We start from the raw sequence: 56,995 nt of genomic DNA, 5'->3' as shown, positions 1-56,995 counted from the left end.
GTCCTCTGCGCCGAGGGCGAGCACCTGCTGGGGGTCGACGCCCGGCAGGAGGTCGGTGGAGAAGTACCGCTCGACGAGCGGTGTGTCGAACCGGTCGATCCCGGCCGGTACGGGTGTGTGCGTGGTGAACACGGTGCCTGCGCGGACCACCTGCAAGGCCTCGTCGAAGGTCAGACCCTCTCCGATGAGGTCGGAGATGCGCTCCAGGCCCAGGAAACCGGCGTGTCCCTCGTTGGTGTGGAACACCTCGGCCGCGGGCGCGCCGGCGAGCTCCGTCCAGGCTTTGACCGCGCGCACGCCGCCGATGCCGAGCAGGAGCTCCTGCAGCAGGCGGTGCTCTCCCCCGCCGCCGTAGAGGCGGTCGGTCACCGAGCGCAGGCGCTCCTCGTTCTCCGGGATGTCCGTGTCGAGCAGCAGCAGCGTCACCCGCCCGACGGCCACCTGCCAGACGCGGGCGTGCAGCACCCCGTCCGGCAGTGCGAGGCTGATCTGCACAGGCGTGCCGTCCGGGTTGCGCAGCACGGACAGCGGGAGGCCGTCCGGGTCGAGCACGGGGTAGCTCTCGAGCTGCCAGCCGTCCGGAGTGATCGCCTGCGCGAAGTAGCCGGAGCGGTAGAACAGGCCGACGCCGACGAGCGGGACGCCGAGGTCGCTCGCCGCCTTGAGGTGGTCGCCTGCCAGGATGCCGAGACCGCCGGAGTACTGCGGCAGGGCGGCAGCGATTCCGAACTCCGGAGAGAAGTACGCGATGGACTTCGGCGCGGAGTCGTCGAGCGACTGGTACCAGCGCGGGTCGCTCAGGTACGCGCGCAGGTCGTCCCTGATGTGGGCGGCCCAGTCGACGTATCCCTGGTCGGCCGCCAGCTCGGCGAGCCTCGACGGCTCGACTGCGCCGAGCAGCGCGATCGGATCGTGGCCGACCTGCTGCCACAGCTCCGGCGCGATCCTCGCGAACAACTGGCGGGTCGGCTCATGCCACGACCAGCGCAAATTACGTGCAATCTCTTCGAGTGCGGAGAGATTCTCCGGCAGGACGGCACGGACGGTGAACCTACGGATTGCCTTCACGGTGCCACTCTAGGGGAGCCTGATGTCCTGCACGTTAATGCGTGTACGGTCGGGGTGTGGCTAAGAGTGCAGCGACCAAGACAGCATCGGCCGGACAGCCTGCATCCCGTGCGGACGGCGGCGCACCGGCGCAAACCGACTACGTTCCCCTGCTGGGGCGCATCCCGATCCTGGGGCTCTCCCCCCAGGTGGACGACGGCCTCTGGCCCGCGGCGGCATTCAGCGGCGAGGTGATCCCGTTCAGGGCGACCGCGTTCAGGGAGGGTCACGACCAGATCGGCGTCGACCTCCTGCTGCTCGACCCGAACGGTGTGCAGACCGAGCACAGGATGCACCCGGTCGACCCTGGCACCGACCGCTGGGAAGTGCTCGTGCAACTGGAGACCGAGGGCCTCTGGAAGTACCGCGTGCAGGCGTACGCCGACGAGTACGCGACCTGGCGGCACAACGCAGAGGTGAAGATCCCCGCTGGCATCGACACCGACCTGATGCTGACCATCGGCCACGAACTGCTCACCCGCGCCGCGACGGACAAGCGCCGCAGCACCGCGGAGCGCCGCCACCTCACCGAGACGGCGAAGGTGGTCGCCGACACGACACGAACAGTGGATGAACGTTTCGCGGCGGCCATCGAACCGCGCGTCGCCGGAATCCTCACCGTGCGGCCGGTCGTCGATCTGCCCACCCTGTCTGCCACGCTCGGCATCCAGGTGGAGCGCACCCGAGCGGGCGTCGGAAGTTGGTATGAGTTCTTCCCACGCTCGGAGGGCGCGAAGAAGCAGCAGGACGGCTCCTGGAAGTCCGGCACCTTCCGCTCGGCGGCCAAGCGACTGCCGGAGGTCGCGGCGATGGGCTTCGACGTCGTCTACCTTCCCCCCATCCACCCGATCGGTCACGCCTTCCGCAAGGGACCGAACAACACCCTCGTCGCCGGGCCGAACGACCCCGGCTCCCCCTGGGCGATCGGCTCCGCGGAGGGCGGTCACGACGCGATCCACCCCGATCTCGGCACAGAGAAGGACTTCGTCTACTTCGTCGGCAAGGCCAAGCAGTCCGGTCTCGACGTCGCCCTCGACCTCGCGCTCCAGGCCGCGCCCGACCACCCGTGGGTCACCGAGCATCCCGAGTGGTTCACCACCCTGCCGGATGGCACCATCGCATACGCGGAGAACCCGCCGAAGAAGTATCAGGACATCTACCCGATCAACTTCGACAACGACCCGGAGGGCCTGCGCCAGGAGATCCTGCGGATCGTGCGGTACTGGATGTCGCTCGGCGTCCGCATCTTCCGCGTCGACAACCCGCACACCAAGCCGCTCGCGTTCTGGGAGTGGCTGATCCGCACGATCAACGCGACGGACCCGGATGTGGTGTTCCTCGCCGAGGCGTTCACACGCCCCGCGATCCTGCAGACGCTCGCCAAAGCGGGCTTCCAGCAGTCGTACACCTACTTCACCTGGCGGAACACGAAGGAGGAGCTCGAGGAGTTCCTCACCGGGCTCGCCACGGAGACGGCCGACTTCCTCCGGCCCAACCTGTTCGTGAACACGCCGGACATCCTCACCGAGTACCTCCAGTTCGGCGGGCCGGCCGCGTTCAAGGTGCGCGCTGCGATCGCGGCGACCGCCGCGCCGACCTGGGGCGTCTACTCCGGCTTCGAGCTGTACGAGAACGTCGCACGCCCGGGAGCCGAGGAGTACATCGACAACGAGAAGTACGAGTACCGTCCGCGCGACTACTCCAGGGCGCAGACCCTCGGCCAGTCGCTCGCGCCGTACCTGACCATGCTCAACCGGGCGCGCAGCGAGCATCCTGCGCTCCGCCAGCTCCGCAACCTGCGCGTGCACGGCAGCGACGACGACTCGATCCTCGTCTACTCCAAATACCTCGCGGGCGAGTTCACCCGCAGCGGCAAACCGGATGCGGTCATCGTCGTCGCCAACGTCGACCCGCACTCCGTGCGCGAGACGATGGTGCACCTCGACGTGACGGCCTTCGGCGTCGAGCCGGGCGCGCTGTTCGAGGTCAAAGACATCGTCACGGGTGCGAAGTGGACCTGGGGCGCCGACGACTACGTCCGGCTCGACGCGTTCACCGAACCCGTGCACATCCTCTCTGTGAGAGCAGAGCCACCCGTGAAGGCAGGTTCCTGATGAGCCCCATCCCCGAAGGCGCGGCCGCCGTCGTGCTCCCCGATCTCGACGACGGGCTGCTGCTCGCTGTCGCGACCGGCAGCTACCACGACCCGCACGCGATCCTCGGCCAGCACGCGGTCAGCGCTGAGGGCATCGCAGACCCCATCACGGTCATCCGGACGCTCCGGCCCCTGGCCGGCGAGGTCGCCGCCGTGCTCACGACGGGAGCGCACATCGAGCTGGCCCACGTCGGCCACGGCATCTGGCAGGGCATCGACATCGTCGGCGCCGACGCATACACGATCGAGGCGCGCTACCCGGACGGCAGCGTCTGGGACGCGGAAGACCCGTACCGGTTCGCTCCGACCATCGGGGAGCTGGACATCCACCTGATCGGCGAAGGGCGGCACGAGCAGCTCTGGACCGCCCTCGGTGCGCACGTCCGCGAGATCGACGGCGTGAGCGGCACCGCGTTCTCCGTGTGGGCGCCGCACGCCCGCGCCGTGCGCGTCGTCGGCGACTTCAACGACTGGGACGGCGAACGGCACTCCCTGCGCAGCATGGGCTCCTCCGGCGTCTGGGAGATCTTCCTGCCCGGCATCGGGGTCGGCGCGATCTACAAGTTCGACCTGCTCGGCCAGAACGGCGCCTGGGTGCGCAAGGCCGACCCGATGGCGCGGGCGGCGGAGACTCCCCCGGCCACCGCATCCGTCGTCACCGCGTCCGAGCACGCCTGGGGCGACGACCAGTGGATGCGCGACCGCGCCTCCCGCGACGCGCACTCCGGTCCCATGAGCATCTACGAACTGCACTTCGGAAGCTGGCGCCCCGGCCTCGGCTACCGGGAGGCGGCCGACCAGCTCATCGACTACGTCGGCGCCCTCGGATACACGCACGTCGAATTCCTGCCGCTGTCCGAGCATCCCTTCGGCGGGTCATGGGGCTACCAGGTCACCGGCTACTACGCGCCGACCAGCCGCTTCGGCTCCCCCGACGACCTGCGCTACCTGATCGACCGGCTGCACCAGGCGGGCTTCGGCGTGATCATGGACTGGGTGCCCGGCCACTTCCCGAAGGACGACTGGGCGCTCGCCCGCTTCGACGGGCAGGCGCTGTACGAGCACGCGGACCCGCGCCGCGGAGAGCAGAAGGACTGGGGCACATACGTCTTCGACTTCGGCAACTCGCAGGTGCGCAACTTCCTGGTGGCCAACGCGCTGTACTGGCTGGAGGAGTTCCACGTCGACGGCCTGCGGGTCGACGCCGTCGCCTCGATGCTGTACCTGGACTACTCCCGCGCGGACGGCGAGTGGCTTCCGAACATCCACGGCGGCCGGGAGAACCTGGAGGCGATCGGCTTCCTGCAGGAGGTCACCGCCACCTCGTACAAGCGCAATCCCGGCACGGTCATGATCGCCGAGGAGTCGACGAGCTGGGCCGGTGTGACCCAGCCGACCTCGTCTGGCGGACTCGGCTTCGGCTTCAAGTGGAACATGGGCTGGATGCACGATGCCCTGCAGTACATCCACGAGGACCCGATGTACCGCAGCTACCACCACAGCGAGATCACGTTCTCGTTCGTCTACGCGTTCAGCGAGAACTTCCTGCTGCCGATCAGCCACGACGAGGTCGTGCACGGCAAGGGCTCTCTGCTCGGCAAGATGCCCGGCGACCACTGGCAGCAGCTCGCGAACGTTCGCGCCTTCCTCGCGTTCATGTGGGCGCACCCCGGCAAGCAGCTCCTGTTCATGGGGCAGGAGTTCGGCCAGCCTTCCGAGTGGAGCGAGGAGCGCGGCCTCGACTGGTGGATCCTCGACCAGCCGTCGCACCGCGGCCTCTGGGACCTCGTGGCGCAGCTCAACGCCGTCTACAAGGCAAACCCCGCCCTCTGGGCGCTCGACAGCGACCCGGCGGGCTTCGAGTGGATCGACGGCTCGGACGCCGCAGGCAACGTCGTGGCGTTCCTCCGGAAGGACGTGGACGGCTCGCCGATCGCGATCGTGATGAACTTCTCGGGCGCGCCGCACACCGACTACCGGGTCGGTCTGCCGTTCGCCGGCGAGTGGGAGGAACTGCTCAACACGGACGCGGAGGCGTTCGGCGGCTCCGGTGTCGGCAACCTCGGAGCCGTGGTGGCCGTGGACGAGCCGTGGGCTGGCCGCCCTGCGTCCGCCCTGGTGACGCTGCCGCCGCTCGGCGGACTGTGGCTCAAGCCACGTTCGAGCTGAGCCAGGTGCCGTAGTCGATCCCCGGCAGGGCGTTGCCGGGGATCAGGTTCTCTCCCGCGCGCAGGAAGCTGCCGAGCGCGCCGCCGAGGCGGACGGGCACGATCGCGCCGCGGGCGCCGGTCGCCGCCTTCCACTGTTCGGCGAGTGCCCTGGCCGTCTCCACCCTGGGCCCGCCGACGGTGAGCGTCGAGTCCGCCTCGCCCTGGCCCTCTGCCGCATCCACCAGCAGCCTGGCCACGTCGGAGACGGCGATCGGCTGGAAGCTGGTCTTGGTCGGCGCCGGCACGATGGCGGCCGTCCCGCGGGCGAAGATCGCCGACACGAAGTCGTGGAACTGGGTGGTGCGCAGGATGCGGGTGTTCAGCGGCGACTCGCGGTAGACCCGCTCCTGAGCCGCTTTGGCGCGGTAGTAGGGATACGTCGACCGATCGACGTTCACGATGGAGAGCAGCACGGCTTGGTGCACACCGAACCTGGCGGCCGTGTGCAGCAGATTCTGCGAGCCGTGCGCGAAGACGTGCGCGGCCGTGCGGCCGCTGCCGTTGGTGGTGTCCACGAGCACGTCGACACCGTCGAGCACCGCCTCCAGACCGTCGCCGGAGACCACGTCCGCCGTCTCGTAGACCGCGCCGTCGACATACTGCTCGCTGTCGTCGTCGGGAACCCTGCGGGATGCGACCACCACGTCGTGTCCGCGGGCGATGGCTTCCGAGGTGACGGCGCGTCCGGCCAGGCCGGTGCCTCCGACGACGAGAACGCGGGTCATGCAGGGGCCTCCCGGCTGATCGATGCGATGCGGAAAGGAGCGTCGCCGCCGCGGCCGGTGAGTCGGCTCAGTACAGCAGCGAAGCCAGCCTAGCCCGCGCCTTCACGACGCGCGGGTCATCCACACCGACGATCTCGAAATAGTCCAGGATGCGCGTGCGGACCGCATCCTTGCCCGCTGCGTCGAGCTTCGGGAACAGGGTGAGCAGGCGGTCGAACGCGTCGTCCACGTGTCCGCCGGAGATGTCGAGATCGGCCACGAGGAGCTGAGCGTCGACGTCGTCGGGAGCGGAGGCGCCGGCCGATCGGATCTCGTCGAGCGACTTCCCTGCGAGTCGCGCGAGCAGGCTCACCTGCGCGAGACCGGCCACGGCCATGAAATCGCGCGGGTCCTGAGCGATAGCGGTCTTGTACTCGGCGATGGCGGTCGCGAAGTCCCCGCGCTCGATCGCCTCGTACGCCTCGGCGTGGTGCGGCGGCAACGGCTCGGGGGCCGGCTCTGCCTGCTCGGCGTCGTCGGCCGAGGGAGCCTCCGCGCCGTCGACGGCCGCGCGTCCCGTAACGCCGTTCTGCGCTGCGAGCTGGAGGAGCTGCTCGAACACATCGCGCACCTGCTGCTCGGGGATCGCTCCCTGGAAGAGCTGCACGGGGCGCCCGCCGATGACGGCGGCGACGGCGGGGATCGACTGGGCCTGGAACGCCTGCGTGAGCTGGGGGTTCGCATCCACGTCGACCTTGACGAGCACGAGGCGGCCGGCGTATTCGGCGATGAGCTTGTCGAGGATGGGGCTGAGCTGCTTGCACGGCTCGCACCACTCCGCCCACAGGTCGACGACGATCGGAACGCTCATCGACAGGTCGAGGAAGTCGTTGAAGTTGGCGTCCGTGCCCTCGAAATAGAGGCTCGGCAGGGCGACGTCGCCGCCCTGCTCCCCCGTCGGCGCAGCGTCAGCGCCGGCCGCCGGCGGCTGACCGGCCGTCATGGCCCTGTTGACGAGCGAGGTGAGGTCGACGGCTCCACGGAAGTTGGTGGGGCTCGGCGGGATCTGGCTCATTGGACTTCCTTGGCTGAGACGAGTCCCTGGGCGAAGCCCAGGAGGGTGATCTTGGCGGACGAGCCGGCAGGCGGAACGTAGAACGCCAACTGGTATCCGTAGGTGGATGCGATGCCCGTCTTGGACGACGCTACTCCGGATAGCGCGGCGGAGGTCGGTCCTGCGTCCACCTCGGCGCCGGCCTCGACGACCTTCAGCGTCTGCGTCTCCTCGAGGTTGACCCAGACGATCGCACCGGAGTCGTTCGTCGCCATCGCGATGTCCGGCCCCGCCCCGACGGCGCTCGTGAAGTCGAGCGACGACGTTGCGCCGTACTTCTGCTGGAGCTCGGCCTTCTGCTGCGCCTTCCAGTCGGAGCCGACCTGAGTGCGCAGGGTGTCGCCCTCCGCGCTGAACAGGGCGGCCGACTTGCTCGCGTCGCCGTTCATCAGCACGTCGCCGTACGCGGCCGCCAACTCCTTCGGCGGAAGCTTCAGCAGCTTGGAGTCCGGAGGGACGACGGCGGAGCCGATGCTCGCGGGCGCCAGGTTGGGGACCTTCGCCTTGGGTTCGAGCGACACCGCGTACGTGACGAGGTAGTTGTCGCGCGGCGTCTCCTGCACCAGCGTCAGCGAGAGCGGCGCCTGCGCCGCGCCGTTGGCGTCTTTCGGCGTCTCGACGACCGCTGTGACGGTGCGCGGCCAGGTGTCCGTCGCCTGCGGAAGGGAGAGGATGATCGGGCTCGCCGGGATGGCGGGGAGCGCAGGCTCGTCCGCCTTCTTCGCGCGGATGGCATAGTTGGCCTCGCGCAGTTGCAGCGCGGGTCCGGTGAAGCGCTGCTTGGCGATCGCTGGGTCGGCCTTCGCATCCGCCGTCGTCGCGATCGCGGAGATGCGCTTCACGATGCGCTCGAGCTGTGGCACGGTCACGGCCGGAGGAAGCTGATCCTTGGCCTTGGGGAGCTCGGTGGTGATCGGGCTGGCCGTGCGGACGGGAACGGACGCCGACGGGGCTGCTCCGATCGAGCATCCGCTGAGGGCGAGGGCGCCGACGAGGGTGATCGGCACGGCGACCATCGAACGCCTCACCGACCTGCGGCCTTTCGGCGTCGCCTCGACGGCCTTCGACGGCTTGTATTTGGGCGCCTTCGGCAGCTTCGGCATCTTCGGGCCGCCCTTCCTGCGCGGTCCACGCGACTTGCGGATCGCGTACAGACCCCAGAGGTACAGGCCGATGCCGACCACCAGCAGCACCAGGCCGCCGATGATGAGCGGGAACGCGAACGGGGTGGACGAATCGACAGGCCAGGTGACGCGGATCTGGTTCGGAGCGGCCTTCGTGCCGTCGCCGGCGACGATCACGCTGATGCTGTCCGGCACGTTCATCCTGGTGACCTGCGCGTCCTCGCCGTCGAACTCCTCGAGCCAGAGGTCGGAACCGGCGGGGTTCGGGTTCGGGGTGGCGACAGCGTCTCCTGTCGTCGCTCCCTCGGCCGGCGTCGTGGTCGCCGGGTCGGCGGGCGCTGCGGGTGTGCTGGTGGGAGACGGCGTCGAGGTGGAGCCGCCGTCCGTCGCCTTCGTGGTGACCGACTTCATCGTGATGTCGCCCGTGGTCTTGTCGAGCCCGAGACTCACGTACTTCTCCGTGCCGAGCCACGCCTTGACGTCGGCCGTCCTGCCGTATGCGACCACCTGGGACTTGGTGTCTCCACCGCCGACGGACAGGGTCTGCTGGCCGGGATGGGCGTTCAGCACGGCGCCGTCGATCACGATGTATCGAGGGTCGCCTTTCACCGTCGTGGTGGCGGCGATCTGCGACGGGGGCGCGAAAACGGTGCGCTGGGCGATCCCCGCGACGATCATGACGGCCGCCACGACGAACGCGACGATGGCGAATACGAAACGCAAGCAAGCTCCTTCTGTGCCGGAGACGACGGGAGGCACAGTTACCCAAAGATACCGGGTGACCCTGGGAGCCGTCTAACTGTTGCCTCAACGGATGCGCTGTCCACCGGTGCGCGCCCATCCTGCGAAATGTAGGATCGTCGAGGTGCACGCCAGGCGCCGCACCCCCCGAGCTTTCAGGAGTAAGAAGTGGCCACCGACGAATCGAACTTCACCCAGGTCTTCCGCGGATACGACAAGGACGAAGTCGACAAGGCCCTGCAGGAGCTACGGCGTGACCTGATCAAGTCCAACACGCAGGCCGCTGACGCGACGAAGGAGATCAAGCGCCTGCAGGTGCGCGTCGAGGAGCTCAACTCCGAGATCGAAGAGGTCGGCAGCCCCACCTTCTCCGGGCTCGGCACCAAACTGGAGAACACCCTCAGGGTCGCAGAGGAGCAGTCCACCCGTCTGATCGCCCAGGCCGATATCGACGCGGAGAAGCTGCGCGCGGGTGTCGCGGCCGAGGTCGACAAGATCAAGACGGCCGCATCCCAGCAGGCGGAGCGCATCCTGGCGGACGCCCGCGCTCGCGCGACCACAGCGATCGAGGACGCCCAGATCGAGTCGGCCGAGCTGCTCGAGAAGACCAGGGCAGACAAAGAGACCCTCCTCACCGACGCGATGCGCGAGGCGGCCGCGATCCGGGGCGCCGTCGCCACCGAGGCGGCGGAGGTCAGGTCGACGAGCAAGCGCGAAGCGTCAGCCGTCCGTGCGGAGGCCGACCGGGAGGCCGCGGAGCTGAAGGCCGTCGCCACCAGGGAGGCAGAGGCGGCCAGAGCAGAGGCCGCCCAGCTCGACCGCGAGATCGAGACCAGACGTGCAGAGCTCGCCGGCGCCTTCGCCGAGGACAGGGCGGCGTTCGAGCGCGAGTCGGAGCAGACCAGGCTCGACCTCGCCCGCCAGGTCGCGGAGACGACGGACCGGCTGGAGGCCGAGCAGACCGCCACGCGCAACGCGCTCGCAGCGGAGGCGGCGCAGGCACGCGCCGACCTCGCTGCAGAGGTCGAGCAGCAGCGCGCTGCGCTCGCAGCGGATACCGAGCAGACCAGGGCCGATCTGGACAACGAGTCGAAGACGACGCGCCTCGCTCTGCAGACGGAGGTCGAGCAGACCAAGAAGGCCCTCGCCGTCGAGGTCGAGCAGACGAAGGCCGCACTGGATGCGGAGGTCGAGCAGACCAGGAGCGCGCTGGCCGACGAGGTCACCGCGACGAAGAGTGAACTGGCGGACGAGGTCACCCGCACCAAGCAGGAACTCGCAGACGAGGTCACCCGCACCACGAGCGCGCTGACCGACGAGGTCACGACGACGAAGAGCGCACTCGACACAGAGGTCAGCACGACCAAGAGCGCGCTGGAGACCGAGGTCAGCACCACCAGGAGCGCACTCGCGACCGAGGCGTCCACCGCGCGGCGTGCGCTGGCAGAGGAGGTCGAGCGCACCAGGAAGCAGCTCGCCGACGAGGTGCTGCAGACGAGGACGGCCCTCGGGACGGAGGCGACCCAGACGCGCGCCCAGCTCGAGTCCGACCGCGCGACCACGGCAGCGTCGCTCGCGGCCGACAGGGAGCAGACGGCGTCCTCGCTCGCCACGGAGGTCGAGCAGACCAGGGCGGCCCTCGCGGCAGACGCAGAGCGGCAGCGTCGTGAGCTGGAGGCGGAGGCCGCCGAGCTTCGCGCATCCCTCGCTGCGGAGGTCGACACCGCACGGAGCACCCTCGCCGACGAACTCGCCCGCGAGCGTAGCGCTCTCGCCGCCGAGGTCGCGAACACGCGCTCTCAGCTCGACGCGGAAGTCACGTCCACGAAGTCCGCCATCGCCACGGAGGTCGAGCAGACGAAATCGGCCCTCGACACCGAGGTCAGCACCACCAAGGCGGCTCTGGCGGTCGAGGTCGAGCAGACCACGGCCGAGCTGGCCGCAGAGGTCGAGCAGACCAAGGCCGAGCTGGCCGCAGAAGTCGAGCAGACCAAGGCCGAGCTGGCCGCAGAGGTCGAGCAGACCACGTCCGCCCTCGCCGCCGAGGTCGAGCAGACCAAGTCCGCCTTGGAGACCGAGGTCACCACGACGAAATCCGCCCTCGCCGCCGAGGTCGAGCAGACCAAATCCGCCCTCGCCGCAGAGGTCGAGCAGACCAAGTCGAGCCTCGACGAAGAGGTCCAGCGCATCCAGAGCACCCTTGCGGAGGACACCCGCCGCACCGGCGTCGACCTGGCCGACCAGCGAGAGGCCACGGCGAACGAGCTGGAGAACGACAGGGAGCAGCAGCGCCTCGCCCTGCAGCGCGAGTCGGAGCAGACCAGGGTCGAGCTCGCCGCGGAGACCGAACAGGCCAGGGTCGCCCTCGAACGTGAGACGGCAGAGGCGCGCGCGACGCTCGCCGCCGAGGTCGCGGAGGCTCGCACCGCCCTCGAGGCGGAACTCGCCTCGCTCCGGAGCGCGTTCGAGCAGGAGTCCGTGCAGGCCAGAGCGGCGCTCGACACCGAACTCACCACCATGCGCACCGAGGTCCTGGAGACCGTGGATGCGCGCACCCGCGAGATCGAGCAGGCCCGCATCGACCTCGACGTCGAACTCAAGGCCAGGCGCGACGAAGCGGAGAAGGACTACCTCCTGCGCCACCAGGAGGCCGTCGCTCAGACCCAGAAATACCTCGACGAGGCCAACACCCAGCTCGCCGACGCCGTCAAGCGCACAGCGCAGGCGCGCGCCGAAGCCGAGAAGGCGGAGAACGAGGCCCGCGCCACGATTAAGTCCGCCAAGTCCGAAGCGGACGAAACAGGGCGTACCATCGTCGCCGACGCCGAGGAACGTGCTGCTGCGCTGATCGAGGACGCCGAAGATCGGACACGCCGCCTGGTGGCGGACGCCGAGGAGCGGCTGGCCCAGATTAGGATTGAGCGCGAAGCCGTTGCCGGCTACTTCGAGAACCTGCGCGGCGTGCTGCAGCAGGCGGAGAAGGTGACAACCGACAGAGACTGACCATGAGCACCCAGGGGGCCGCCGCGTGAAGATCCAGAACCCGTTCCGCGTCGGCTTGATCGGAACCCTCGGTGTCGGGCTCGGTTTCCTGCTGCTGACGTCGATCGTCAACCTCGCGACGATCATCACCTACATCGGTGCCGCGCTGTTCATCGCGCTCGGCATCGAGCCGCTGATCTCGTTCCTGGAGCGGCGCAAGTTCCCGCGCTGGGCAGCACTCACGGTCACGCTCGTGGTCATCATCGGCCTGGTCACCCTGCTCATCTGGGCGATCGTGCCGGTCGCGGTCGATCAGCTCTCGCAGCTCATCAACGGCATCATCGGCTGGGTCAACCACGGGGATGCGGAGAAGTGGTTCGAGGGGCTGCAGAACCAGTTCCCGACCATCGTCAACCAGGACAACATCGACGCGGTCACGAAGTGGCTGCAGCAGAACCTGCCGAACATCACCTCGCAGGTGCTGCAGACCGGCATCGGGATCGTCAGCGGCGTCTTCGGCGGGATCATCATCATCATCCTGACCATCTACTTCACCGCGTCGCTGCCGAGCATCAAGCGCGCCACCTACCAGCTCGTCCCCGCCTCCAAGCGGTCGCGGTTCGCCGACCTCGGCGACCAGATCACCGACTCGGTGGGCAAGTACGTGATGGGGCAGGTCGCACTCGCGCTGGTCAACGGCATCCTGAGCGCCATCTTCCTGTCGATCATCGGCGCGAAGTTCCCGATCCTGCTCGCGTCCGTCGCGTTCTTCTTCTCGCTGATCCCGCTGGTCGGCACGATCACCGGCTCGATCATCATCACGCTGGTGTGCCTGCTGGCCGGTCCGCCGACCGCCATCGCCGCGGCGATCTACTACATCATCTACATGCAGGTCGAGGCGTACGTGCTGAGCCCGCGCATCATGAACCGCGCGGTCGCCGTGCCAGGCGCGCTCGTCGTGGTCGCAGCGCTCGCGGGCGGCACCCTGCTCGGCATCCTCGGCGCCCTGGTCGCCATCCCGTTCGCCGCCGCCATCCTGCTCATCATCAAGCAGGTCGTCATCCCCCGCCAGAACGAGCTCTGAAGCCATCGAGCCCAGGCTTTTTCACCGTAAGAGCGCGTCGTACGGTGAAAAAACCTGGGCTCGATTGCTAGGAGGCCGACCAGGTGGTCGGCAGCGGCAGCGCGGACGGATTGACGCGGGCGACGATCTCGTCGAGCACGCGGCGCGTCTGGGTCTCGCCGACCCAGAGGTGCTTTCCGCCCGCGACATCGACCAGCTCGATCTGCGGCAGCGGCGCGAAACGCTCGGCGGCCGCATCCGGTTTCAGGTAGTCGTCGTGCTCCGGGATGAGTGCGACGATCGGGCGGGTGTCCCCCGCCCACGCCGCCAGGTCCTCCGGCTTCGCCCTGTGCAGCGGGGGCGAGAGCAGGATCACGCCCGCGACGGGGTACTGGCGGCCGTACATCAGCGCCAGCTCCGTGCCGAACGACCAGCCGACCAGCCACGGGTTCGGCAGTCCTCGCTCGGCCACGAAGTCCATCGCCGCCTCAACGTCGTATCGCTCGTCCACGCCGTGTCCGAAGGCTCCCTGGCTGGTGCCCCGCGGCGAGGTCGTGCCTCGCAGGTTGAAGCGCAGCACGGCGATGTCGGCGAGGGCGGGGAGGCGGCCGGCGGCCTTCCGCAGAATGTGCGAGTCCATGAACCCGCCGCCCGTCGGCAGTGGATGCAGGGTCACCAGTGTCGCGACGGGCGGCCGGTCGAGCGGGCTGGCCAGCTCACCGACCAGTGTCAGACCGTCGCGCGTGTGCAGCTCGATGTCCTCTCGCCTGGCCGGCAGCTCGATGGCGCCACGGATCTCTGTGGGGGCAGTCGTCACGTCGGGTGACCTCTCTCGTCAGCTGATCTTCCAGCAGTGGGCGTGCCAGTGCCGCCTGGCGGCGATGTCGGCCGCGTCGCCCATCACGCCGTCTGCGCGCCAGGTGACCACGTGCGCGACGCCGGGGGCCACGTCTTTGCCGCAGCCGGGGCAGACGTAGCTCTTCTGCGCCTGGACGGCGGAGACGGGCTGCACGTTCCACACGATGCCGCGGCGCGTCTCGGTGTGCCGCCAGCCCGCGAGCAGGCGGCCGAGACCGTTCTCCTCGTCGTCGTCCGGCACCCGGCCCTGACGACCTCGGGGACGGTTGCTGCGCGGCATTCGTCCAGTCTAAACGCCCGACCGACCGCTGCGGCCCTGCCGTCGACCGGCTACGGCCGGTCCTCGCGCTGCGCCATCCGCGACTCGTCGAAGTCGAGCATCGTCTGCGCCCTGCTCAGGATGCGCGACGAATAGTTGCCCCTGCTGCGCGCCTCGAGGAGGGCGGCGCGCTCCGCATCCAGCACGGCGGCCCGGAGCGCCCGGTACTGCTGGTGCGGCCCAACCGTCTCCGCCTCCTGCTCGTCGCGCTCGACCCGCTCCCACTCCGCCTCGACCCGCAGCAGCGTGTCCTGTCGCACCCGCTCCACCACGTCGTCGTCCAGCTTCTGGCCCTCTGCGAGAGGGATCTCCGGCCGTTCCAGCGCCGCGATGCCCGCCTCGCTGAGCTCTTCGAGCAGTCCGGCCAGCTCGCGCCGGTCGGCGGCCGCATCCGTGCCGGAGACCCGCAGCAGGCGGATCACCAGCGGGAGCGTTCCGCCCTGCACGAGCAGTGTGACGAGCGCGACCGTGAACGCGATCAGGATCAGCTCAGCCCGGTACGGGATGCTCCCGTCCGCCGGCAGCGACTGTGCGGCCGCGAGTGTGACCACCCCGCGCATCCCGGCCCAGGTGAGCACCGCGCCGCCGCGCCAGCCGACCGGCGAGTCCTGCAGCTCGGTGATGTCGGCCGAGCGTCGTTCGAGGTAGCGGGTGAGGCGGCGCCAGCGCCGGTGGCCGCGCTCCGTGGTCGGCTCGTCGCGGTTTCGCACCCGGTCGAGCCCGTCGCTGACCCTGTCGCCGATCTGCTCCGCACGACGCTGAGCGGCGCGCAGCGAGAGCACGACCGGCGCCATGAACGCCGCGCGCACGAAGAGCAGCAGGACGCAGATCAGCAGCCCGATCGCCACAGCGGTCACCACCGTGATGGACTCCCGATCGGACTGGACACTTCGCACGATGGTGTTGAGCTGCACCCCCATCAGCAGGAAGACGCCGTTCTCCAGCACGAACTGCACCGTGCGCCAGTTGAGCCGTTCGGCGATGCGCGCCTGCGCGCTGAACTTCCTGGCGGCGTTGTGACCGGTGTACAGGCCGGCGACGACGACGGCGAGGATTCCGGATGCGCCGAGCTCCTCGGTCGGGATGTACGCGATGAACGGCACAGCGAACGACATCGCCGTCTCCAGCACCGAGTCGTTGAGCCGCGACCGGAAGAACACGGTGACGATGCCGACGACCAGCCCGATCACGATGGCGACCACCACGGAGAAGGCGAAGTTCCAGGCCACGGAGCCGATGCTGACTGCGGCGGCGGTCGCCGCCAGTGCCGACTTCAGCAGCACGAGCGACGACGCGTCGTTGACGAGGCTCTCCCCCTCGAGCACCGTGACGAGCCTGGCAGGAAGCCCCAGACGTTTGGCGACCGCGGTGGCCGCGACCGCATCCGTCGGGCTGACGACCGCCCCGAGCGCGATGCCCTCGGCGAGAGACAAGTCGGGAAGCAGCGCGGACAGCACGATGCCGACGATGACCGCCGTCACGATCACCAGCCCGACGGAGAGGACGGAGATGGTGCCGAGGTTGCGCCGGAAGTCCATCAGCGGAACCTGGATCGCCGCCGCGTAGAGCAGCGGAGGGAGCACGGCCGAGAGGATCACCCACGGCGGGACCTCGATCGGCGACGGCAGCCCGGGGATGAACGAACTCGCGACGCCCACGAGCACGAGGATCAGCGGCGCTGCGACGCCGAGCTGCTTCGAGAACTTCGAGACGACGACGAGGACGATCACCCCGATGACCCCGATCAGCGCGAACTCCATGGCTCAACGCTATCCCCCGCGGACGCCTCCGCACGTCGTGCGGCGCTCAGCGCGCCGGAGAACGCTCAGGATGCGCGAAACGGGATCAGTACCAGCCGGAGCTCTCCGAGTGGCTCCACGCGCCGCACGGCGTCGAATAGCGCCCGGAGATGTAGCCGAGGCCCCAGGTGATCTGGGTGGCGGCGCTGTTCTGCCAGTCGGGACCCGCCGATGCCATCTTGCTGCCCGGCAGGGCCTGCGGGATGCCGTATGCGCCGCTTCCCGCGTTGTACGCGTAGACGTTCCAGCCGGACTCGCGGTTCCAGAGCGAGACGAGGCAGTTGTACTGGTCGTCGCCCCAGCCGCGAGCCTGCAGCATCTGGTAGGCGATGGCCTGGGCGGAGCCGGGGTCAGGCGTTCCGGCAGCTGGTGCACCGCCACCGCCGCCCGAGCCGGAGTCGCTCGACGTCGCCGCCGGCTTGGGAGCCGCGGTCACGACGGGCTTGGGCTTCGGCTTGACGGTCATCGCCTCGCGCGTGATGGTCGCCGTGTATGAGCCGGGAGCGGTGAGCGACTGCACGGGGGCGTCGCCGAACCTGCTGGTGGCCTGCTGGCCGGTGTCCGCGTACGCGGGCGTCGCGGCAGAGCCGGAGTACGGGTCGACCACGTTCACGAGCGCGAAGCCGACGGCCGCCGTGAAGGCGAAACCGTACAGTGCTGCACGCGACCGGATGTGCGGACGCCGGGGTCGCTTGAACGCTACGCCGACCGGGTTGGCCGGAGACAGCGGAATGATCTCTGCTTCTCGTCTACCCACGATCACAGAACCATAACGAACAATTGACGAACTGCCAACACAGCCCACCCATACTCAGCGAACAGCCAGCATCACATCCGTCACGCCGTCGAGCAGCAGATCGACCTGGACTTCGCGGTATCCGCCGCGCTGCGGGCGGAACGTCACGGTGCGTACTTCTTCCACGCTCATCGGCCGTCCGTCCTGGAAATACCGCGACAACCGGGTGGCGAAACGGTCGACATCGCCCTTGTTGTAACCGTAGGTGAGGAAGCTCACGCGCTCGAACCGCTCGCCCACCGGCCGCTCCAGCCGGTTGAGGATGACCTGCGCCGTGGTGCGCGCCTGCTCGAACCACGCGGCGTCACCCATGTCGGCCCTCGTGGCTTCCCTCTCACGGGAGGCGAAGGCGTCCTCGAGGCGTTCGAGAGCCGCGTCGACGTGCGAGGTCGAGTATCCGCCCTTCTTCATCGAGAAGGCCGTGTGCCGGATGTCGGCCGCCGTCAGCGTCGGGGTGCTGTCCGAGGCGGCGTCGGCGCCGCCGTCGTATGCGCGGCGCGCTGTCTGCAGGAACTCGTCGACCTGCTCGGTGTCATAGCCGAGCTCGGCTTTGCGAGTGCGGGGGAAGGTGCTCACTCCCCCATTCTGTCATCCGAAGATGAGGAAGAGCGCGTAGGTGACCGCCGCGGACGGCAGGATCGAGTCGAGTCTGTCGAGGAAACCGCCGTGGCCGGGCAGCCAGGAGCTCATGTCCTTGATGCCGAGATCGCGCTTGATCAGCGATTCCGCCAGGTCGCCGAGTGTGGCGGTGAGGAGCAGTGCGATACCGAAGACGACGCCGAACCACCACGTCATGTGCAGCATGAAGAGCGACAGCAGGACCCCGGCGATGATGCTCGTGACCGCGGCGCCCGCGAAACCCTCCCAGGTCTTCTTCGGGCTGATCGTCGGCGCCATGGGGTGCTTACCGAACGAGAGGCCGCTCACGTACGCGCCGGTGTCGACGGCGACCACCAGGATGATGAACGCCAGCACCCACCACTCTCCGCCGTCCTCCGCGAGCAGCAGGATCGCGAAACTGCCGAGCAGCACCACGTAGAGCTGCACGAGGACGCTCCAGGTGAGGTCGCGTGCGAGCGCAGCTCCCCCGCGCCGCGCATCCGGTTTGGCGGCCTCTTCGATCAGCCGCCAGACCACGACGAACACGATCCCGGCCGCGAGCGACACGAGCTGGCCGCCCGAGTGGAAGAAGAACGACGCCGGCACGATCGCGAGGGCCGCGATCAGCGTCGGCGTGCGCGGCACCCGGTGACCTGCGCCACGGAACGCCTGCGTGAGTTCGAAGGACGCGAAGCCGACCATCGCCATGCCGAACACCAGGAAGATCTCTTTGATGAAGATCAGGCTGAAGAGCAGGAGGGCTCCGACACCGACGCCGATCAGGATCGCGAGGACCAGATTGCGGCCGGTGCGCTCGGCGATGCGCTCGTTCGTCGCATCCAACTGGGCTTTCCTGGCGAGCACCTGTCGCTCGAAATCGGCCCTGGTGGCCTGCACCTGAGCCCGGAACTCGGCTTTCGAAGCCGACCGGTTCCGCTTCGGGAGGATCGGCTTCTCAGGATCGCCCGGTGTGCCGTCAGTCATCAGCGCCTAGACCTCGAGGAGTTCGGCTTCCTTGCGCTTCAACGCCTCGTCGACGGCGTCGACGTGCGCGCGGGTGACGTTCTCGAGCTCCTTCTCGCCGCGGGCGACATCGTCGTCCCCGACCTCGCTCTTGAGTGCGTCGAGCTCATCCTTCGCCTTGCGACGGATGTTGCGGATCGCGACCTTGGCGTCCTCGCCCTTGGTGCGGACGATCTTCACGAACTCCTTACGACGATCCTCCGTGAGCTCCGGGAGGGTGACGCGCACGATGTCGCCGTCGTTGCCGACGTTCGCCGAGAGGTTCGGCATCGCCACGATGGCCTTCTCGATCTCCTTGAGCGCCGACTTGTCGTACGGCGTGACCAGGAGAACGCGGGCCTCGGGGTTCTGGAGCCCGGCGAGCTGCGCGAGCGGCGTCGGAGAGCCGTAGTAGTCGACGAGCACCTTCTGGAAGAGCGCGGGGTTCGCACGCCCGGCGCTCACCGTGCTGAAGTCGTCCTTCGCCGACTCCACGGTCTTGCTCATGCGCTGGGTGGCGTCGGAAATCACATCCGCGATCACGGTCTCTCCTTCAGTCGGTGAATCGGTTTCTAGTCTAGAGCCCCGGATGGGGACGGCCGGGCGGCAGGGCGCCGGTGTCAGCCGAGCAGGGTGCCGATCTCGGCGCCGAGCAGCGCTGCCGTCACGTTGCCTGCCGGCTCGATGCCGAAGATGCGCATCGGCATCCCGTTGTCCATGCAGAGGCTGAGCGCGGTCGAGTCGACGGCCTTGAGATTCTGCTGGAGGGCCTGCTGGTGGCTGATCTGGTCGATCTTGCGCGCGTCGGGGTTGGTGCGGGGGTCGTCGTCGTACATGCCGTCGACGCCGTTCTTGGCGACGAGGACCACGTCGGCCTCGATCTCGAGGGCGCGCTGGGCGGCGACGGTGTCGGTGGAGAAGTACGGCAGACCTGCGCCGGCGCCGAAGATGACGACGCGACCCTTCTCCAGGTGCCGCTCTGCGCGACGCGGGATGTAGGGCTCAGCCACCTGGGTCATGGCGATGGCGGACTGCACGCGGGTCTCGGCGCCTGCCTGTTCGAGGAAGTCCTGCAGGGCGAGCGAGTTCATCACGGTGCCGAGCATCCCCATGTAGTCGGCGCGTCCGCGGTCCATGCCTCGCTGCGAGAGCTCCGCGCCGCGGAAGAAGTTGCCTCCGCCGACCACGATCGCGATCTCGACATCCTGAGCCGCCTGCGCGATCTCGCGGGCGATGGCGCTGACGATGTCCGGGTTGACGCCGAGCTGGCCTCCGCCGAACGCCTCACCGGAGAGTTTGAGAAGGACCCTGCGCCTCTTGTTGGATTCCGACATGCGTACTGAGTCCTTCCGTGAGCGATCTCGTTAAAGCTACTGGGTGCGCGCAGTGGGTGCGCACAGAAAAGGAGTCCGGATCGTACGAGACGATCCGGACTCCTTCATGGTGGTGCTAGGCGCCGACCTTGAACCGGGCGAAGCCGGACACGGTGATTCCCGCATCCTTGACCACCTGGCTGATGCTCAGCTTGTTGTCCTTGGCGTAGTCCTGCTCGAGGAGCGCGACCTGCTTGAAGTATGCGCCGAGGCGACCCTCGATGATCTTCGGGAGCGCGGCCTCCGGCTTGCCCTCGTTGCGCGAGATCTCCTCGACGATGCGACGCTCGTTCTCGACCGCCTCGGCCGGGACGTCCTCACGGGTGAGGTACTCCGGGTTGGCGAAGGAGATGTGCTGCGCGATGCTGCGAGCGGTCTCCGCGTCGTCTCCGGCGTAGCCGAGGACGACACCGACCTGCGGGGGCAGGTCCTTGGAGGTCTTGTGCAGGTAGATCGCGAAGTGCTCGCCGGTGACGACGGCCACGCGACGCAGTTCCACCTTCTCGCCGAGGATGGCCGCCTCGTCGCCGATGACCTCGGCGACGGTCTGGCTGCCGGCGGGGGCCGCGAGGGCCTCCTCGACCGTGGTGGCGCCCGCTGCGGTGACCGCGTCGAGAACCTTCTCGGAGAGTGCGACGAACTTCTCGCCCTTGGCGACGAAGTCGGTCTCGCACGCGAGCTCGATCATCGTGGCGGACGTGCCGTTCTCCTTGGCCGCGACGAGACCTTCGCTCGTGGAGCGGTCTGCGCGCTTCGCGTTGCCCTTCGCACCCTTCAGGCGCAGGATCTCGGTGGCCTTGTCGATGTCGCCATCGGCCTCCTCGAGCGCCTTCTTGGTGTCGACCATGCCCGTGCCGAGCTGCTCGCGCAGGGCCTTGATGTCAGCGATGCTGATGTTTGCCATGTTCGTTGAGAACCCTTGTCTTTTGAAACTGTTTGGAGAGGAAGCGGACTACTTGGCTTCGGTCTCGGCCTCGACGACCGCCTCGGTGGCGTCGTCGGTCGCGACAGCGGCGGCCTCGTCGGCAGCCTCGGTCTCGGCGACTGCCTCTGCGACTGCTTCGCCCTCGGCGACGACCTCGGCGGAGTCAGCCTTGGCCTCTGCGAGGTCGGCGTCAGCGGCCTTCTCGGTCTCTGCACTGGCCTGGACCTCTTCGCCGGAGGCCTTCAGGAGCTCCTGCTCCCACTCGGCGAGCGGCTCGGCGGGCTCGGTGCCCTCTTCCGGCTTCTGGTGACGCTGGATGAGGCCCTCGGCCGCGGCGTCGGCGACGATGCGGGTGAGGAGGCCGACGGAGCGGATGGCGTCGTCGTTGCCCGGAATCGGGTACTGGACCTCGTCCGGGTCGCAGTTGGTGTCGAGGATGCCGATGACCGGGATGCCCAGCTTCTTGGCCTCGTCGATCGCCAGGTGCTCCTTCTTGGTGTCGACCACCCAGAGCGCGCTCGGCGTCTTCGTCAGGTTGCGGATGCCGCCGAGCGACTTGTGCAGCTTGTCGAGCTCACGCTTCTTGATGAGCAGTTCCTTCTTGGTGAAGCCGCTCGTGGTGCCCTCGAAGTCGAGCTCCTCGAGCTCCTTCATGCGAGCAAGACGCTTCGACACCGTCTGGAAGTTGGTCAGCAGACCACCGAGCCAGCGCTGGTTGACGTATGGCTGGCCGACGCGGGTCGCCTGCTCGGCGATCGCGTTCTGAGCCTGCTTCTTGGTGCCGACGAAGAGGATGGTGCCGCCGTGGGCGACCGTCTCGCGGACGAACTCGTACGTCTTGTCGATGTACGCGAGCGACTGCTGCAGGTCGATGATGTAGCTGCCGGAGCGCTCGGTGAGGATGAAGCGCTTCATCTTCGGGTTCCAGCGACGGGTCTGGTGTCCGAAGTGGACGCCGCTGTCGAGCAGCTGGCGCATGGTTACAACGGCCATTGTGCCGTTCTCCTTTTCTGGGCATCCGGAGCAGGAGTGTTCGTCCTGGCAGGCGGATGCGCGTTGCGGTTTGTCAGTGACGACCGAGTGGCCGCCGCTCCTGGCGCCCTGCGCGCACATCCGCTTCGCTCACCGTGCGGATGACCGCTGGATAAGGAAGACCGGTGGATGCGGCGCCGGCCCGTGAGGGCCAGATGGGCACGCGTAGTCACTCCGACGGGCGGAGTGCTCAGGAAAGCTTACCAGGAACTGCGGGCCCGGCGCGCATCCACCCTCGCCTGTGGATGCGCGGTCCCGCCTCAGACGGTGTCGCCGGTCGACCGCACCTGCGGCCCGCGATTCTTGCCCGCGTTGGTGAACAGCGTCTCGGCGTGCTCCAGCGCCATTCCGTTGGTCTCCGGGATCTTGAAGAACACGAAGAAGAACGACAGCAGAGCGAAGATGGCGTACATCCCGTATGTGAACGGCAGGGAGAAGTCGGACATCGGCGGGAAGCTGATGGTGACCAGGAAGTTGGCGATCCACTGTGCCGCCGCCGCGACGCCGAGCGCCTTCCCGCGGATCTTGGTCGGGAAGATCTCGCCGAGCAGCACCCAGACCAGCGGACCCCAGGATGCGCCGAAGCAGACGACGAACAGATTGGCGGCCACCAGCGCCACCGGCCCCCACGCGCCAGGCAGGCTCACGACGCCGTCCGTCTTCTCCGAGAACGCGAAGGCCAGCGCCATGACGCCGAGCGAGACGGTCATGCCGATCGAGCCGGTGAGGAGGATCGGACGTCGACCGACCCTGTCGACGAGCAGAATGGCCACGATGGTCACCGCCACGTTCGTCACGGAGGTGATGACGGTGATCAGCAGCGAATTGCTCTCCGTGAAGCCGACGGCGCGCCACAGGGTGGTGGAGTAGTAGAAGATCACGTTGATGCCGACGAACTGCTGGAAGACCGACAGGATGATGCCGATCCAGACGATCGGCTTCAGCCCGAACCTGTTGCCGCGGAGCGTGGCCTTCTTGCCTTCCTTGTCCTCGGCGATGGCGCGCTCGATGTCGGAGATCTGACGGTCGACGTCGCTCTCCGGCACGAGCGTGGCGAATATCTTGCGCGCCTCGTCGTGCTTGCCGGTCGCCAGCAGATAGCGCGGAGACTCCGGCAGCGTCAAGGCGAGCACGCCGTAGACGACCGACGGGATCACTCCGACCAGGAACATCCACCTCCACGCCTCGAGCCCCAGCCAGAGCTGATTGGATGCGGACCCTGCCACCCCGGCGAGCAGGGCGTCGGAGAGCAGCGCCACGAAGATACCGATGGTGATCGCGAGCTGCTGCAGCGATGCGAGGCTGCCGCGCGACTGCTTCGGCGCGATCTCGGCGATGTACGCCGGAGCGACGACGGACGCGATCCCGATGCCGAGGCCGCCGATGATGCGCCAGATGCCCAGATCCCATGCGGAGAACGCGAGGGCCGACCCGATCGAGCTGACCAGGAACATGACGGCGCCGAGCAGCATGACCTTGAGCCGCCCCCACCGGTCGGCGAGCCGTCCGGCGATGTACGCGCCCGCCGCACAGCCGAGGAGGGCGATGGCGACGATGAATCCCGTCACGAACGCGTTGAGCGCGAAATGCTTCTGGATCGAGTCGACCGCGCCGTTGACCACGGACGAGTCGAATCCGAACAGGAAGCCGCCGACGGCCGCGGCGACCGCCAGCCCGATGACCTTCCTGCGCATGGCCCCTGTCGGCGTCGGGATGTGTGCGTCGGACTCCGACGAGGCTGCGGCGGACGACGAGGACGACGACGCGCTCTGCTGATCAGACATGTAAGACCTTTTCGGTTGTTGGTGAAGGCTGCACCGCTGGCTGCGGCGGACCGGCGACCCACACGATACTCCGAAGCCGACAACGGGCAAGAGCACGGCTGGTTCGTCGTGAGGTGGGTGCGGGCGCGCGGGGCGATCGGGGTGCCGGTGGTTCTGCACAGGCGCGGCAGTGGGCGGGTTGTCCACTGGTTCGGGATGCGCGGAGCCGGTGACGGGGCAGGCGTCGGAGAGTGGGTGGTGAGCGGACGCGATGCGTCGTTCGCGGTTGTGGGCGTGCGTCGTGGGCGCGCGTTGTGTGGGCGTGCGTCGCGTGCGCGCGTCGCAGACGTGCGTCGGAAGGGACGGTGGTGCGGATGTGCGGGGTGGGGGCTCGACGGGTTCGGGTGCGCTGGAGGGTTGCCCTCGCGGCAGCGATGGGATTCGCCTGCCTGGCTGTCTGTGCCGGGGCAGCCGGAGCGGCCGGAGCAGCCGGAGCAGCCGGAGCGGCCGGAGCAGCAGGGGCAGCCGGAGCCTCATTCCCTGCACGCGCGTCGGGTGCCGACGCGGTTGGGCGCGAGCCGCGGTGGCGGTGGCCCGTCGCTCCCGTCGTCGTCTCGAACGCGTACGCCGCTCCCCCGGCGCCCTACGCGGCCGGCCATCGAGGCATCGACCTCGCCGCGTCTCCCGGCGCGGCTGTCTCGTCCCCGTCGAGGGCGACGGTGAGGTTCGTCGGCGTCGTGGTGGATCGCCCGGTCCTGACCCTGGACCACGGGGACGGTGTCCTTTCCAGCTACGAACCGCTCGCGTCCAGCCTCGAGGTCGGCGCCGAGCTCTCGGCCGGTGCCCCGCTTGGCCGCGTCTCTGAGGGAGGACACTGCGCCGCGGGCTGTCTCCACGTCGGCGTTCGCATCGACGGGCAGTACGTCTCTCCCCTGCTCTTCTTCGACAGGGTGCCGCGCGCGGTGCTGCTCCCCCTGGAACCCGTTGGGGCGCACCTTCCGCCGCGGGAGCGGGCGCGGCAGCAGGCGCGGCAGCAGGCGCGGCAGCGGGCGCGGCAGCGGGCGCGAGCTCAGGCGCGAGGGTGAGCGATGCGGTAACTCTCCTTGAGGCGTTCCGTGGAGACGTGCGTGTATATCTGCGTGGTGCCCAGGCTGGCGTGGCCGAGGAGTTCTTGCACGGCGCGGAGGTCCGCACCGCCGTCGAGCAGATGGGTGGCTGCCGTGTGGCGGAGCGCGTGCGGTCCCGCCGGTCCCCCGCCTGGGACGTCCGCAAGCAGACCTGCCACCAGCCCGTACACGGCACGCGGTCCGAGCCGCGCTCCGCGAGGCCCGAGCAGCAGGGCGGGGCCCGACCGCTCCGACGCGAGCAGGGGGCGTGCTCGTCGGAGGTAGTCGACGATCGCCGTCTTCGCCGGGACCCCGAACGGGACGACGCGCTCTTTGGCCCCCTTGCCGAGCACGCGAACCGTCAGCCGTTCGAGGTCGACGTCGTCCACGTCGAGCCCGGTGAGCTCTGACACCCGAATCCCGGTGGCATAGAGCAGCTCGATCACGGCGAGGTCGCGCACGCGGTTGGCGTCACCCTCTTCGGCGAGCGCACCGAGCCGTCCGAGGAGCGCATCGATCTGGGTGCGATTGACCACCCTCGGAAGCATCTTGTCCGGCTTGGGCGCTTTGAGTCTCACCGCAGGGTCGTTGAGATCCCCCGCCTGGCGCGCCACCCACGCGCTGAACCCTTTCGCCGAAGCAGACCGCCTGGCGAGGGTGGCCTTGGACAGTCCGCGCTGCGACGATTCCCACAGCCAGTCGCGCAGCACGTCGAGCGTCAACCCGGCCGTGTCAGCGACCTCCCTCGTCCCCGCGAAGGCGGCGAGCGCACTCAGGTCTGACCGGTACGCGCGAACCGTCTGAGGGGAATACCCGCGCTCCACCGCGAGGTGCACCGCAAACCCCTCGATAGCGCGCTCGATCTCCACCTCTCCAGCCTCCACCACGACCGCCCGAACACCGGTCGCGACGCCCCGCCTCAATGAATCCACCTCGATGAATCCACCTCCGATCGACGCGACGCACCCCGGCACGCGACCTTCCGCTCAGTGGACTTTGTACCACTGGCCCTCTTCTTCCTTGACCCAGCCGGCGAGTTCGAGGCGGCCCAGGGCGGCCATGACGTCGGCGGTGGCGAGGCCGGATCGGGCGGCGATGTCGGCGATGGTGCGGGGCCGTCGCGTGGTGAGGGCATCCCTGAGGCGCGTCTCCTCGGCGTCCACGGTCACCGTCGCGTGGGTTCGCTGATCGTCTGCGGGCGTCGACGGGGGCGCGTGACCAATGGCTTGGGCTGTCGCGTCCGTGTCAGCCAACTCGGCCATCTCGTCAGCGGAGGTGACGCAGACCGCGTCGTATTCGCGGATGAGGCGGTGGCAGCCGGACGACGCCGGCGACGTGATCGGGCCGGGGACGGCGCCGAGAGGGCGTCCCATCGTCGCAGCGTGGCCTGCGGTGTTGAGCGAACCGGAGCGGCGTCCGGCCTCGACGACCACGGTGGCCGTCGCGACAGCCGCGATCAACCTGTTGCGCTGCAGGAAACGCCACCGCGTCGGCGGCGAACCGCACGGGAGTTCGCCGATGAGCAGACCCCGGTCCGCGATGCGCTGGAGAAGGCGGCTGTTACCCGCCGGATACAGGCGGTCGACGCCTCCGGCGAGGAACGCCACCGTCGTCTGCTCGCTCGCCAGCGTTGCGCGGTGCGCGGCACCGTCGATTCCGTACGCCCCTCCGGACACGATCGCGAAGCCGCGGTCGCTCAGCCCCGCTGCGCTCTCCATCGCCACGTGTTCGCCGTAGCCGGTCGCAGCGCGGGCGCCGACCAGGGCGATGGACCGTCTGAGTTCGGAAAGGCGCGCGGGATCGCCGCGCATCCAGAGGGCGAGTGGAGCGCCGTCGCCCAGTGCATCCAGCGTTTCGGGCCACGCCGGGTCGTCCGGCGTGAGGAGGACAGCGCGCAGGTGGGCGGCCGACGTCAGGGCTCGCGTGGCCGTCGCGAGAGCGACACGGGGCTTCCAGCGGGCCAACGCGGATGCCAGCCGGGGGCTCAGGTTGTGGGCGGCGGCCTGGTCGATTTCGTGCAACCGGTCGACTATCACGTCCGGTTCGTTGCCGTCGACGACCGCGCGCAGCGCCGCGGTGGGGCCGAGTGCTTCGATGAGCGCGCGGGCGTCCGTGTCGCCCGGCTCGACCAGGGTGGAGAAGGTAGCCCACGCGAACCTCGTCTCCACGCGGTCGCCAGTGAGTTCGAAGCTCTGTTCGCGCGAGAGAGGAGCCAGCAGCTCCGCCATCTGGCGGTGCGAGATGCCCGCGAGTTCGCGCGTCATCCCTCGTACCTCTCGTCGAACCTCTCGCCGTACCTCTCTTCGTACCTCTCTTGGATGGCGAGATCGCGCGCCCCGGAGCCGTGCGCCGGCGATGGACGACCGCGAGCGAAGAGCTGGACGGGGCACGCCGTGCAGGCGGATTCGTGGCTCGCGCCCGAGTCCGACGTGGCGGTCGCTGACCGCCCGTCGTGGCGGGACTCGTGCGCGGTCAGCTCCCGCGCCCGGCGCTCTCGGCGTTCCTGTTCGAGCGTACGGAACGGAAGGCTGGTCCTGGGAGAGTTCTCGCCGGCTGTTCGCTCACCCTGCTGCGTGCGTCTCCGCGTGTCTTCGGTGTGCTGCCTGCGCCTTTCCACTCCGGCGCGCAGACGCTCGAGGGTCTGCTTCTGCTCCTGGATGCGGCGCTGCTTGGCGGCCTGTTGCTGAGCCCGCTTGCGTTCCCGCACCTGCTCCTGGAGGCTTCTCAGTTCGCGCATCCGCTCGTCGATGCGCTCACGCTTCGGATGAGGCGGCTCGCCGTCGATCGCATGGGCGGAGGGGTTGGTGGCGGAGGGGTTGGTGGCGGAGGCTGCCTGGTCCCGTGTCATTGTCGTCCTGTCGTCTCGATCGTTGTCGGTCATGCGCCACCCCGTCTGAGGTAGAGGGCGGCACCGATATGGTGGCCGGTCGGGGACGTTGCACCGTCGAGGTCGGCGATGGTCCAGGCCAGGCGCAGAGTCCTGTCGTAGCCGCGCATGGTGATCGCGCCCCTGTCGATGGCGCGGTCGAGCGCACCCACCGCCGCGCGGGGAAGGCGGAGGGGCCCGGTGCGCAACCACGTGCCTGAGACGGCCGCGTTCGTCGTCCAGCCGGTGCCTTCCAGGCGTTCGGCGGCGACGGTTCGCGCGGTGATCACCCGCTGCCTCAGGATGGCGGTCGGAGTTCCCGGTGACGACCGCCCGCCGGACGGGATTGGGCGCGGGCTTTCGACACCCGTGGCACCCGCTGCGCGCACGACACGCGCGGCGCCCGCGGCACCCGCTCCAGCGCCGTCCGTCCGCCCGTCCGCCTCGTCGTCCGCACGCACGCGCAGCGCCGCGAGGCCGACGCTGCGCACCGTGAGGCGGATGTCCACGCGATCGAGCAGCGGGCCCGACATGCGTGCCAGGTAGCGACGGCGGGCGATCGGGGTGCAGGTGCACTCGTCGTCGACGGAGCCGTAGCGGCCGCACGGGCAGGGGTTGGAGGCGAGGACGAGCTGGAAGCGGGCCGGAAATGTCGCGGTGCCGCAGGCACGATGGATGGTGATGGTGCCGGACTCCAGAGGCTGACGGAGGGCGTCCAGCACGGTGGGCGGGAACTCTGCCGCCTCGTCGAGGAAGAGGACTCCGTGGGAGGCGCGCACGATTGCGCCGGGCACGATCCTGGCGGTGCCTCCGCCGACGATCGCGACTGCGGAAGCGGTGTGGTGGGGCGACTCGAACGGAGGGCGCCGGATTAGACCTCCCCCTGCGATCCCCCGGACTCCCCCGCCGTCGCCGAGCGAGCGGATGCAGGTGACCTCGAGCGCCTGCTCCGGCGTCAGGTCCGGCAGGAGGCCGGGCAGCCGGGACGCGAGCATCGTCTTGCCCGCGCCGGGCGGACCGACCATCGACAGGTGGTGACCGCCCGCCGCCGCGACCACCAGTGCTTCGACGGCCTCCTCGTTGCCGGCGACATCGGCGAGGTCCGGATCGGGTGGCGCGGAGAACGTCGCGCCGCCAGACACCGCGCCGCCAGCCACCGCGCCGACAGCCACCGCGCCGCCAGACACCGCGCCGCCAGCCACCGCGCCGAGGGCGACCGGGTCCACGTCGACGGGGTCGAGGGAGCTGCCGTGGTGGATGGCGGCGTGGCGCAGGCTGGCGACGGGGACCACATCCATCCCGTCGACCAGCTCGGCCTCCTCGGCGTTCGCGGTGGGGACGACGACGCGCGAGAATCCGGCTCCGCGCGCCGCGATGACCGCTGGCAGGATGCCGGGAACCGGTCGCAGCCGCCCGTCGAGGCCGAGCTCACCCAGGTGGACGGTGGTCGCCGCCGACTCCGCGCTGAGGTCGCCCGCCGCCGCGAGAGCCGCGACGGCGATGGCGAGGTCGAAGGCGGAGCCCTGCTTGCGAAGCGACGCCGGTGACAGATTCACGGTGAGCTTGCGGGTGGTGAGCGGGCACCCGGCGTTCATCGCCGCTGAGGCGACGCGTTTGCGCGACTCGCCCAGCGACGTATCGGGCAGGCCGATCAGCGAGAACGCCGGGAGTCCGGCCGCGATGTCGGCCTCGACTTCCACGATGTCGCCGTCGACGCCGTTCAGTGCGACGGCGTATGTGCGCGCGATGGACATCAGGCCACGCCCGCGAGGTGCTCGACAGATGGCGCTGCGCTCCATGCGTCGATGACGGCCACCGCGTCGATCCGGATCGGGCCGTGCACCGGCCCTCGCACCCGGCACCACTCGGCTGTCAGGCGTCTCAAACGGGCGGCCTTCGTCGCCGTGATCGCCTCGAACGGATGGCCGTACGCCACCGAGGTCCTGGTCTTCACCTCCGCGACGATCGTGACCCCGTCGCCGCGGACGATCAGGTCGAGCTCACCCGCCGAGCATCGCCAGTTGCGATCCAGCACGACGAACCCTCGCCGTACGAACCACTCCGCTGCCACGTCTTCTCCGCGGCGCCCCAACTCGTCTTTCGCTGCCATTGCTGCCTCCTGCAGACAGCCTCACGTGGCAGGCGTCGCCGGAGAACAGCGGAAAAGAATCTGTGGAGAACAGCCGGAAAGCCACCGGCTGGGGATAACTACTCGTCGAGCGCGAGTTCCTTCGGCAGCTCGAACTCCTTGCTCGACAGCTCCTCGATGTTCACGTCCTTGAACGTGAGCACGCGCACCGACTTCACGAAGCGGTCGGAACGGTACACATCCCACACCCACACATCGTTCATCGTCAGCTCGAAGTAGAAGTCGTGCTCGGTGTCCCTGCGCACGAATTCCACCTCGTTCGCGAGGTAGAACCGGCGCTCGGTCTCGATCACGTACTTGAACTGCGAGACGACGTCCCGGTATTCGCGGTACAAAGCCAACTCGACCTCGCGGTCGTAGTCGTCGAACTCGTCTTCATCCATTGTTCGACAAGTCTATGCCGCGAACGCCGGTCATGTCGGAATGGGCAGGGTGGCCGCGTCCCGCAGCCAGGTCAGCCGGTGCAGGGCGCTCGGCCCGAGTTCGGAGATCGCATCGAAATGCTCGCGGCTCGAATAGCCCTTGTTGGACGCCCAGCCGTAGCCGGGGAACTCGGTGTCGTGCTGGATCATCAGCCTGTCCCTCGCCACCTTCGCGATCACGCTCGCCGCAGCGACGGATGCGCAGTCCCTGTCCGCCTTGATCCTGGTGATCACGTTCGCTTGGCGCGTCAGCGCGGGATTGAGGTAGTCGTAGTTGCCGTCCAGGATGAGGGTGCTCTCGCGGATCTCCGCGCCACCCTCCTCCAGCAGCGCCAGCGCGCGAGCGCCCGCGAGCCCGAGGCAGCGCATGATGCCGAGCGAGTCCACCTCGGCGGCGGACGCCATGCCCACCGCGTGGTGGAGCACCCACTTGCGGCAGAACGGCTCGATCGCCTCGCGCGCCGGCTCTGCCAGCAGCTTCGAGTCGCGGAGCCCGACCGGGATGCGCTTCACCGCGGTGTCGATCACGACCATCCCGACCGCCACCGGACCGGCGAGCGCGCCGCGACCGACCTCGTCGACGGCGACGATCGAGGTCACCCCGGAGCGATAGAGGGACTTCTCGAAGCGGAGGGTGGGGGTCACCGGCGCCATCATCGCTTGTCCTCCTCCACGCCCCGGAACACATCCGGATAGTTGTCGAGCCAGGTCCACCTGCTCGACGGCCAGCTGATCACGAACGCGCGACCGACGACATGGTCGATCGGGACGAACCCGTGACCGGGCAGGCTCTGATTGCGGGAGGAGTCCTGGGAGTTGTAACGATTATCTCCCATCACCCACAGTTCGCCCTTCGGAACCGTGACGTCGAACGCGAGTGTCGCGGCGTTGACGTTGCCGGGCTGGAGCAGGATGTACGGCTCATCCAGCGGCGTTCCGTTCACCGTGATCCTGCCGTCGGCGTTGCAGCAGGCGACGTGGTCGCCCGGCAGCCCGATCACGCGCTTCACCAGGTGGTCGTCGCTGTCGGAGGCAGACAGGCCGACGAAGGTCAGTGCGGAGTCGACGGCCTGCGCGATCGGGCTCTGCCTGGTCGGCGGCTGCGGGGGAAGCCAGCCCCCGGGATCGCGGAACACGACGACGTCGCCGTGGCTGATCGGGAAGAGTCCGGGCTCCAGCTCGTTGACGATGATCCTGTCGTTGATCTGGAGCGTGTTCTCCATCGACGCCGACGGGATGTAGAACGAACGGACGACGAACGTCTTGACCAGGAATGACACCAGCACGGCGACGACCACGATGACCAGCAGGTCGCGGAAGAACAGCTTCGTGCTGCGCCGTCTGCGCCGGTTCTTCCCGCGCCGTTCCTTCGCCACGCGGTCTGACCGGGTGGGCACTGCTTCGTCCGTCATTTAACCGCCTGAGCTCCCTGGCCAAGTGTATGGGACAGGGAGCTCAGGACAGACGCACGCGATGCCGCGCGCGTCGAGAAGCCGACGACTCGGACGGAGCCTAGTTGTCGCGCTTCTCCTTGATCTTCGCCTTCTTGCCGCGCAGTTCGCGCAGGTAGTAGAGCTTGGCGCGACGGACGTCACCGCGGGTGACGACCTCGATCTTGTCGATGACCGGGGAGTGCACCGGGAAGGTACGCTCGACGCCGACCTGGAAGCTGACCTTGCGGACCGTGAAGGTCTCGCGCACGCCCTCGTTGGAGCGGCCGATGACGACGCCCTGGAAGACCTGGATACGGGAGCGGCTGCCCTCGATGATGTTGACGTGAACCTTGACGGTGTCGCCCGCGCGGAAGTCGGGGATGTCCTGCTTCAGGGAAGCGGCATCGACGTGGTCGAGGATATGCATTGCGTGTTCGCTCTCTGTACCCGCCACAGGTCGAGGACGGACTTGGGGCCCTCCCCTGCTGAGCGCAGGCGACGACCGGGAATCAACGGTATGGGGTGTGCGCGAGAAGTGCTGGCTCCCCTGTGGCAGAGCCTGGCCGCGACACAAAGATCAATTCTGCCATGAACGGGATGCGTTTGCCAAAGCGGTCAGCGCTCGTCCCGCCGTTCCTCGATCACGATGACCTCCGAGCCTTCCTCGAACAGCGGCTCCGGACGGCGTACCTGCTGCGGTTGCGCCGCGCGTTCGTATGCCTCGAAGGTCTGCTGCACGCGCATCCTGGCCTCGGTGACCAGTTGCCAGAGCGACACCCAGAACGCGGCGAGGCCGAGCAGGATGCCCAGGACGGCGAGCCAGCTCATCACGCCGGGGATGAAGCAGCCGAAGACGACGATGGACGCGTGCCACGCGCCGATCAGCCCGACATCCCACCAGGAGACCGCCTTCGTGTCGCGCACGGTCTTGCGCGCCATGATGATGCCGCCGATGGCGAGCATCGCGATGAACAGCACAGGGCAGAGGATCAGGAGCCCGATGAAGCTCCACCCGCCGGAGCCGAAGATCGCCCAGCCGATGAGCAGCCAGACAGGCAGGATCACGGCGGACGGGAACAACCACCAGTAGAACGCCTTGCGGAGAATCACGGGATCAGCGTAGCGGCGCGCGCCTGTGCAGCGGCTGCGGGTTCGCCGAGGGCCGAATACCGGCGGATGCACGCCAGCCGCACACCGAATGCGCCGCGCGTGCAACTACTGTGGAACACTGGTGGCAATATGAAGGAGACAGCGTGATCGAGTTGAGGACCCCCGCCGAGATCGACCAGATGCGGCCGGCCGGCCGATTCGTGGCCGATGTGCTGAAGCAGACGGCGGCGGCCGCGAAGGTGGGCGTGAACCTGCTGGAGCTCGACCGCATCGCACACGACCTCATCCGGAAGGCCGGAGCGGAGTCCTGCTACATCGACTACCACCCGTCGTTCGGGGCGAGCCCGTTCGGAAAGGTGATCTGCACGTCGGTGAACGACGCCGTGCTGCACGGCCTTCCGCACGACTACCGCCTGGAGGACGGGGACCTGCTCACCCTCGACTTCGCCGCATCCGTCGACGGCTGGGTGGCCGACTCCGCGATCAGCCTGGTGGTCGGGCAGCCACGGGATGCGGACCTCCACCTCATCGACACCACTCGCCGCGCACTCGCGGCCGGGATCCAGGCCGCGCAGCCCGGCGGCCGCGTCGGCGACATCTCCGCCGCGATCGGCGCCGTCGCCCACGCGGAGGGATACACCGTGAACCTGCAGTTCGGCGGGCACGGCGTCGGGCGCACGATGCACGGCGATCCGCACATCGCCAACGACGGCCGCGCCGGCCGGGGCTATCCCCTGCGCCCCGGTCTCGTCATCGCGATCGAGCCGTGGTTCCTCGAGTCGACCGACGAGATCTACACCGACCGAGACGGCTGGACCCTGCGCAGCGCGGACGGTTCCCGCGGCGCGCACTCCGAGCACACCGTCGCCATCACCGAGTCCGGCCCGCTCGTCCTCACCGCCCCGTAGCCGTCGAGCCCAGGCTTTTTCAGCTCAAACCGCGGTTTTGAGGTGAAAAAGCCTGGGCTCGATTGCTACGGGAGGAGGTCGGGGCGGACGGCGCTGGTGCGCGCGAGCTGCTGCTCGCGGCGCCAGGCGGCGATCGCTCCGTGGTTGCCGGAGAGCAGGATCGGCGGCACCTCGTGGCCGCGCCAGGTGGCCGGCTTGGTGTAGCTGGGATATTCGAGCAGGCCGTCCTCGTGCGATTCCTGCACGAGGCTCTCCGGGTTGCCGACCACCCCGGGGATGAGGCGGCCGACCGCCTCGATCATCGCCATCGTCGCCACTTCTCCCCCGTTGAGCACGTAGTCGCCGATGCTCATCAGGCGCACGCGGGCTCGGGATGCGGTGTCGTCGAAGACGCGCTGGTCGATGCCTTCGTACCTGCCGCATCCGAAGACCAGGTGCTTCTCCTCCGCGAGCTCGCGCGCGATCCGCTGGGTGAACACCTCCCCGGCCGGCGACGGGAAGATCACCAGGGGGTCGCCCGGCGTCGCCTCCAGGATGCCGTCGAGCGCTTCGCCCCACGGCTCCGGCTTCATCACCATGCCCGCTCCCCCGCCGTACGGGGTGTCGTCGACCGTGCGGTGCCTGTCGTGGGCGTGGTCGCGCAGGTTGTGGACCCCGAGGTCGATCAGGCCGGTCTGGCGGGCTTTGCCGAGGAGGGAGATGTCGAGCACATCGAAGAACTCGGGGAAGATCGTGACGATGTCGATGCGCATCCCCCCAGCCTATTCGAGCGCTGCTACTGCGGCACGACGGCGAGCTCCCTGTCGCGCGGCACGAGCGGCGCCGCGATCACCGGGCACAGCGCGACGGCCGCGAACGCGAGCGGATAGCCGAGCAGCGTGATCAGCCCGCCAACTGCCGGCCCCACCACGGAGGCCGCGAGGAACTGTCCGGTGTTCTGCGTGCCGAGCGCCCTGCCGGACCAGAACGGTCCGGCGATCTCCGCCACCGAGGTGTACGCCAGCCCGTTGTCCGCCACGGTCACGATCGCCGCCACGATCAGGATCACCGCCGCCCACACCGCGCCGAGAGCCGACGCCGCGGCCATCAGCAGCATCACGACGGCGGCGGCGACGGACACCCAGCGCAGCGGAAGCAGGTGGCTGCCGACCCTGTCGCTCAGCAGGCCGACGCCGATGCGGCCGAGCGCCCCGGCGAACTGGCTCACGCCGATCACGATCCCGGCCGCGAGGGCGGAGAAGTGCAGTTGGGTCACCAGCCACACCAGCCCGAACGTCGACACCGTGAACTGCGGGATCACCAGCAGCATCGACACCCCGTGGATGCGCCACAGCAGCGAGGTCTCCCGGTACGGCTTCCACACGGCCTGGGGATGCGCCTCCCCTCCCGTCACCTTCGGAGGCCGGGGCGGGTCCACGATCCCGACGGCGCAGAGCACGGCGGACACGGCACAGAGCACCGCAGGCACCGCCAGTGCGGCGGCGATCCCTCCGGAGGCGGCGAGCTGCGGAATGGTGAGTGCCGCGACCGCCACGCCGAGCGGCTGGCACATCTGCCGGATGCCCATCGCGAGTCCCCTGCGCTCTTTCGGGAACCAGCCGATCACCACGCGCCCGCTGGCGGCGTTGGGACTCGCGGAGGCCATGCCGCCGATCAGGAACAGCGCTCCGAGGCTGAGGTAGTCGCTGGCGAACATCGCGGCGAAGGCGACCGCCGCCGTGAGCGCGAGGCCGGAGGCGATCACCCAGCGTTCTCCGATCCGGTCGCTGAGCGCTCCCCACCCGATCAGGGTGATGACGAGTCCGAGCGTCGGCGCGGAGGCGAGCAGACCGGCCTGCGCGAGGCTGAGTCCGCGCTCGGTGTGCAGCAGCGGGATGAGGAACGCCGGCGTCGAGACGAACACGGTGGAGCTGGCCTGGGCGATGACGCCGAAGGTCAGCATGAGCCACGGTCGCGGTGTGCGTTGTACGGTGGAGATCACGAGGTATACCCTAGCGGTATACCGTCTTGGTATACCAAAGGAGTCCGCGTGCCAGAGCAATCGACCGTCTACGACCGCCTGCGCGCGCAGATCCTCGACCTGGAGCGGATGCCGGGCGCCCGCCTCACCGAGCGCGGCCTCGAGACCGACCTCGGCGCATCCCGCACTCCCCTGCGCGCAGCACTGATGCGCCTGGAGGGCGACGGCCTGGTGGAGCGCGACGGACGCGCCTGGCAGATCACGCCGATCGACCTCGGCGAGATCGCCAGGCTCAGCGAGCTGAGGGATGCGGTCGAGTCGGCTGCTGTGCGCCACAGCTGCGCCCGCGCTTCCGACGACGCCATCGCCTCGCTCACGAACAGGCTCGGCGAGTTCGACTTGCAGCGTCCGAGTGACGACGCCATGCGCGCAGGCACGCACTTCCACGTGGAGCTGGCGAGCCTGTCCGGCAACCACTTCTTCGCCGACAGCGTCGACGCCGCGATGACGCGCCTCGCCCGCACCCGCTGGCTGGAGGTGCGGACCGAGGACGCCAGACGCACGGCCTGGGAGGAGCACCGCGACATCCTGACTCTGCTGGCGGCACGGGATGCGGACGCGGCGGCAGACAGCATCCACCGGCACATCATCGGCACCCACGAACGCCTGATGGCGGCACTGGATGCGGACACCCGCTCTCTGCGCGCCCGCGGCCTCGCGATCGTCCGCTGACGATACGAGCGCTGACGACACGGACGCAGAAAGAGCCCCGACTCCCGGTCGGGGCTCTTCTGTCAGAGTGCGTCACTCGGCGGCTGGTGCGTCCGTCTCCGGCTCGTCGTCCGGCAGTTCCTCGAACAGTCCGGCCGGCGGGGTGAGCGTGACCGTTCCCGCCGTCACGTCGACCTCGGGCACGATCGCCTTGACGAACGGAACCAGCACTTCGCCGTTCGCCGTCTTGATCGCGAGCAGGTCCTGTGCCGGAAGGTGGTCGACGCGGGCGACCGTTCCCACCTTCGCGCCGTCGCGGATCGCATCCAGCCCGACCAGTTGGTGGTCGTACCAGGCGTCGTCCTCGTCCGGCAGTTCCTTCACATCCTGGCTCACCCAGAGAATGGCCTTGATGAGGGTCTCCGCCTCTGAGCGGTCGTCGACGCCGGAGAAGAACGCCACGGCGTGTCCGTTGTACCAGCGCAGCTCGGTCAGCTCGAGGGTCTTGCCGTGCCACTTGGATGCGGTCGGCACCTGCAGGGTGAAGACCGCTCCAGGAACGAACCGCTTCTCCGGCTCGTCCGTGTAGAGCTCGACCTTGATCGCGCCCTTCAGGCCGTGGGCCTTGGTGAGCCTGCCGACACGCAGTTGGGTCTCATCCGGTCGTGGAGCGGCGTCCTTGCGGGGCAGCTTGTGGTCGGCCACCTCAGTCGTCGACGACGTCGACGCGGACGCGTCGGCCGTCGGCCAGCGCACCGACCAGGGTCCGCAGCGCCTTGGCGGTGCGGCCAGAGCGGCCGATGACCCTGCCGAGGTCCTCGGGGTTCACACGAACCTCGAGGACCTCGCCACGGGGCGAACTCTTTGCAACGACGTGCACGTCGTCCGGGTGATCCACGATCCCCTTGACGAGGTGCGCGAGTGCGGGTGCGAGCAAGGTGTTACGCCTTCTCGCCGTCGGCGGCAGCGTCGGTGATTTCCTCAGCCTCGGCGACGACCTCGGCCTCAGCGGCCTCCTCGGCCTCGACCTCGGCCTCGACGACGGCCTCAGCCTCGGCGACGACCGGCTTCTCAGCCTTCGGCTTCAGGACGGGCTTCTTCTTCTCGTCGGCCTGGAACTCGACCTTGGCTTCCTTGACCTTGACCGTGCTCGTGGCGTTCTTGTCGCCCTTGAACTGGCCCCAGTCGCCGGTGAGCTTGAGGAGGGCGAGGACCTGCTCGGTCGGCTGTGCGCCGACGCTGAGCCAGTACTGCGCGCGCTCGGAGTCGACCTGGATGACCGAGGGCTCCTCGGTCGGGTGGTACAGACCGATCTCCTCGATGACGCGGCCGTCGCGCTTGGTGCGCGAGTCGGCGACGACGATGCGGTAGTACGGTGCGCGGATCTTGCCGAGGCGCTTCAGACGGATCTTGACAGACACAAATTCTCCTGTGTGTATGAGTGACGTGACGAACTGTCTGCCGTGAGCGTGGGGGCACACTCGGCAGGAGGTCTATGGTGTTCCATCGCACCTGATTAGAGGGTCGGGTACGAGGGAACTCAACTAGCTATTCTGTCAGACAACGCCGCCCTTTGAACAATCGGATGATTGGGACGACCACTATGCAGATCGAATTCTCGGAATCCGAGCGTTCCACCGTCGGAGTCGAATGGGAGCTCGCCCTGGTCGACGCGTCCACGGGAGACCTCGTCCAGATCGCCCAGGAAGTGCTGGATGCGCTCTCGACGGACGGCGAGGAGCATCCGCAGATCACCCACGAACTGCTCCTCAACACCGTCGAGCTGGTCAGCAGAGTGCACCGCACTGTTCCGGATGCGATCGAGGACCTCCAGGGGCTGATCGGCCTCGTCCGTGAGGTGATCGACCCGCTCGGTGTTGAGCTGATGTGCGCGGGCACGCACCCGTTCGCCCAGTGGTTCGACCAGAAGGTAACGCCGAACGAGCGCTACGACCGCCTGCTGGACCGCACGCAGTGGTGGGGCAGGCAGATGATGATCTGGGGCATCCACGTGCACGTCGGCATCGACGACAGGGACAAGGCGCTCCCCATCGTCAACGGCCTGCTCACCTACTATCCGCACCTGCAGGCGCTGAGCGCGTCGAGTCCGTTCTGGGCGGGGGCGAACACGGGGTACGCGTCGAACAGGGCGCTGATGTTCCAGCAGCTCCCCACCGCTGGCCTGCCCTGGCAGTTCGGAAGCTGGGCCAACTACGAGGAGTACGTGCAGGATCTCGTGACGACCGGCGTGGTGACCGACCACAGCGAGGTGCGCTGGGACATCCGGCCGTCGCCGAAGTGGGGCACGGTCGAGATGCGCGCCTGCGACGGGCTGTCGACCGCGGACGAGGTGGGGGCCGTCGCGGCGCTCATCCACTGCCTCACCGACCGGATGTCCGGCCAGCTCGACGACGGAGAGGAGCCGGTGACGCTCCAGCCGTGGTTCGTGCGCGAGAACAAGTGGCGGGCGGCACGCTACGGGCTCGACGCCGAGATCATCACGGCGCCGGACGGCAGCGAACGGCTGGTGTCCGACTCGCTGCGCGACCTGATCGTGGATCTCTCCCCCACGGCAGAACGCCTCGGCTGCCTCGCCGAGCTCGAGACCGTCGACGTGATCCTGTCGAAGGGCGCCAGCTATCAGCGACAGCTCCGGGTGGCCGAGTCGAACGGCGGCAGTCTGCAGGCCGTCGTCAGCTCGCTCACCCACGAGCTGCGCGACGGGCTCGACCGGAGCTGACCTGCGGCGACCCCGTCCCCTCAGCATCCGCAGGGAGACGGCACCGTATGCTGTCTAACTGTGTTCGCCCGACCGATAGCCCGAATCGCCGCCGTCACCATCGCCACCATCGTCATTGCTGTGACCGCTGGATGCACCGCCCTATCGGGCGAGACCACCTTCACAGGAGCGCCGGAAGCGACCCCGACCCCGCAGGCGACGTCCGGCGCGCCCGTACGCGCCGCCGCAATCGGCGACTCCATCGCCATCGGAAACGGCGTCCCGTACGACGATGCCTGGCCGTTCCTGGTCGCCGACCAGTTCGGCTGGACGCTCAACGACTTCGCCGACAGCGCCTCCGGCTTCATCGCCCCCGGGCTCAACACCCACACCTATGAGGCGCAGGTCAGTCAGGCCATCGCACTCCGCCCGCAGGTGGTCATCATCGCGGCGACGCGCAACGACACTCTCGGCTCGACGATCGAGCTCAAGAACACCGCGACGACGCAGCTCCAGCGACTCCGGACGGCCCTGCCGGACGCGGTCATCATCGGCGTCGGGCCGATCTGGGGAGCAGGCACTCCGACACCGGCCACTCCGGTGGTCGCGAGCATCGTCCGCAGCGCCGTCCTGGCCGTCGACGGCACCTGGGTGGATGTGGGCCAGCCGTTCCAGAACCGCGCCGATCTGGTGCAGAAGGACAACGTGCATCCCACCGCTGACGGCCAGCATCTGCTCGCCGGACTGATCGCCGACAAGATCGCCGCTGCGCGCATCACGACCAAGACGGACACCGCCGTCTCGCGCTGAGAACCGAACCTTCCGAAATACACAGCTTTCACGCAGCTTCGTGCCCTTACTCTCGCTCCGTGCGTCTGTCTACCCGTGGCCTCCGAGTGGCCGTTCTCGCCGCTGCCACGGCTGCCGTCGTCGTCCTCACGGGATGCTCGGCCGGCGCCCCGCAGGAACCCGTCGCCGGCTTGCGCTCCGCCGCCCCAGCACCCCAGGTCGCTGAGCGTCCCGTTGCGGTCGCGATCGGCGATTCGATCGCGTTCGGCAAGGGCATCCGGCAGGATCAGGCCTGGCCGTCGCTCGTGGCGAAGACCCACAAGTGGCAGCTCACCGACCTCGCCGTCTCCGGCTCCGGCTTCCTGCACCCCGGCTGGAACGGCACGACGTTCCAGCAGCAGGTCGACCAGGCCGTGAAGCTGAAGCCGGACTACATCCTGATCGCCGCGACCAGGAACGACCGGCTGGAGGACCCGGCCGCGCTTGCTCAGAAGAGCACGGAGCTTCTCGGCAGGCTGCGCTCGACGTTCCCGCACGCGCACATCATCGGCGTGACGGCGATCTGGGGAGCAGACAAGCCGCCGGCGACCATCACGATGGTCGACGACGCGTTCGCAGCCGCCATCGACGGCGTGGACGGCACGCTCATCGACATCGGCTTCCCGCTGGCCGGCCACGCGGACTGGGTGCAGCCGGATGGCATCCACCCGAATCCCACAGGCCAGGAGGTCGTCGCCAAGACGATCGAGGCCAAGCTCGCCCCAAACGCCCTCGCCCTCTAACCCCCTAACGCGCAACGAGTGGTCCCGAATCGCCGTGCGCTGAGGCGCGCCTGCGGCAATTCGGGACCACTCGTTGGAGCGGAAGGGCGATGGGCCAGGGCGAGGGGCCGGGGCTAGCGGCCGAGGAATTTCTGGAGCGAGGCCAGCTCCTCCTCGGACGGCCCTCCCGGCTTGCCTGCGCCGCCGCCCAGACCGAAGCCGGAGCCGCCCGGCGTGCCGGTCGACGGCTTCGTCCCGGAGGTGATCGCGGCGTTCTCCGCCGCACGCTTGGCCGGGTTGCCGGAGCGTGAGCCCTTCTTCTTGGGCTGCTGCTTGGCCTTGCCGCCGTAGCTGGCGCCCGGGATCGGACCCATGCCCGGCACGTTCGGCACGCCGCCCTTGGCGACGGTCTTCATCATCTTCGCGGCCTGCTCGAAGCGGTTGACGAGCTGATTCACCTCGGTCACCGTGGAGCCGGAGCCCTTCGCGATGCGGAGGCGGCGCGAGCCGTTGAGCAGCTTCGGCGTCGTGCGCTCCGCCTTGGTCATCGACTGGATGATCGCCTCCGTGCGCACGATCTCCTTCTCGTCGAAGTTGTCGAGCTGCTGCTTCATGGCGCCTGCGCCCGGCAGCATCCCCATCATCTTCTTGATGGAGCCCATGTTGCGGAGCTGCTGCATCTGCTTGAGGAAGTCGTCGAGCGTGAAGCTGTCCGTCGCGAACTTCTCGGCGACCTTGCGCGCCTCGTCTTCGTCGAAGGCTTCCTGGGCCTGCTCGATGAGGGTGAGGATGTCACCCAGGTCGAGGATGCGGCTGGCCATGCGGTCGGGGTGGAACGGCTCGAAGTCGTCCAGTCCCTCACCCGTGGAGGCGAAGATGATCGGGCGGCCGGTGACCGAGGCGACGGAGAGCGCAGCACCGCCGCGGGCGTCGCCGTCGAGCTTGGAGAGCACGACGCCGGTGAAGTCGACGCCGTCCTGGAACGCCTTGGCTGTCGCGACAGCGTCCTGACCGATCATGGCGTCGATCACGAACAGCACTTCGTCCGGGTCGACGGCCTTGCGGATGTCCGACGCCTGTTTCATCAGCTCGGCGTCGACGCCGAGACGGCCCGCGGTGTCGACGATGACCGTGTCGTACTGCTTGGTCTCGGCGAACTTCAGAGCGTCTTTCGCGACGCGCACCGGGTTGCCGACGCCGTTTCCCGGCTCGGGAGCGTAGACGGGCACCCCGGCCTGCTCCCCGACGATCTGGAGCTGCGTGACAGCGTTCGGTCGCTGGAGGTCGGCGGCCACGAGGACGGGCGTGTGGCCGTCTTTGACGAGCCACTTCGCCAGCTTGCCCGCGAGGGTCGTCTTTCCCGCTCCCTGGAGACCGGCGAGCATGATGACGGTCGGCGGCTTCTTCGCGAACTGCAGGCGGCGCTGCTGGCCGCCGAGGATCGCGACGAGTTCCTCGTTGACGATCTGCACGACCTGCTGGGCCGGGTTGAGGGCTTTGTTGACCTCGTCGCTCAGTGCGCGCTCGCGCACCTTGCCGGTGAACTCCTTGACGACGTCGAGCGCGACGTCGGCGTCGAGCAGGGCGCGACGGATCTCGCGCACCGTGCCGTCGACGTCTGCCGGGGAGAGCTTGCCCTTGGTGCGGAGGTTCTTGAAGGTATCTGCCAGGCGGTCAGACAGCGATCCGAAAGTAGCCATGATCGTGCCAGTTTACCGGGCGGATGCTGTGCGTCAGGATTGCGTGTCGACGGCGACCACGTCGCCCCGGATGTCGAACGACACGGTGAGCAGCGCATCCGACTCGTCGGGGCTGATCGAGTAGTCGAACGTGGCGAAGACCTCGTCCTCGTCCGAGTGGTCCGGCTGCAGCAGGATGCGCAGCAGTTGCAGGGAGCGCAGCACGTCCACGGCGATGTCGCCGGAGTTGTGCACCAGCAGATCGATCAGGCTGTCCCCCAGCTTGTCGACGTGCTCGTCGATGTACGCCACGGTCGCCGACTGGCGCGAGCTGAGCTCGGCGATCAGCGCATCCCGCGCCCGGGCGTCGAAGCCGTCGATCGCCTGGATCATGGCCGCGGCGGCGTCCAGCGCGAACTCGGGCACGGCGGACTCGTCGTCCGCCAGCAGATCGACCTCGACCACCTGTTCGGAGAGGTCTGCCGTGTCATTCCACGCGAGCCCACCGGATGCGGTCTCGTCGATGACGCCGAAAAAATCGTGTTCGATGGCCATGTCCGCGACCCTAGCCGACCAACTGCTGAGCGAAGACGTGCGGGGTGAAGCCGGTGATGTCGTTGATGCCCTCGCCCTGGCCGACCAGTTTGATCGGGATGCCCGTCTTCTCCTGCACGGCGAGCACGAAGCCGCCCTTCGCGGAGCCGTCGAGCTTCGTGAGCACGAGGCCGGTCACCCCGGCGTGCTCGATGAACGCCTCGGCCTGCGCCAGCCCGTTCTGGCCGGTGGTGGCGTCGAGGACGAGCAGCACCTCGGAGATCGGAGCCTGCTTCTCGACCACCCTCTTGATCTTGGAGAGCTCGTCCATCAGGCCGCCCTTGGTCTGCAGGCGTCCCGCCGTGTCGATGATGACGATCTCCGTGCCGTCCGCCTTGGCCTTCTCGACCGTCTGGAAGGCGACGGATGCGGGATCCTGGCCCTGCTGCTGCGGCCGCACGATGTCGGCGCCGGCGCGCTCCGCCCAGGTGGCGAGCTGCTCGACGGCCGCCGCGCGGAAGGTGTCGGCCGCGCCGACGACGACGGTGCGGTCGTAGGTGCGGAGGAACTTCGCGAACTTGCCGATCGTGGTGGTCTTGCCGACGCCGTTGACGCCGACCACGAGCACGATCGCGGGACGCTCGCTCAGCTTGAGCGTGGTGTCGAGCTTGGACAGGCGCTCTTCGAGGCTCTCTTTGAGCATCCGCTGCAGATCCGCGGGGTCGGTGGTGTGGTACCTGTCGACCTTGGCGCGCAGGTCGTCCACGATCGCCTCCGTCACGTCCGGGCCGAAGTCGGCGGTGATCAGCGCCGTCTCCAGGTCGTCCCAGGTGGTGTCGTCGATCGTCTTCTTCGCGAACATGCCGCGGAGCGCGCCGGACAAAGACCAGGGGGTGCGTTCTGCCATAGCTCTCAGACTAGTTGTTACCGTGTGACCATGTTCTCTCTGGTGGCAGTGTCGGCGGAGCTCGCCGAGTGGCTCGTCGCGATCGAGGCGGGCGGAGACGACGCGGTGCATCAGGCGCGCATCAGAGTGCGGCGGCTGCGGAGCATCCTGAGCGTCGACCGGCGCGCGTTCGAGAAGGACGAGGCGAAGCGGCTCAGGAGGAGGCTCGGCGTTCTCGGCTCCCAGCTCGGCACCGTCCGCGATCTGGAGGTGCGCGCCAACGCTCTGGCCGCCCTGATCACCGACGCCGGTGCCGGTGCCGACGACATCGACCAGGCGACAGTGGATGCGGTCACCGCGTTCTCCGCCGACGCCCGCGCGGCGCACGCGGCGGCCGTCACCGCGCTCGTCGGCGACCTGCACGGCCGCGCGCACCGCCAGCTCCTCGCCGACGTCGTCTCGTTCGCCGCGAATCCGCCGCTCAGTGCGCGCGGCGCAAAGCATCCGAAGCGGACGGCGAGGAAGGCCCTGGCGCACGCGGGTGGGCGCCTGCTGGAGCAGGATGGCGACTCGCTCGACGCCAGGCACGCCACCAGGAAGGCCGCCAGACGGCTTCGCTACGCCGCGGAGGCGGTCTCCGACACCTTCGGCCGCGACGCCGTTCGCGTCGCCGCAGCGGCAGAGGCCCTGCAGAACGCGCTCGGCGACCACCGCGACCTGGTGCTGCTCGCGGCGCACCTGCGGCAGAAGGCGGAGGACGCCGACCTCGGCCCGGCGGCGGCGGCAGGGATCGCGAGACTCGCCTCCCGCTGCGACGAGCGCGCAGAGGAGCACCTGTCCGGGCTGGACGACCTGGTCGACGCGGTGGCTCGCGCACTCTGAACGACTCCGCATCCGCATCCCAGGGCGCCCACCGCATCCGGAGCTAGCGTCTGAGGAGTGGACCGCCGCACTGTCGCCCTGCGCCTCGCGGCCGAGGTCGCCGCGCCGATCGTCATCGCCCTGCTCACCGCGGGAGCGCTGTCCGTCGCGCTCGACGCGCACGGTCAGCACCAGTTCTTCTACGACGGCGACTCGCTCGTGCTCCCGCTGTTCCAGCAGTCGCTCGCGCGCGGCGAACCGCTGCAGTGGGTGATGTCCTCTCAGCTCTTCCTGCTGCCGGAGCTGCCGTTCTACCTGCTCTGCTCGCTCGTCGCGGGCGGAGCGGTGAAAGCAGCGCTCGTGCTGAACGCGATCCTCAACGCGGTCGTGCTCTCGCTGCTGCTACGCGCCGCCTCCGGTCGGCTGCGCTGGAGCAGCCCGTGGGCGAGGCTCGGCGCCCCGTTCGTCGCCTCGCTGCTGTTCGTGGCGTTCCTGCTGCTGGATGTGCGGGGTGCGCAGACGAACGAGTCGATCGCGACCTTCACCGTGCTCACCACGTATTACTACGGCGCGACGTTCGTCGCGCTCGCCGTGCTGGCACTCGCGCTGCACGCGACCGGCGGCTTGCGGACGAGGCCGCGCATCCGGTCGGCCGGCTACGCCTGCTACGCGGTCGCGGCGGGTCTGCTCCTGGCTGTCGAGACGGTGTCTAATCCACTGGTGGTGTTCCAGTTCGCCGTGCCGCTCGGGCTCGCGCTTTGTCTCGCCGTCGTGCTGCGCTGGGTGCCGTGGCGGATGGCGGCGGTCGTGCTCGCGCCGCTCGCCGCGGCGGCGGTCGTCGGGTACGCCGCGCGGTTCGCGCTCGGCCGCTACCTGCTGCCCGGCGCGACGAGCTACGTGCACCTGAACCAGATTCCGGAGAGCATCCGCTTCTTCTCCGGGGTCGCTGTCTCGTTCCTGAGCGCGCCGGGCGGGATCGCGGAGGCGGCCGTGCTCGCGCTGCTGCTCGGCGCGTGCGTGGCGGTGCTGCGGGCGGCGCGAGGCGCGGGCGACGCGGTGCTCCCCCTGTTCGTGCTGTGCGCCGTGGCGGTCACGCTCGTCGGGACCGTGCTCGTCGGCAGCACGGCGACCCGGTATCTCGGACCGGTGTTCGTGTTCCCGCTGCTGATCCTGGTGCACCCGCTGCTCTGGCGCAGGATGCAGGTGCTCGCGCGCTTCCGGTGGCCCGCGCGCGCATCCGGGGTGCGTGCGGCGGGAGCGCGCGCGGTCGGTGTGCGCGCTGTTCGGGTCCGCGCTGTTCGTGTCCGCACTGTTCGGGTCCGCGCAGTGGGCGCTGCTGCGGCCATCGCCGTCGCTGTCGCCGCGATCGTGGCCGCCGCGCCCGCGGCAGGGAGCCTGCGCGCGGTGACCGCCGCCCCCGGCAGCCCGGGGCTCACCTGCCTGGAGAACTGGATCGGCGACCGCTCGCTCACCGGGGAGGGCTCGTACTGGGCCGTCCGCGCCCTCGACCTCTACGGCACCCGCCGCGTCGACGTGCTGCAGGTCGACAGCACGCTCGGCGCACGGGCCTGGATGACCGACCTGGCGTCGTTCGACGACCGCATCCCGAGCTACTTCATCGTGGATGCGCCCGCCCGCCGCGCCCAAGCGCTCACCGAGCTCGGAACACCGGAACGCGTGGTGGACTGCGGCGTGTTCCAGATCTACGACTACAGCGGCACGCGCGGGGAAGCGACGATGACCACGAAGCTGGCGTCGAGCATCCGCTACCAGCTCACGACCCGCGGCTACCCGGAGAGGGTGGAGGAGGCGACGCGCGACCGCGACCGCGACCGCTGACCATGGCCGCCGACCGGAGCTCCGGTTAGGACGCCTGCTCCTGCGCCACGCGCTGGCCGACCACCGCTGACACGCCGTCCTGACGCATCGAGACGCCGTAGAGGGCGTCGGCGATCTCCATGGTGCGCTTCTGGTGCGTGATCACGATGAGCTGACTGGACTCGCGCAGGTCTTCGAAGATCGTCAGCAGGCGGCCGAGGTTCGCGTCGTCGAGGGCGGCCTCGACCTCGTCCATGATGTAGAACGGGCTGGGGCGCGCCTTGAAGATCGCGATGAGCAGCGCGACCGCCGCCAGCGACCGTTCGCCGCCCGACAGCAGCGACAGACGCTCGATCTTCTTGCCCGCGGGCTTCACCGAGACCTCGATGCCGGTGGTCAGCAGGTTCTCCGGGTCAGTCAGCGAGATGCTGCCCGTGCCACCGGGGAACAGAATCGGGAAGACGTAGCCGAACGCCTCCTTGGTGTCCTCGAACGCCGACTCGAAGATGGTCTGCATCTTCTCGTCGATCTCCTCGATGATCGTCAGCAGGTCCTTGCGAGTGTTCGTGAGGTCGGTGAGCTGCTCGGTGAGGAACTTGTGGCGCTGCTCGAGAGCGGCGAACTCCTCCAGCGCGAGCGGGTTGACCCTGCCCAACTGGGCGAGCTTGCGCTCCGCGGCGGCGAGGCGCTTCTGCTGCTGCTCGCGGTTGAACGGGACGGTCTCGCGCTCGGCGGCAGCAGCGGCGTCGGCATCGTCGGCATCGTCGGCGTCGTCTGCGTCGCGTGCGTCGCGTGCGTCGGCGTCCGCGTCGTCGCGCTCCGGCGCCGGCCCGTCCACCGGGATGGGGACCTCCGGGCCGTACTCGGCCACCAGCACGTCCTCCACCAGGCCGAGCTCGCTGCCCGCACGCTCCAGCAGACTCGACAGGTGCAGCTTCTTCTCGTAGATCTGCAGTTCGAGGCCGTGCACGCTCTCGGTGATGACCTGCAAGCGGTCGCGCACCGTGTTCTCCTCGCGACGCAGCGTCGCAAGCTCCTCGTTCTGACTCGACCGCTTCGCCTCTGCGGCGGCGAGCTCGAGGCGCGCCTGCGCGACGGAGCGATCGACGGAGTCGAGCACGGCGGGCAGCGCCTCGATGACGCCGGTGGCCGCGTCGATCTGCCTGCGGCGGATCACGGCGCGGCGGGCGGCCTCCTCTGCGGCGGCGCGCTCGGCGTCGAGCTGTCTGGCGAGGGCTTCTCCCCTGGCCTGCTCAGCGCGCACGCGCTCCTTCGCGGTCTCGACGGCGAGCCGGGACTCGACCTCCGCCTCCCTGGCCGCCTCGAGCTCGGTGGAGAGCGCATCCCTGGCGCTCACATCCAGGATCGGACGCGGACGCGAGCGGGCCGTCTCCAGCTCCGCCTTCGCCCTCTCGGCCGCCGCCTCCGCGTCTGCGACGCGCTCCGCGGCGAGCGACAGCGCCGTGCTGAGACGGTCGAACTCGGCCTGAGACGCCTCCAACTGCACCTTGAGCCGGTTGAGCTGTTCGGTCTGCGCCGCCAGCTTCGCGTCGAACTCGCGGAGCGAGGCGAGGGCGGCCTGCGACTGCTCCTTCGCCACCTGCAGCACACCGCGCTGCTCGGCGAGGGCGAACTTCGCGCGGTCGATCAGGGAGGTGACCTCGCCCAGGCGGTCGGCGGCCGCATCCCGGTCGGCGATGAGCTCGATGCGGCTCTGCTTGGCGCCGGAGCCGCCGCGCAGCACGTAGTCGGTGAGCACGTCGCCGGACTTCGTGATGATCGTGACAGGGCCGCCGAGCGCGCGGGTCGCGAACGCCGTCGCTGCAGCGCGCGCCGCATCCAGGTCGTCGGCGATGGCCGTGAACGCGAGGATGCCCAGCACGCCGTCCGGAGCCTCCACCACCGAGCGGGCGGCGACGACCCCCGAGACGCCGCCGAGGTCGACCTCCGACGCCGCGGCGTCAGCGATGATGACCTCGACCCTGCCGAGGTCGTCCGAGGACGCCTGAGCGACCGCGTCGAAGGCGGCGGAGCGGTCCTCGGCGAGCACCGCATCCGCCAGCGACCCGAGGGCAGCGGCGATCGACGCCTCGAACCCGGGATGCACGCGGATGTGCTCGGCGACGAGGCCGCGCACGCCAGGCAGGCGGGCGGCGACGAGCGCGGCGGAGCCGTCTTTCTGGTCGAGCGCCATCGAGAGCGCGCTCGTGCGCGCGGCGAGGGCGTCGCGTTCGCGCTCCAGCGTGTGCAGCTCCTCGCGCAGTCGCTCGATCTCGCCCTCGGCTTCGAACACGTCGGCCTGCGCCAGTTCGTACGCCTCGTCGAGGTTGCCCTCTCCGACATCGGCCGTCGCGGCCTCCGCCTCGCGGGAGGCGAACTCGGCACGCGCCTTCTCGCGGCGGTCGGTCGCCGCATCCAGAGCGTTCTGCTGGCGCAGCACTTCGCCGCGCACGGCGGCGAGCCGCTGCGCTGCGGCGTCGGCCTGACCGGTCAGCTTGGACAGTTCGAGGTCGTGGCGCGAGACCAGGGCGCTCTGCGCGGCGATCTCGTCGTCGACCGCGTCGAGCCGCCCGCGAGCGGAGCGCGTTGCGGCCTGCGCGGCGGTCCACGCGGCCTCCGCGTCCGTCACGACCGTGCGGAGTCTGTCGACCTCGTCGCGCGCATCCTGCACCATCTGCCGGCTGACGCTAGGGCCCGCATCCGGAGCGTCGGCCTGGCTGCCGAGCAGGGCGAGCCGCTGGTTGGCCATCGTGTAGAGGTTGCGCAGGCGTTCCTGCACAGACTCCAGCCCGAACGCGGTGCGCCTGGCGATGTCGACCTCGTCGCCGACCTGCGCCTGCTCCAGGCGCGCGACGCGAAGCTGCTTCTGCTCCAACTGCTCCTGCAGCACGATCCGCTCGCTGTGCCGCTCGGACTCCGTGCGGCCGTGGTCGTCGAGCGCCGTGCGCAGCGCCACCACGTCGTCGGCCAGGATGCGGGCTCGGGCGTCGCGGACGACGGCCGCGATCGACTGCGCCTCCCTGGCGATCTCGGCCTGGTGGCCCAGCGGTTTGAGCTGCCGCCTGATCTCCCCGGCGAGGTCGCTCAGACGGGTGAGGTTGGTCTGCATCGCCTCCAGCTTGCGGAGGGTCTTCTCCTTGCGGCGGCGGTGCTTGAGGATTCCGGCGGCCTCCTCGATGAAGCCGCGCCGGTCCTCTGGGCTCGCGTGCAGCACGGCATCCAGTTGGCCCTGGCCGACGATGACGTGCATCTCGCGGCCGAGGCCCGAGTCGCTGAGGAGCTCCTGCACGTCGAGCAGGCGGCAGGCGGAGCCGTTGATCGCGTACTCGCTCCCGCCGTTGCGGAACAGCGTGCGCGAGATGGTGACCTCGGAGTACTCGATCGGCAGGGCGCCGTCGGAGTTGTCGATGGTGAGGGTGACCTCGGCGCGGCCGAGAGGACCGCGGGTGGAGGTCCCGGCGAAGATGACGTCCTCCATCTTGCCGCCGCGGAGGGTCTTGGCGCCCTGCTCCCCCATGACCCAGGCGAGCGCATCCACCACGTTGGACTTGCCGGAGCCGTTCGGCCCGACCACGCAGGTGACACCCTGCTCGAAGGCGAACGTCGTCGGCTGCGCGAACGACTTGAATCCCTTGAGCGTCAGGCTCTTCAGATACACCCGCTCGCCCTCTCTCTGGTCCGTCTGTCGCGTCGTTCGCCCCAAATTTACCCGACCACACCCCCGCACCCCGCCACCGACGCGATCGAGCCCAGGGTTCTTCACCTCAAAACGCGCGTTTGCGGTGAAAAAGCCTGGGCTCGATGGCTGGGCGGGCGACGGGAGGGCGACGGGCGGGTCAGCCGACGCCGAGGTAGGCCTCTTTGATGGCGGGGTTGGCGAGGAGCTCTTTGCCGGTGCCGGAGTGGGTGATGGAGCCCGTCTCCAGGACGAAGCCGCGGTGGGCGCGGGCGAGTGCCTGGTTGGCGTTCTGCTCGACCAGGAGGATCGTCGTGCCCTGCTTGTTGATCTCGGTGATGATCGAGAAGATCTGCTTGATGAACTGCGGGGCGAGCCCCATGGACGGTTCGTCGAGCAGCAGCAACCGCGGAGCGGACATCAGCGCGCGACCGATGGCGAGCATCTGCTGCTCGCCGCCGGACATCGTGCCGCCGACCTGCGTCTTGCGTTCGGCGAGCCGGGGGAAAAGCGCGAACACGCGCTCGAAGTCGGCGTCCATCCCGCTCCGGTCCTTGCGGCCGAAAGCGCCCATGTCCAGGTTCTCCAGCACCGTCATGCCGGGGAAGATGCCCCGGCCTTCCGGCGCCTGCGAGATGCCGCGGATCACCCGGATGTGCGCCTTCATCTTGGTGATGTCCTGGCCGTCGAAGGTGATCGACCCCTGCGACGGGTTCAAGATGCCGGAGATCGTCTTCATCGTGGTCGACTTGCCTGCACCGTTCGCACCGATCAGGCTGACGATCTCACCCTCATCCACCGAGAACGACATGTCGTGGATGGCCTCGATGCGGCCGTACGAGACGCTCACGTTCTTCAGCTCAAGCAACGTCATCTTCAGGCTCTCCCAGGTAGGCGGCGATCACGCGCTGGTCGTTGCGGATCGCGGTCGGAACGTCGTCAGCGAGCTTGCGCCCGAACTCGAGCACCACGATCCGGTCGGTGACGCCCATCACCAGCCGCATGTCGTGCTCGATCAGCAGCACCGTGTATCCATCGGCCCTGATCGTGCGGATGAGGTCCATCAGGTCCTCTTTCTCCGCCGGGTTGAAGCCGGCGGCCGGCTCGTCCAGGCACAGCACCTTCGGGTCGGTGGCCAACGCTCTGGCGATCTCGAGCCTCCGCTGGTAGCCGTACGGCAACTGACGGGATGCGGTGCTCGCCAGGTCGGCGATCCCCACGAACTCGAGCAGCGCCATCCCGCGCTCGATGGCGCTCTTCTCCTCCCGGATGTGCCTGGGCGAGCGCACCAACGCGCCCGGCACGCTGGTGCGGTGCCTGGCGTCCAGCCCCACCACCACGTTCTCCAGTGCGCTCATCTCACCGAACAGGCGGATGTTCTGGAACGTCCTGGCGAGTCCGAGCCTGGTGATCTGGTGCTGCTTCCTTCCCTTGATCGACGTGCCTTCGAGCAGCACGTCGCCGCTGGTCGGCTTGTAGACGCCGGTCATGGCGTTGAAGCAGGTGGTCTTCCCTGCGCCGTTCGGGCCGATCAGGCCGAGGATCTCCCCGCGCTTGATGTCGAAGCTCACGTCGTCGAGGGCGAGGAGCCCGCCGAACTTGACCGTGAGGTTCTTCACCTCGACGAGCTTGTCCCCGACCTCCACGGCGATCTCGCGGTCTGGCGCAGCCGCCGCCGCGACCTCGAGGTCCACATCCAGGTCGGCGAGGGCCTCGGCGTCTGCGCCCTCCGGCAGGTCGGCGTTCGCCGGCCGTTCTGCGTTCGCGTCGCGGGCGTCGGTCATGATGCGCCTCCGTTCGGCGTTGCTGGCGGGGTCACCGGCGTCGTGGGCGCAGGCGACGATGGCGGGGCCGGTGTGCTGCCCGTGCTGGGCGGCGGCGTCGGTTTCGTCACCAGATATTTGTATGCGTTCCTGCCGTAGGCGAGCAGGCGCTGCTTCGCCGGCACCAGGCCCTTCGCGCGGAAGATCATCAGCACCACGAGGGCGACGCCGAAGATCAGGTACTTGTAGTCGGCGATGGCAGTGAATCGCAGCGGGATGTACGCCACGATCGCGCCACCGAGCAGGGCACCGACCTTGTTGCCCGTGCCTCCCAGCACCACGGCCGCGAGGAACAGGATGGAGGTCTGCACGTCGAACTTCTGGTTGTTCACGAAGCCGACCTGACCGGCGAACAGCGCCCCGGAGAGACCGCCGACGGCCGCGCCGATCGCGAACGCCCACACCTTGTACTTGAAGGTCGGCACGCCCATGATCTCCGCGGCGTCCTCGTCCTCCCTGATGGCGATCCAGGCGCGTCCGACGCGGCTGCGCTCCATGTTGCCGACCAGCAGCAGCACGATGATGATGATCGTGAGCGTCAGCCAGTACCACGGGATGCCGTTCGAGTTCGAGAAGATCGGGATGCCTTTGTCGGTCTCCCCCGGAGGGTGGCCGACGTTCTGGAAGCCGACCTGACCCTTCAGCGCCGGGATGATCGTGGCCAGGATGCGCACGATCTCACCGAAGCCGAGCGTCACGATCGCCAGGTAGTCACCGCGGAGCCGGAGAGTCGGAACGCCGAGCACCACGCCGAAGATCATCGCGACCGCCATCGCCACCGGAATCGTCCAGAGATACGGGATCTTGGTGAACGGCGAGTCCGGGCTGGTCAGCATGGCCGCCGTGTACGACCCGACCGCGAAGAACGCCACGTAGCCGAGGTCGAGGAGTCCGGCGTAGCCGACCACCACGTTCAGGCCGACCGCGATCAGCGCATACACCGCCATCGCGAAGCAGGCCAGCGGCCAGTCGTTGCCAGGCTCGGTGGTCAGCGGGAAGAAGTTCAGGTACGGCAGGGCGAAGGCGAGCGCCACCACGATGAGCATCCACAGCCACTGCACCTGCCGGGGCAGGCCGTTCCAGCGGTCGCGGAAGCCCTGCAGCGGGCCGCCTCTCTTGCGCCTTGCCTCCGCAGCATCCGCCGCCTGCTCGCTGCGCGCATCCGGGAGGACCTTGGGTCCGTCTGTCGTGCTCATGCTCTGCTCCTCCCCAGTGAGGTACCGAGGATGCCCGTCGGCTTGACCAGCAGGACGAGCACCAGCACCACGAAGGCGATGACGTCTGTCCACTGGGAGTCGCCCAACAGGATCTGTCCGTAGTTTCCGATCAATCCGAGCAGAAGTCCACCCAGGAGCGCTCCGCGCACGTTGCCGATGCCGCCGAGCACCGCGGCGGCGAACGCCTTGATGCCGAGGACGAAGCCTCCGGTGTAGATCACGCCGGACGGCACGAGCATCACGTAGAACAGGGCGGCCGCACCGGCGAGGATGCCGCCGAGCACGAATGTGATCACGATGATCCGCTCCTTGTTCACCCCCATCAGGGTCGCGGTGTCCGGGTCCTGGGCGACGGCACGGATGCCGCGCCCTGTGCGGGTGCGCCGGATGAACATGTCGGTCACGATCATCAGGATGACCGCGGCAACGACGATGATGATCGACTGGCTGTTGATGATGGTGCCGAACACGTCGAACACCGGGATCGGCTTGAACATCGTCACGGCAGGCTCGGCGTTCGCGCCGCGGATCACGAAGATCAGCGACTGGATGGCGAACGACGCGCCGATCGCGGTGATGAGGAACGCCAATCGTGGCGCGTTGCGTCTTCGCAACGGCCGGTATGCGATGCGTTCCAGCAGGAACGCGGTGACGGCCGAGGCCACCATGCCGACGAGCAGCGCCAGGAGGATGTCCCCGATGATCGCCGCGAGCGACAGGTTCGGGATGGAGGGGCCGAAGCCCAGCGAGGTGAGGGTGATGACGACGCCGTACGCGCCGACGATGAACACCTCGGAGTGGGCGAAGTTGATCAGGTTCAGCACGCCGTAGACGAGCGTGTACCCGACGGCGATCAGGCCGTAGATGGCCCCGAAGGTGAGGCCGTCGAAGGTCGCGCCCCAGAAGTTCTGTATGAGGGAAGGGACATCGAAATTGATCCAGGAGTTGTCGATGACCGGGTGGAGGACAAGCAATTCGAGCATTCAGGCATCCAGATCGAACGGGAGGGGATCGTACGTGATCCGGTCGGAAACGGACAGGAGGGACGACGGATGCGGCGGGCGGCGCGGAAAGCCGCCCGCCGCATCCACTTTCTGTGTCGCGCTATCCGATGGTTCCGATCGGGACGATCTTGCCGCCCTCGACCTTGTACCCGTAGACGGTCGGCGCCTGCAGCTCACCGGTGGAGTCCCACTTGTAGTGCTTGCTCAGGCCGTCCTTGTCGTAGGACTTCACGAAGTCCTTGAGGTCGGCACGGGTGGTCTTGCCCTGGTCGATGCCGGACAGGAGCACGGTCGCCGCGTCGTAGCCCTCGATGGAGTACGTTCCTGGCTCCGCGCTGGCGAGCGTCTTGTACGCCTTCTCGAAGTCCGGGATCAGCTCACCGGGGATGCAGGGGCAGGTGAAGTACGCGTTGCTGGACGCGTCGCCTGCCAGCTTGATGAACTGGTCGTCCTTCACACCGTCCGGTCCGACGAACGTTCCCTCGAAGCCCTTCGCGACGAGCTGCTGGTCGAACGGAGCACCCTCGGCGTAGTAGCCCGAGTAGTAGACCGCATCCGGCTTCGCGTTGATGATCTTCGAGACGACCGCCGAGAAGTCCTTCTGGCCGGTGGTCACCTTGTCCGTGCCGACGAGGGCGTCGCCGAGCGCCTTGGAGGTGGTGGTGGCGAGACCGATTCCGTAGTCGGAGTCGTCCTGGACCAGGTAGACCTTCTTGGCTTCGAGCTTCCCGGTGAGGAACTTCGCCGCTGCAGGACCCTGCACGGCGTCATTGCCGAGGCCGCGGAAGAACGTCGTCCAGCCGTTCTTCGTCAGGTCGGGGTTGGTCGCGGACGGGGTGATGTGCACCAGGCCCTGCTGCTCGAAGATGTTGCCGGTGGCCTTCGACTCTCCCGAGAACGGGAGGCCGACGACGCCGACGATGTCGGCTTCGTTGACCGCCTGGGTCACCGGACCGGTCGCCTTGTTCGGGTCGCCTTCCGTGTCGAACTTCTTGAAGCCGACCTGGCAGCCCTTGTTGGCCTCGTTGTGCTGGTTGATGGCCAACTGGATGCCGTTGTAGATGTTGATTCCGAGCTGGGCGTTCGGGCCGGTCTCGGCTCCGACGTAGCCGATGGTCAGGCCGGCAGGACAAGTGGCCTTCCCGTCTCCCGCGGGGAGGACGGCGTCCTTCGGGGTGTCGATCGAGGTGATGGCCGGAATGTTGACCTTCGCGCTCGTGTTCGTGGAACCACCCGTGGACGCCTGGTTGGCGCATCCCGCGAGGAACAGCGCGGCTGACGCTGCAACAGCCGCACCGATGATGACTTTCTTTCGTAGCATCTCTTGCCTCTCGACGTGAAATTCGTAACGAAGCGGCGTGGTTGCCTCTTCGCACCACGAATATGTGTGTCGAGAGTACATGCATTGCAACTAATCGCAACTCTCTTTTCGACGGAGATTTACACGATCGAAACCAAACGGGCCAGCTCTGTTCACACCGGTGCCGTCGGGTTAGGCTCGAAAACGGTCGGCGTCGACGGTGCGGTCGCTGCGGGTCGGCCGTGCGACCACGATCGACGAGGAGGCGGCCGGATGCCGAGCGACGGGGACTTCTCGATCGTGCGCATCCCCCTGCCGGAACGCCTCGGAACGCCGGAGTCCGCCGCCTTCGAAGAGCTCGTCTCCGTGATGAACGGGATCGCGTACGAGCTCTGGGGCAACGACGACTTCGTCTACACGGCGGAGGCCGAGCTGGCGTCGTTCCGCGCGCAGGAGTTCCACGAGAAGCTGGTGTTCGCCGCGATCCTCGACGGCGCGATCGTGGGACGTGTCGTCGCCGACTTCCCGCTGGAGGAGGACGCGATCACGGCGACGCTGCTGGTGGATGTGGCTCCCGCGGTCCGCGGGCGCGGCATCGGGTCCGCTCTGCTGGCGAAGGGCGAGGAGCTTGCGGCGGAGGGAGGGCGCACGGCCCTGTCGGCGTACACCGAGCATCCCGTGGCGTCGTTGGCGACCGGTGGGGAACTCGTGCGCGCAGCGGAGGGATCGAGCGGCCTGCCCGCCGATGCGCCCGACGTGCGGTTCGCACTCTCGCACGGCTACCGGCTCGGCCAGATCGAGCGGTCGAGCGAGCTGACGCTTCCGCTGCCGCCCTCCCTCACCGACAGGCTGCTGGCCGACGCTGTCGCCCACTCGGACGGCTACCGCACGGTGAGCTGGTGGCGGCACACCCCTGACGAGTTCGCCGACGCGTTCGCCGCGCTCAAGGAACGGATGACGACCGACGTGCCGCAGGCGGGCATCGCACTCGACGACGAGGCCTGGACGCCGGAGCGCGTCCGGCAGCACGAGGACGAGCTGGCCGGGCGAGGTGAACCGCTGCTGGTGACGGTCGCCCAGCACCTCCAGACCGGCGAGCTGGCGGCGTACACCGAGATCGCGCTGCCGGACGACGGCGACAAGGCGGAGCAGTACGACACGCTCGTGGCGGCCGCGCACCGCGGGCGGCGACTGGGCACGCTGGTGAAACTGGAGAACCTGCGCCGCCTCGCCGGCCTCGCCCCGCGCATCCACCGGCTGCTGACCTGGAATGCCGACGAGAACACGCCGATGCTCGCGGTGAACGAGGCCTTCGGCTTCCGTCTCCACGCCCTGACCGGAAACTGGCAGAAGACGCTCCCCTGAGCGCCCAGCACTTCCCGCCCCGCGATTCTCCTTCCGAACGGAGAAAGCGGTGCATCCGGCCACGGTCTCCGTTCGGAAGGAGAATCCGTCGGCGTGTCAGGCGAGACGTCCTGCGTTACGCACAACAGGAGACTCTGCGCGACACGCCGCCCGCAGCTCCGTTCGGACGGAAGTTCCGCGGCGGCGGGCGCGAATCTCCTGCCGAACACGAGCGTTGCTCGGGCGCGGCGC

Annotated in this window: 52 protein-coding genes (1 of these 52 only partly in view); 13 read left to right on the top strand and 39 right to left on the bottom strand. The window is 68.7% G+C overall.

Going from position 1 to position 56,995, the window contains the following annotated elements:
• On the bottom strand, window positions 1–1,068 hold the beginning of the coding sequence (gene glgP / locus ACYVGI_RS05595; RefSeq protein WP_460631670.1) for an alpha-glucan family phosphorylase. Its footprint begins 1,506 nt before the window's first position; the window shows 1,068 of its 2,574 coding nt (coding positions 1–1,068); the start codon lies at window positions 1,066–1,068; its stop codon lies off the left edge, out of view.
• Between the two features lie 167 nt (window positions 1,069–1,235).
• Here glgP and ACYVGI_RS05590 point away from each other — a divergent pair, with 167 nt between their 5' ends.
• Window positions 1,236–3,221 carry an alpha-1,4-glucan--maltose-1-phosphate maltosyltransferase gene (locus ACYVGI_RS05590; protein ID WP_460632407.1) on the top strand — a complete coding sequence of 662 codons (1,986 nt, stop codon included), beginning with the start codon at window positions 1,236–1,238 and terminating at the stop codon, window positions 3,219–3,221.
• Window positions 3,221–5,431 (top strand): 1,4-alpha-glucan branching protein GlgB, encoded by a 2,211-nt coding sequence (glgB, locus tag ACYVGI_RS05585; RefSeq protein WP_460631669.1) that lies wholly within the window; start codon window positions 3,221–3,223, stop codon window positions 5,429–5,431. The genes ACYVGI_RS05590 and glgB overlap by 1 nt, the downstream gene beginning before the upstream one ends.
• Here glgB and ACYVGI_RS05580 read toward each other — a convergent pair.
• The 3 genes from ACYVGI_RS05580 to ACYVGI_RS05570 all read right to left on the bottom strand — a co-directional run bounded on the left by ACYVGI_RS05580 (window position 5,412) and on the right by ACYVGI_RS05570 (window position 9,137).
• Entirely contained in the window at window positions 5,412–6,197 is a 786-nt protein-coding gene (locus ACYVGI_RS05580; protein ID WP_460631668.1) for an SDR family oxidoreductase, read from the bottom strand. The two genes, glgB and ACYVGI_RS05580, sit on opposite strands and share 20 nt — an antisense overlap.
• 67 nt (window positions 6,198–6,264) lie before the next feature.
• Entirely contained in the window at window positions 6,265–7,251 is a 987-nt protein-coding gene (locus tag ACYVGI_RS05575; RefSeq protein ID WP_460631667.1) for a tetratricopeptide repeat protein, read from the bottom strand.
• Complete coding sequence (locus ACYVGI_RS05570; protein WP_460631666.1) at window positions 7,248–9,137, bottom strand: hypothetical protein; 1,890 nt, start codon at window positions 9,135–9,137, stop codon at window positions 7,248–7,250. The genes ACYVGI_RS05575 and ACYVGI_RS05570 overlap by 4 nt, the downstream gene beginning before the upstream one ends.
• Before the next feature lie 186 nt (window positions 9,138–9,323).
• On the opposite strand from ACYVGI_RS05570, the gene ACYVGI_RS05565 reads away from it, so the two are divergent.
• Together ACYVGI_RS05565 and ACYVGI_RS05560 are read left to right on the top strand one after the other, a co-directional pair.
• Window positions 9,324–12,158 (top strand): apolipoprotein A-IV repeat region-like domain-containing protein, encoded by a 2,835-nt coding sequence (locus ACYVGI_RS05565; protein WP_460631665.1) that lies wholly within the window; start codon window positions 9,324–9,326, stop codon window positions 12,156–12,158.
• Window positions 12,159–12,183: 25 nt separating this feature from the next.
• Window positions 12,184–13,221 carry an AI-2E family transporter gene (locus tag ACYVGI_RS05560; RefSeq protein ID WP_460631664.1) on the top strand — a complete coding sequence of 346 codons (1,038 nt, stop codon included), beginning with the start codon at window positions 12,184–12,186 and terminating at the stop codon, window positions 13,219–13,221.
• A gap of 67 nt (window positions 13,222–13,288) precedes the next feature.
• Here the strand turns inward: ACYVGI_RS05560 and ACYVGI_RS05555 are convergent, their stop codons facing one another.
• The 11 genes from ACYVGI_RS05555 to ACYVGI_RS05505 form a co-directional block, all read right to left on the bottom strand.
• On the bottom strand, window positions 13,289–14,017 hold the full coding sequence (locus ACYVGI_RS05555; RefSeq protein WP_460631663.1) for an alpha/beta hydrolase: 729 nt from the start codon (window positions 14,015–14,017) through the stop codon (window positions 13,289–13,291).
• An 18-nt stretch (window positions 14,018–14,035) separates the two neighbouring features.
• A complete protein-coding gene (locus tag ACYVGI_RS05550; protein ID WP_460631662.1) occupies window positions 14,036–14,338 on the bottom strand; it encodes a hypothetical protein in 303 nt (100 codons plus the stop codon).
• A gap of 50 nt (window positions 14,339–14,388) precedes the next feature.
• The gene (locus ACYVGI_RS05545; protein WP_460631661.1) at window positions 14,389–16,137 is read right to left on the bottom strand and encodes a cation:proton antiporter; all 1,749 of its coding nucleotides are present in this window, start codon (window positions 16,135–16,137) and stop codon (window positions 14,389–14,391) included.
• A gap of 85 nt (window positions 16,138–16,222) precedes the next feature.
• Window positions 16,223–16,933 carry an aggregation-promoting factor C-terminal-like domain-containing protein gene (locus tag ACYVGI_RS05540; RefSeq protein WP_460631660.1) on the bottom strand — a complete coding sequence of 237 codons (711 nt, stop codon included), beginning with the start codon at window positions 16,931–16,933 and terminating at the stop codon, window positions 16,223–16,225.
• Between the two features lie 54 nt (window positions 16,934–16,987).
• Window positions 16,988–17,548, bottom strand: a complete 561-nt coding sequence (locus ACYVGI_RS05535) for a DivIVA domain-containing protein (RefSeq protein ID WP_460631659.1) — start codon at window positions 17,546–17,548, stop codon at window positions 16,988–16,990.
• A gap of 12 nt (window positions 17,549–17,560) precedes the next feature.
• Window positions 17,561–18,556 (bottom strand): phosphatidate cytidylyltransferase, encoded by a 996-nt coding sequence (locus tag ACYVGI_RS05530; protein ID WP_460631658.1) that lies wholly within the window; start codon window positions 18,554–18,556, stop codon window positions 17,561–17,563.
• A 6-nt stretch (window positions 18,557–18,562) separates the two neighbouring features.
• Window positions 18,563–19,117, bottom strand: coding sequence for a ribosome recycling factor (frr, locus tag ACYVGI_RS05525; protein ID WP_460631657.1), 555 nt, complete (start codon window positions 19,115–19,117; stop codon window positions 18,563–18,565).
• Between the two features lie 77 nt (window positions 19,118–19,194).
• Window positions 19,195–19,908, bottom strand: coding sequence for a UMP kinase (pyrH, locus tag ACYVGI_RS05520; RefSeq protein WP_055893140.1), 714 nt, complete (start codon window positions 19,906–19,908; stop codon window positions 19,195–19,197).
• 115 nt (window positions 19,909–20,023) lie between these two features.
• Window positions 20,024–20,851 carry a translation elongation factor Ts gene (gene tsf, locus ACYVGI_RS05515; RefSeq protein WP_055893137.1) on the bottom strand — a complete coding sequence of 276 codons (828 nt, stop codon included), beginning with the start codon at window positions 20,849–20,851 and terminating at the stop codon, window positions 20,024–20,026.
• 48 nt (window positions 20,852–20,899) lie between these two features.
• Window positions 20,900–21,865, bottom strand: coding sequence for a 30S ribosomal protein S2 (gene rpsB / locus ACYVGI_RS05510; protein WP_460631656.1), 966 nt, complete (start codon window positions 21,863–21,865; stop codon window positions 20,900–20,902).
• Between the two features lie 299 nt (window positions 21,866–22,164).
• Entirely contained in the window at window positions 22,165–23,688 is a 1,524-nt protein-coding gene (locus ACYVGI_RS05505; protein ID WP_460631655.1) for a sugar porter family MFS transporter, read from the bottom strand.
• Window positions 23,689–24,071: 383 nt separating this feature from the next.
• Here ACYVGI_RS05505 and ACYVGI_RS05500 point away from each other — a divergent pair, with 383 nt between their 5' ends.
• Window positions 24,072–24,752 (top strand): murein hydrolase activator EnvC family protein, encoded by a 681-nt coding sequence (locus tag ACYVGI_RS05500; protein ID WP_460631654.1) that lies wholly within the window; start codon window positions 24,072–24,074, stop codon window positions 24,750–24,752.
• Here ACYVGI_RS05500 and ACYVGI_RS05495 read toward each other — a convergent pair.
• The 10 genes from ACYVGI_RS05495 to ACYVGI_RS05450 form a co-directional block, all read right to left on the bottom strand.
• On the bottom strand, window positions 24,737–25,642 hold the full coding sequence (locus ACYVGI_RS05495) for a tyrosine recombinase XerC (RefSeq protein WP_460632406.1): 906 nt from the start codon (window positions 25,640–25,642) through the stop codon (window positions 24,737–24,739). The two genes, ACYVGI_RS05500 and ACYVGI_RS05495, sit on opposite strands and share 16 nt — an antisense overlap.
• Before the next feature lie 117 nt (window positions 25,643–25,759).
• Entirely contained in the window at window positions 25,760–27,037 is a 1,278-nt protein-coding gene (dprA, locus tag ACYVGI_RS05490; RefSeq protein WP_460631653.1) for a DNA-processing protein DprA, read from the bottom strand.
• A complete protein-coding gene (locus tag ACYVGI_RS05485) occupies window positions 27,034–27,654 on the bottom strand; it encodes a hypothetical protein (protein WP_460631652.1) in 621 nt (206 codons plus the stop codon). The genes dprA and ACYVGI_RS05485 overlap by 4 nt, the downstream gene beginning before the upstream one ends.
• A complete protein-coding gene (locus ACYVGI_RS05480; RefSeq protein ID WP_460631651.1) occupies window positions 27,651–29,393 on the bottom strand; it encodes a YifB family Mg chelatase-like AAA ATPase in 1,743 nt (580 codons plus the stop codon). Before ACYVGI_RS05480 ends, ACYVGI_RS05485 begins: the two co-directional genes overlap by 4 nt.
• The gene (locus ACYVGI_RS05475) at window positions 29,393–29,749 is read right to left on the bottom strand and encodes a YraN family protein (protein ID WP_460631650.1); all 357 of its coding nucleotides are present in this window, start codon (window positions 29,747–29,749) and stop codon (window positions 29,393–29,395) included. The genes ACYVGI_RS05480 and ACYVGI_RS05475 overlap by 1 nt, the downstream gene beginning before the upstream one ends.
• A gap of 98 nt (window positions 29,750–29,847) precedes the next feature.
• Complete coding sequence (locus ACYVGI_RS05470) at window positions 29,848–30,171, bottom strand: DUF2469 domain-containing protein (RefSeq protein ID WP_055893100.1); 324 nt, start codon at window positions 30,169–30,171, stop codon at window positions 29,848–29,850.
• A gap of 30 nt (window positions 30,172–30,201) precedes the next feature.
• Complete coding sequence (locus ACYVGI_RS05465) at window positions 30,202–30,864, bottom strand: ribonuclease HII (protein WP_460632405.1); 663 nt, start codon at window positions 30,862–30,864, stop codon at window positions 30,202–30,204.
• Complete coding sequence (lepB, locus tag ACYVGI_RS05460; protein WP_460631649.1) at window positions 30,864–31,622, bottom strand: signal peptidase I; 759 nt, start codon at window positions 31,620–31,622, stop codon at window positions 30,864–30,866. Before lepB ends, ACYVGI_RS05465 begins: the two co-directional genes overlap by 1 nt.
• Window positions 31,623–31,722: 100 nt before the next feature.
• A complete protein-coding gene (gene rplS / locus ACYVGI_RS05455) occupies window positions 31,723–32,070 on the bottom strand; it encodes a 50S ribosomal protein L19 (RefSeq protein ID WP_055893091.1) in 348 nt (115 codons plus the stop codon).
• Between the two features lie 188 nt (window positions 32,071–32,258).
• A complete protein-coding gene (locus tag ACYVGI_RS05450; protein WP_460631648.1) occupies window positions 32,259–32,753 on the bottom strand; it encodes a hypothetical protein in 495 nt (164 codons plus the stop codon).
• Between the two features lie 143 nt (window positions 32,754–32,896).
• On the opposite strand from ACYVGI_RS05450, the gene map reads away from it, so the two are divergent.
• Window positions 32,897–33,661 carry a type I methionyl aminopeptidase gene (map, locus tag ACYVGI_RS05445; RefSeq protein ID WP_460631647.1) on the top strand — a complete coding sequence of 255 codons (765 nt, stop codon included), beginning with the start codon at window positions 32,897–32,899 and terminating at the stop codon, window positions 33,659–33,661.
• A gap of 65 nt (window positions 33,662–33,726) precedes the next feature.
• Here the strand turns inward: map and trmD are convergent, their stop codons facing one another.
• Window positions 33,727–34,413 (bottom strand): tRNA (guanosine(37)-N1)-methyltransferase TrmD, encoded by a 687-nt coding sequence (trmD, locus tag ACYVGI_RS05440; RefSeq protein ID WP_460631646.1) that lies wholly within the window; start codon window positions 34,411–34,413, stop codon window positions 33,727–33,729.
• A gap of 23 nt (window positions 34,414–34,436) precedes the next feature.
• Window positions 34,437–35,603, bottom strand: a complete 1,167-nt coding sequence (locus tag ACYVGI_RS05435; protein ID WP_460632404.1) for an MFS transporter — start codon at window positions 35,601–35,603, stop codon at window positions 34,437–34,439.
• 87 nt (window positions 35,604–35,690) lie between these two features.
• Here ACYVGI_RS05435 and ACYVGI_RS05430 point away from each other — a divergent pair, with 87 nt between their 5' ends.
• Window positions 35,691–36,353, top strand: a complete 663-nt coding sequence (locus ACYVGI_RS05430; RefSeq protein WP_460631645.1) for a GntR family transcriptional regulator — start codon at window positions 35,691–35,693, stop codon at window positions 36,351–36,353.
• Between the two features lie 72 nt (window positions 36,354–36,425).
• Here ACYVGI_RS05430 and rimM read toward each other — a convergent pair whose 3' ends face one another.
• From rimM to rpsP, 3 genes are read right to left on the bottom strand one after another with little or no spacing between them, the layout of a single operon-like run.
• Complete coding sequence (gene rimM, locus ACYVGI_RS05425) at window positions 36,426–37,037, bottom strand: ribosome maturation factor RimM (RefSeq protein WP_460631644.1); 612 nt, start codon at window positions 37,035–37,037, stop codon at window positions 36,426–36,428.
• A 1-nt stretch (window position 37,038) separates the two neighbouring features.
• Window positions 37,039–37,269, bottom strand: a complete 231-nt coding sequence (locus ACYVGI_RS05420) for an RNA-binding protein (protein ID WP_055893072.1) — start codon at window positions 37,267–37,269, stop codon at window positions 37,039–37,041.
• Between the two features lie 4 nt (window positions 37,270–37,273).
• Entirely contained in the window at window positions 37,274–37,753 is a 480-nt protein-coding gene (gene rpsP / locus ACYVGI_RS05415) for a 30S ribosomal protein S16 (RefSeq protein WP_402849314.1), read from the bottom strand.
• A gap of 182 nt (window positions 37,754–37,935) precedes the next feature.
• Here rpsP and ACYVGI_RS05410 point away from each other — a divergent pair, with 182 nt between their 5' ends.
• Genes ACYVGI_RS05410 through ACYVGI_RS05400 form a run of 3 tightly spaced genes read left to right on the top strand, consistent with a single transcriptional unit; the run spans window position 37,936 to window position 40,622 of the window.
• Window positions 37,936–39,072 (top strand): glutamate--cysteine ligase, encoded by a 1,137-nt coding sequence (locus ACYVGI_RS05410; RefSeq protein ID WP_460631643.1) that lies wholly within the window; start codon window positions 37,936–37,938, stop codon window positions 39,070–39,072.
• A 60-nt stretch (window positions 39,073–39,132) separates the two neighbouring features.
• Complete coding sequence (locus ACYVGI_RS05405) at window positions 39,133–39,861, top strand: SGNH/GDSL hydrolase family protein (protein ID WP_460631642.1); 729 nt, start codon at window positions 39,133–39,135, stop codon at window positions 39,859–39,861.
• A gap of 59 nt (window positions 39,862–39,920) precedes the next feature.
• Window positions 39,921–40,622: an SGNH/GDSL hydrolase family protein gene (locus ACYVGI_RS05400; protein WP_460631641.1), complete on the top strand. Its 702-nt coding sequence runs from the start codon at window positions 39,921–39,923 to the stop codon at window positions 40,620–40,622.
• 113 nt (window positions 40,623–40,735) lie between these two features.
• Here ACYVGI_RS05400 and ffh read toward each other — a convergent pair whose 3' ends face one another.
• The 3 genes from ffh to ftsY are packed head-to-tail and all read right to left on the bottom strand — an operon-like array spanning window position 40,736 to window position 43,721.
• On the bottom strand, window positions 40,736–42,301 hold the full coding sequence (gene ffh, locus ACYVGI_RS05395; RefSeq protein ID WP_460631640.1) for a signal recognition particle protein: 1,566 nt from the start codon (window positions 42,299–42,301) through the stop codon (window positions 40,736–40,738).
• 33 nt (window positions 42,302–42,334) lie between these two features.
• Window positions 42,335–42,835 carry a DUF2004 domain-containing protein gene (locus ACYVGI_RS05390; RefSeq protein ID WP_460631639.1) on the bottom strand — a complete coding sequence of 167 codons (501 nt, stop codon included), beginning with the start codon at window positions 42,833–42,835 and terminating at the stop codon, window positions 42,335–42,337.
• Between the two features lie 10 nt (window positions 42,836–42,845).
• On the bottom strand, window positions 42,846–43,721 hold the full coding sequence (gene ftsY / locus ACYVGI_RS05385; RefSeq protein ID WP_460631638.1) for a signal recognition particle-docking protein FtsY: 876 nt from the start codon (window positions 43,719–43,721) through the stop codon (window positions 42,846–42,848).
• Window positions 43,722–43,751: 30 nt separating this feature from the next.
• On the opposite strand from ftsY, the gene ACYVGI_RS05380 reads away from it, so the two are divergent.
• Window positions 43,752–44,582, top strand: coding sequence for a CHAD domain-containing protein (locus ACYVGI_RS05380; RefSeq protein WP_460631637.1), 831 nt, complete (start codon window positions 43,752–43,754; stop codon window positions 44,580–44,582).
• A 57-nt stretch (window positions 44,583–44,639) separates the two neighbouring features.
• Window positions 44,640–46,400 (top strand): hypothetical protein, encoded by a 1,761-nt coding sequence (locus ACYVGI_RS05375; protein WP_460631636.1) that lies wholly within the window; start codon window positions 44,640–44,642, stop codon window positions 46,398–46,400.
• A gap of 25 nt (window positions 46,401–46,425) precedes the next feature.
• On the opposite strand, the gene smc is transcribed toward ACYVGI_RS05375, so the two are convergent.
• The 6 genes from smc to ACYVGI_RS05345 all read right to left on the bottom strand — a co-directional run bounded on the left by smc (window position 46,426) and on the right by ACYVGI_RS05345 (window position 55,420).
• A complete protein-coding gene (smc, locus tag ACYVGI_RS05370; protein WP_460631635.1) occupies window positions 46,426–50,037 on the bottom strand; it encodes a chromosome segregation protein SMC in 3,612 nt (1,203 codons plus the stop codon).
• A gap of 178 nt (window positions 50,038–50,215) precedes the next feature.
• Window positions 50,216–50,929 carry an ABC transporter ATP-binding protein gene (locus tag ACYVGI_RS05365; protein ID WP_460631634.1) on the bottom strand — a complete coding sequence of 238 codons (714 nt, stop codon included), beginning with the start codon at window positions 50,927–50,929 and terminating at the stop codon, window positions 50,216–50,218.
• Window positions 50,916–51,839, bottom strand: a complete 924-nt coding sequence (locus tag ACYVGI_RS05360) for an ABC transporter ATP-binding protein (RefSeq protein ID WP_460631633.1) — start codon at window positions 51,837–51,839, stop codon at window positions 50,916–50,918. The genes ACYVGI_RS05365 and ACYVGI_RS05360 overlap by 14 nt, the downstream gene beginning before the upstream one ends.
• Window positions 51,836–53,074 (bottom strand): branched-chain amino acid ABC transporter permease, encoded by a 1,239-nt coding sequence (locus ACYVGI_RS05355; protein WP_460631632.1) that lies wholly within the window; start codon window positions 53,072–53,074, stop codon window positions 51,836–51,838. The genes ACYVGI_RS05360 and ACYVGI_RS05355 overlap by 4 nt, the downstream gene beginning before the upstream one ends.
• A complete protein-coding gene (locus ACYVGI_RS05350) occupies window positions 53,071–54,078 on the bottom strand; it encodes a branched-chain amino acid ABC transporter permease (RefSeq protein WP_055893030.1) in 1,008 nt (335 codons plus the stop codon). The genes ACYVGI_RS05355 and ACYVGI_RS05350 overlap by 4 nt, the downstream gene beginning before the upstream one ends.
• Window positions 54,079–54,199: 121 nt before the next feature.
• Window positions 54,200–55,420: a branched-chain amino acid ABC transporter substrate-binding protein gene (locus ACYVGI_RS05345; RefSeq protein ID WP_055893026.1), complete on the bottom strand. Its 1,221-nt coding sequence runs from the start codon at window positions 55,418–55,420 to the stop codon at window positions 54,200–54,202.
• A gap of 252 nt (window positions 55,421–55,672) precedes the next feature.
• Between ACYVGI_RS05345 and ACYVGI_RS05340 the strand changes: the two genes are divergently transcribed.
• The gene (locus tag ACYVGI_RS05340) at window positions 55,673–56,764 is read left to right on the top strand and encodes a GNAT family N-acetyltransferase (protein ID WP_460631631.1); all 1,092 of its coding nucleotides are present in this window, start codon (window positions 55,673–55,675) and stop codon (window positions 56,762–56,764) included.
• Window positions 56,765–56,995: the final 231 nt, after the last annotated feature.

Source organism: Leifsonia lichenia (genome assembly GCF_054780215.1).
This window is presented reverse-complemented; position numbering and strand designations above follow the sequence as displayed.

What these genes read in the sequence shown, in the direction of transcription:
- glgB (WP_460631669.1), top strand. Translation starts at nt 3,221, where the DNA reads ATGAGCCCCATCCCCGAAGGCGCGGCCGCCGTCGTGCTCCCCGATCTC.
- ACYVGI_RS05580 (WP_460631668.1), bottom strand. Translation starts at nt 6,197, where the DNA reads ATGACCCGCGTTCTCGTCGTCGGAGGCACCGGCCTGGCCGGACGCGCC.
- ACYVGI_RS05575 (WP_460631667.1), bottom strand. Translation starts at nt 7,251, where the DNA reads ATGAGCCAGATCCCGCCGAGCCCCACCAACTTCCGTGGAGCCGTCGAC.
- ACYVGI_RS05550 (WP_460631662.1), bottom strand. Translation starts at nt 14,338, where the DNA reads ATGCCGCGCAGCAACCGTCCCCGAGGTCGTCAGGGCCGGGTGCCGGAC.
- ACYVGI_RS05545 (WP_460631661.1), bottom strand. Translation starts at nt 16,137, where the DNA reads ATGGAGTTCGCGCTGATCGGGGTCATCGGGGTGATCGTCCTCGTCGTC.
- ACYVGI_RS05530 (WP_460631658.1), bottom strand. Translation starts at nt 18,556, where the DNA reads ATGACTGACGGCACACCGGGCGATCCTGAGAAGCCGATCCTCCCGAAG.
- pyrH (WP_055893140.1), bottom strand. Translation starts at nt 19,908, where the DNA reads ATGTCGGAATCCAACAAGAGGCGCAGGGTCCTTCTCAAACTCTCCGGT.
- tsf (WP_055893137.1), bottom strand. Translation starts at nt 20,851, where the DNA reads ATGGCAAACATCAGCATCGCTGACATCAAGGCCCTGCGCGAGCAGCTC.
- rpsB (WP_460631656.1), bottom strand. Translation starts at nt 21,865, where the DNA reads ATGGCCGTTGTAACCATGCGCCAGCTGCTCGACAGCGGCGTCCACTTC.
- ACYVGI_RS05505 (WP_460631655.1), bottom strand. Translation starts at nt 23,688, where the DNA reads ATGTCTGATCAGCAGAGCGCGTCGTCGTCCTCGTCGTCCGCCGCAGCC.
- dprA (WP_460631653.1), bottom strand. Translation starts at nt 27,037, where the DNA reads ATGACGCGCGAACTCGCGGGCATCTCGCACCGCCAGATGGCGGAGCTG.
- ACYVGI_RS05485 (WP_460631652.1), bottom strand. Translation starts at nt 27,654, where the DNA reads ATGACCGACAACGATCGAGACGACAGGACGACAATGACACGGGACCAG.
- ACYVGI_RS05480 (WP_460631651.1), bottom strand. Translation starts at nt 29,393, where the DNA reads ATGTCCATCGCGCGCACATACGCCGTCGCACTGAACGGCGTCGACGGC.
- ACYVGI_RS05475 (WP_460631650.1), bottom strand. Translation starts at nt 29,749, where the DNA reads ATGGCAGCGAAAGACGAGTTGGGGCGCCGCGGAGAAGACGTGGCAGCG.
- ACYVGI_RS05470 (WP_055893100.1), bottom strand. Translation starts at nt 30,171, where the DNA reads ATGGATGAAGACGAGTTCGACGACTACGACCGCGAGGTCGAGTTGGCT.
- ACYVGI_RS05465 (WP_460632405.1), bottom strand. Translation starts at nt 30,864, where the DNA reads ATGGCGCCGGTGACCCCCACCCTCCGCTTCGAGAAGTCCCTCTATCGC.
- lepB (WP_460631649.1), bottom strand. Translation starts at nt 31,622, where the DNA reads ATGACGGACGAAGCAGTGCCCACCCGGTCAGACCGCGTGGCGAAGGAA.
- rplS (WP_055893091.1), bottom strand. Translation starts at nt 32,070, where the DNA reads ATGCATATCCTCGACCACGTCGATGCCGCTTCCCTGAAGCAGGACATC.
- trmD (WP_460631646.1), bottom strand. Translation starts at nt 34,413, where the DNA reads ATGCGCATCGACATCGTCACGATCTTCCCCGAGTTCTTCGATGTGCTC.
- ACYVGI_RS05435 (WP_460632404.1), bottom strand. Translation starts at nt 35,603, where the DNA reads ATGCTGACCTTCGGCGTCATCGCCCAGGCCAGCTCCACCGTGTTCGTC.
- ACYVGI_RS05410 (WP_460631643.1), top strand. Translation starts at nt 37,936, where the DNA reads ATGCAGATCGAATTCTCGGAATCCGAGCGTTCCACCGTCGGAGTCGAA.
- ffh (WP_460631640.1), bottom strand. Translation starts at nt 42,301, where the DNA reads ATGGCTACTTTCGGATCGCTGTCTGACCGCCTGGCAGATACCTTCAAG.
- ACYVGI_RS05390 (WP_460631639.1), bottom strand. Translation starts at nt 42,835, where the DNA reads ATGGCCATCGAACACGATTTTTTCGGCGTCATCGACGAGACCGCATCC.
- ftsY (WP_460631638.1), bottom strand. Translation starts at nt 43,721, where the DNA reads ATGGCAGAACGCACCCCCTGGTCTTTGTCCGGCGCGCTCCGCGGCATG.
- ACYVGI_RS05380 (WP_460631637.1), top strand. Translation starts at nt 43,752, where the DNA reads ATGTTCTCTCTGGTGGCAGTGTCGGCGGAGCTCGCCGAGTGGCTCGTC.
- ACYVGI_RS05365 (WP_460631634.1), bottom strand. Translation starts at nt 50,929, where the DNA reads ATGACGTTGCTTGAGCTGAAGAACGTGAGCGTCTCGTACGGCCGCATC.
- ACYVGI_RS05360 (WP_460631633.1), bottom strand. Translation starts at nt 51,839, where the DNA reads ATGACCGACGCCCGCGACGCGAACGCAGAACGGCCGGCGAACGCCGAC.
- ACYVGI_RS05355 (WP_460631632.1), bottom strand. Translation starts at nt 53,074, where the DNA reads ATGAGCACGACAGACGGACCCAAGGTCCTCCCGGATGCGCGCAGCGAG.
- ACYVGI_RS05350 (WP_055893030.1), bottom strand. Translation starts at nt 54,078, where the DNA reads ATGCTCGAATTGCTTGTCCTCCACCCGGTCATCGACAACTCCTGGATC.
- ACYVGI_RS05345 (WP_055893026.1), bottom strand. Translation starts at nt 55,420, where the DNA reads ATGCTACGAAAGAAAGTCATCATCGGTGCGGCTGTTGCAGCGTCAGCC.
- ACYVGI_RS05340 (WP_460631631.1), top strand. Translation starts at nt 55,673, where the DNA reads ATGCCGAGCGACGGGGACTTCTCGATCGTGCGCATCCCCCTGCCGGAA.